We start from the raw sequence: 57,671 nt of genomic DNA on the forward strand, positions 1-57,671 counted from the left end.
TTACTACGATGTGTATGGCTACAGTAACGGCTGATGTTTGATCTTCACTCACATATCCTGCCCGGCATCGACGATGGTGCAGAGACGATGGAGCAGTCTCTGCACCTGGTACAGATTGCCGTGGATGATGGTATCCGTCATATCACGGTCACGCCACATATCCATCCCGGTCGTTTCGAGAATAGCGTGAAAACGATCAAGCCGGTCTTTGAGGCTTTCGCGGCTGAGATAGTTCGGGCCGGGTTGCCGTTGTCTCTGGCCATGGGGGCGGAGGTTCGGCTCTCACCTGAAATCCTGGCGATGACCGCCAGCGATTCGTTACCCTTTATCGGTAGTTGGCAGGGCAAGAGGGTGTTATTGCTGGAGCTGCCTCATAGCCATATACCTCCCGGTAGCGACAAGTTGGTGGCCTGGCTCAAGGCGCGCAATATACTCCCTATGATCGCTCATCCCGAGCGTAACAAGGACATCATCAGGGATTTGGATAAGATCAATCCCTTTGTCGAAGCCGGTTGTTTGTTCCAGCTGACAGCGATGTCCGTGGCTGGAGGCTTTGGTGAGGAGGCGCGACTGCGAAGTGAGCAGTTACTGGAGCGGGGCTGGGCCACGGTGATCGCCAGCGATGCCCATAATGAGCGACACCGGCCCCCCAGATTGTCTGCCGGAGTGGAAGCAGCAGCTGAAATTGTCGGTGAGCAGCAAGCCCTCAGGCTGGTTCAGGAAAATCCGGCCCGGCTCGTTCATGACTGAAGCGGCAATACGGCGATCCAATCCAGCACTACCCAAACTGCTGGCCGGTGCTGTTATTGTGCTCTGCCTGGTTTTAGTGTGGCAGCTGTTCAGGGTGATGATGGCAGACTTGATCGCTTATCGGGCCGAGTACGCAATAGAGCAGTGGCAACAGCAGAAGATTTCTCCTCCTGAAGCAGAACTGGATCAGTCCCTGGCCGATATCGATAGCGCTATCAGTTGGCAGCCGGAGAATCCGGAGTTGCTCGATGTAAAGTCTCAGCTGATGCTCTATCGGGCCTATGGCAGTTTTGCAGATTCTGAGCGCTTTAAAGCCTCTGTTTTTTCTGTCTTGGAATTGAGCCGCCTGTCGGTTCAACAAAGGCCACGCTGGCCCTATAGCTGGGCAAACCTGGCGTTAGCGAAAGCTTACCTGAATCAGAATGATCCTGAATACGCTGCGGCAATGGCAAACGCAGCCCGCTTCGGTCCCTGGGAACCATCGGTGCAGTCTACCTTGACCGAAGCCGGGATGGTGCAGTGGGGTGGATTGGATAAGTCCCTGCGTAAGACTGTGGTCGACAATATCTACCGTGGTTTGTTACGCAATTCTGTAGCGATAAAGGCTGTTGTTGATCGCCATCGCAAACGCTTTCTGGTATGTGCTTATCTTCCGGTGGATAAACAAACCGAAAAATTCTGCTTAAGATCATAACGGGGTCAATTGGCTTTAATATCGCCATCAATTACCCCATCGTACTGATATACAGCCCATTCACTGCGTGATAAATATTTATCCAGTTAATTCATTATCTTACGTATTCGGGTGCTTTGCAGGACATATTGAGTTGCTCTGGATTATTATTACAGGTGTAACAAAGTGTCATCTTGTACTTATAGTATTTGTGTCTGCGTTGTGAAGCGTTCTTAAGTATTTGCCAGAGAAACTATTGTGAAAGTCACTGTTTTTGGTATCGGTTATGTAGGCCTTGTTCAGGCTGCGGTGTTTGCTGAATTGGGTCACGATGTCTGCTGTGTCGATGTCGATGAGGCTAAGATTGAGAACCTGAAGCAGGGGATCATTCCGATCTATGAGCCGGGCCTGACGCCGTTGGTTGAGAAGAACTACGAAGCGGGTCGCCTGACCTTTACCACTGATGCAAAAACCGGCGTTGAGCACGGTCAGGTGCAGTTTATCGCCGTCGGTACACCGCCGGATGAAGATGGATCGGCTGACCTGAAGTATGTGCTGGCGGTGGCTAACACCATTGCTACCTATATGCCGGAACATCGCATAATCGTCGATAAGTCGACAGTGCCGGTGGGAACCGGGGATAAGGTGAAGGCGGAAATCAGCAAAGTGCTGGCTGAGCGCGGTTCAGGCCTGAAATTCGATGTGGTCTCAAATCCCGAATTTCTGAAAGAAGGTTCTGCAATTGATGACTGCATGAAGCCGGATCGCATTGTTATTGGTACTGACAGCGAAGCGGTGGAAGAGGTGATGAAAGAGTTGTATGACCCCTTCAGCCGCAGCCGTAACCGCATGATCGTAATGGATGTGCGCTCTGCCGAGCTGACCAAATATGCCGCCAACTGCATGCTCGCCACAAAGATCTCCTTTATCAATGAGATCGCTAATCTGGCGGAGATCCTGGGTGCCGACATTGAGAAGGTACGTCAGGGGATCGGTTCTGACTCCCGTATCGGTTACAGCTTTATTCATCCGGGTTGTGGTTATGGCGGCTCCTGTTTCCCTAAGGATGTACAGGCACTGGTGCGCACGGCTCAGGGCGTTGACTACCAGCCGCGTTTGCTGGAAGCAGTTGAAGCGGTCAACTACAGCCAGAAAACCAAGTTGTTTAATAACCTGTCGCAGCACTTTGCAGGCGACCTGGCGGGTAAGACCATCGCTGTCTGGGGCCTGTCCTTTAAACCGAACACCGATGATATGCGTGAAGCAACCAGCCGTGTGCTGATGGAAGCGCTGTGGGAAGCCGGTGCTAATGTGCAGGCCTATGACCCTGAAGCGATGCAGGAGTGTCAGCGTATCTACGGTCACCGCGATGACCTGATGCTGGCCGGCACCAAGGAAGCGGCGCTTAAAGGTGCTGATGCCCTGATGATCTGCACCGAGTGGAAAGAGTTTTACGCACCGGACTTTGATTTGCTTAAAAAGTCGCTCTCTTCAGCGGCGATCTTCGATGGCCGTAACCTCTATTCAACCAAGCGCATGAAGGATCTCGGTTTTAAATACTACGGCATTGGCCGTGGCGAAAGCGTTCGATCATTCTGAAATAGTATTGGGTGTTAGTACGTGGGCTTCGCTTCGTTCAATACCACGCCACGGTTTTCCAGAACCAGCAGCGTGGGTTGAGGTGCGAAACCCACGAACAGTTCGCCGCGTCGAATCCTGAGCTGAAGCCACTGTTATTGATCTGGTGTAATTATCTCCTTCCTAAGGTCGCTTAAGATAAATTGGTAGGCGACTGCTACTATCTGTAATACCCTTAAAAATCAATGCTAAGGTCGCGTGGCCTCGGCGCAGGTTGCTGCAAGGGGATGCCTGTATGATGTTGAGTTTAAGAAAAATTATAATAAAGAACTTTGTTCTTCCTGGTGCTATATGCGTGCTGGGTTCGACAAACCTGTCTGCAGCTGAGACCCCGGCTGGAGCTGAACCGGCAGCCGACACGTCTGATGATTCCACCATGGAGTGGCTGATCGAAAAGCGGCATGACTGGTCAGATCGGTTTCATTCGATGGCGGCGTCCATCGATGAATATTTTGCCGGAGAGGATTCCCTGGGACTGGAGAACAAAAGCTATGTCCGCCTGCGTCTTGGCGCGCGCTGGGAGGAGGGCGAAAGAGTCGGTGAAGATACGGATCTGAAGGTCCGTATTGATCTGCCAATCACCAAAAAACGCTGGAAGCTGTTTATTGAAAACCAGCTGGATGAGTTTGAGGATTTCGATAGCCGTAATCGTGCAGATCTGATTCGTCCCGAAAGCCGCGATGATAGTTTTTATGGTGGTATCAGCGGTGAGAAAGAGACCGAAAACTGGCAGCTACGGCCAGAGCTTGGGGTTAAGCTGCGCTTCCCGGTGGATCTGTTTACCCGCTTTCGGGCTACCCGGCCGATCGAGATTGAAGGCCCCTGGGAGGGCCAGTTCAGGCAGTCTGTGTATTACTTCCATCAGGAAGGCTTTGGTGCCCGCAGCCGACTCTCGTTCCAGCGCCCTTGGGGTGATCAGTTTCTCTGGCGCACCAGCAGCGAGGCTGAATGGCAGGATGAGGGCGAGGAGTTTAACCTGGCCCAGGTGTTTGGCCTGAATCATATTCTCAACGAAGACCAGGCCCTGGCATATGAGGTGGGCCTGTTAGGTGAGCGAGATCCGTCACTAAAGTTGAGCAGCTACTACGCTAACGTGCGTTTCCGCCAGCGCCTGCATGAAGACTGGCTGTTTTTTGATGTGATTCCGGGGGTGAGCTGGCCTCGGGATAAGGACTTCGATTCAGTAGTCTCACTGACGGCCCGGGTTGAGATCCTGTTTTCCAAGGGCCTTTAGTCCGGGCCGCGGATGCGCATCGCTAATGTCATTTGCAGGCGATACACTTGCCCCAGAGAATTAGGGAGCAGGTTATGAGCGGCAATATTGAAGTGGTGTTGTTTGATCTCGGCGGTGTACTGATCGAGCTGCAGGGACAGCCTGTGAAGAACGAGTGGCTGCGTCACCCGGAAGATCATGAGCGCAACTGGGCTCGCTGGTTGCGTTCACCGGCAGCCCAGGCGTTTGAGCGGGGAGAGTCCGGTCCTGATGCCTTTGCAGAAGCTGTGATAGCTGAAATGGACCTGACAGTGGATGCCGATACCTTTATCGAACATTTCACCTGGTGGCCAAAAGGGTTGTTTCCGGGCACGCTGGCATTGCTGGAGCAGCTGCGTCAGATAGATCTGACCGTCGCGCTGTTTTCCAATATCAACCAACTGCACTGGCCGCGGGTGATGGACGAGATGCGGTTAGATGGCAAGTTCGACCACTACTTTGCGTCCCACCTGATCGGTAAGGCCAAACCCTGCGCGGATGCATTTCGTTATGTTGCCGGGCAGATGCAGGTTGCGCCTGGGTCAGTACTGTTTCTGGATGATAACCAGGTGAATGTGGACGGCGCTTTAGCCGCAGGAATGCAGGCGTTTGTTGTTAAGGGGATTGAACAGACGTGTGCCCTGTTAAGTGAAAAGGTAGCGCTCTAATACGTGGGTTTCGCTGTGCTCAACACCACGCTACGATCCTTCACACCGCAGCTGGCGGTGTGAAGGATTGGTGCCCCAATATCACTATCTCCACAATGTCTTGTCTTATTGTTGGGACTCGTAAGCTCTCTCACAACCGACAATTGCAGACAGCTTTGTAAATAGAACCCCGGCACGATGGCTGGGGTTCTTTGTTTACAGCGTTTATCCGCAGTGATCAGGCACCGACGATACCGCCATCCTTGCGGGTGACAACCATGATGGTTGAGCGCGGCTTGCTGTTTCCGCCTGCCGGGAAGTGGGACTCCTTACCTTTCTCGCCCGGGTGCTGAACGCCGACAAACATGCTGCGCTGGTCAGGGCTGAAGGTGAGGCCGGTGATCTCACAAGCGACCGGGCCGGTGGCGAAACGGCGGATTTCGCCGCTTTCCGGATCGGCGCAGAGCATCTGGTTGTTACCCATACCGGCGAAGTCACCTTTGTTTGAATAGTTGCCGTCTGTCTGGATCCAGAGGCGGCCACTGCGGTCAAAGCCGATACCGTCCGGGCTGTTGAACATGTTGTCGGTATTGATATTGCCGCTACCAGCATAAGCCGAACCGTTATGCACGCTCGGGTTACCCGCTACCAGGAACAGGTCCCACTTAAAGCTGTTGCTGGTGTGGTCTTCATTGTTCGGCCACCAACGAACGATCTGGCCATAGTGGTTGGCAGCACGCGGGTTAGGGCCACCAACGGGCTGACCCTCTTTCTTGCCCCGGTGCTTGTTATTGGTCAGGGTACAGCAGACAGATTTGTTGTTTGGATGCACCGCTACCCATTCCGGACGATCCATGGTGGTCGCACCGACAATGGTGGCGGCTTCACGGGCGAAGATCAGCACTTCGGCCTGGTCTGCGAAACCGTTTTCGGCGGTCAGGCCGTTCTTACCATGAGTCAGCTCAAGCCATTCACCCTGGCCTTTCAGTTCACCATCTTCAGCGTTGAAGCGGGCAACGTAGAGGGTACCTTCCTCCAGCAGATCGCGGTTCGCAATCTGGTCGTTCGGATTGAAGCGGTTTTTGGAAACGAACTTGTAGAGGTGCTCACCACGTTCGTCATCACCCAGATAAACCACGACGTGACCGCTGTTATCTACTGTCAGGGCGGCATTCTCATGCTTAAAGCGCCCCAGGGCCGTGCGTTTCTTCGGCGTTGAGGTTGGGTTCATCGGATCGATCTCGACCACCCAGCCATGACGGTTTGGTTCCTGTGGGTTTTTCGCCAGATCGAAGCGCTGATCGTGCTTGTACCACTGGTAGCGGGTCTCTTCTGCCTTCAGGCCGTAACGCTTCTGGTGAGCATCACGTTCGATCTCGGCATCGGTACCGAAGTAGTTATTGAAGTTCTCTTCGCAGGTCAGGTAGGTGCCCCAAGGCGTCTGACCGTTGGCGCAGTTGTTGAAAGTGCCCAGTACTTTCTTGCCGCTGGCATCGGCGGCTGTTTTTACCCGCGCGTGGCCGGCGACCGGTCCGGTCAGTTCCATCTCGGTATACGCAGTGATTCGACGGTTGAAGTCGGATACACGTTCATACTTCCACTGACCGTTGTCGTCTTTGCTGATTTCAAACACCGATACGCCGTGTGCCGCCTGGGCCTTTTTCACATCGTCGGCGGTCAGGGCGTCACCTTTATGGGCGAACAGCAGGTCGTAGTTGGTGTATTCGTTATTCACGGCCAGCACGGCACGGTTATCACCCAGCGGGAACAGGCTCATACCGTCAGTGTTGTCACCGAACTGTGCTGCCTGGGCAGCGGAATCCTGGCTGCCGGACTGATCGAAAACCGGTGCATTGCTCAGAATAGGATCACCCCAGGAGATCAGCGGGCGGGCTTCATAGCCTTCCGGTACGATAAAGCGGTCTGCGGTGCTGGCCGATACGGCCTTAAACCCCAGCAGTTTGCTTTTCATCGGAGTGCTTGCTGCAGCAACTGCCTGCGCCAGCGGCGTTGCGGCAAGGAACAGCCCCATGGCGGTCGCACCACCTTTTAGGAAACCACGGCGGCTGAGGCCGCGGTCGATAATCTGTTCAAAATCGGAAGACGGGTTCATATCCTTAGGGGTGCCTGTTGAGCTCATCACTGAATACCTGATTTTTGTTTACAGAAAACGACTCTGATGGCCGCTGAATTCCAGCTGGCAGAGATCGATTTTACTCTGTCAGCTTTGAGGTGCAGAGATTCTTACACCGCTTTATGTCAGGAATGAGACAGCTGGAAGGGGATGAGTACCAAAAAAACCAGCCCCGGACGGGGCTGGTTGGAAGGGGATGATTGATGCCGATCAGGCCGGGTTAGAGGTGCGCTCTTCACTCGGACCGAAGACTTCGGAATGACGGCGTGCTGCCGGGATGTCGCACTGGTCGAGCAGTTTTTCGATCGCGGCCATAAATGGCTGCGGGCCGCAGTAGTAAAATTCGGCTTCAGCCGGGCAGGATTGCAGGGTCGCCAGGTCGATGTAACCGAGCTGGTCGTAATCCGTTCCTTCCGTGGCATTATCGCCGTTTTCATAGAAGACCTTGCTGTCGAGCCAGTCCAGGTCGGCACTCAGGCTGCGGATATGCGCTGCAAAGGCATGGGTATCGCGGTTTCGGGTACCGTGAATCCAGTTGACCTGACGGCTTTTACCCTGCATCACCAGTTCGTTCAGCATACTCAGCAGTGGCGTGACGCCGACACCACCACTGATCAGTACTACCGGGGCTTCACTCTCATCGGCGAGGCAGAAATCTCCGGTAGGGGCGTGCAGCAATAGGCTGTCACCTGTGCTGATATGGTCGTGCAGGTAGTTTGAGGCCGTGCCGGCTGGCAGGTCTGCTGCCGGAGCCGGTTCCCGCTTGACGGAAATACGCAGAGCATCATGACCGGCGCAGTCAGACAGGCTGTACTGACGGATCTCTTCGTAGGCACCTTCGGCTGGCGTGATCTTGACGCTGATATACTGGCCACCCCTGAAGGCTGGCAGTGGCGCGCCATCTTCCGGCTGCAGGTAGAACGAGCTGATTTCGCTGCTCTGAACCTCTTTGCGTACCACGTTGAAGGGTTTAAAGCCGCGCCAGCCCCCTTCGGCATCAGCGGCTTCCTGATAAAGGCTGTCTTCTGCGCCGATCAGGATATCCGCCAGAGCGCCGTAGGCTTCGCCCCAGGCCTCCAGCACGGCATCAGTGGCTACTTCTTCACCGGCCACTTCCCGAATCGCCTTCAACAGGTTACGGCCAACAATCGGGTAGTGTTCAGGCTGAACATCCAGGCTGAAGTGCTTGGCGGCGATGCGGTTGACCATCGGCCCCAGCTCCTGAAGTTTTTCGATATTGGCGGCATAGGCCAGAATAGATGCAGCCAGGGTGGACTGCTGACGGCCATTGGCCTGACTGGCCATATTAAACACATGCTGCAGTTCCGGATTCTCAGCGAACAGCAGTTTGTAAAAGTGGGTTGTCAGCGCGACACCGTGCGCTTCCAGCAGAGGTACGGTTTGCTTAACGATGGCAATAGTTTCTGGTCTCACCCTGAAATCTCCTGTCAGCCGGGGATGAAATTTTTATAATGTAAAAAAAATACATTATTAGTCTAAAAGCTAAGACAAGCTGCTGGCAATACCCCGATGCAAAGAAAATAACCCTTTGTCGTGTGTGGGATATGGTGGGATCTGATTACGACAACTCGAATAATTGCGCTTTAGCTGCTGCCTATCACTCCCTAACAACCGGGAGATCGGTTAAGCTTGTGGCCTGAATTTTTGCTCAGTTGCCGGGTCGATGCCTGAGTTCTGTTCATGCAGCAACAGAACGGATGGGTGCAGGGTATTTGAGGGAGATAGCGGTTAGTTTAACGCTTTTTCTTAAAATCACCGCCTCAGGCATCTGCTGTCTAATTATTGGAAAGGAGCTCCCATGAAGGGATTACTCGAAGCGTTAATCGATACGTGTCTGGATTTATGGGATAAGGTACCCGGCGGTAAGCTGGTGCAGGGGGCAGTGGGCCTGGTGCTGGCCTATCTGTTGCTGGCGATTCCGGTTGGAGTCTACTGGAGCATCACTCCGGGAGCCTTTGATCCGGTGGCGGAAGCGAAAGCCGATGCCGAAACCAATAACCTGAAGCTGGCCACCGGGTACTCTACGGTATATAGCCTGAGCCGGGTGATGGATACCCTGCTGACTAAGCCCGGTGGCTATATTCACAATGATAAAACCGCACCGGGGATCTGGCTGGATAATATCTCTAACTGGGAGTACGGCGCGCTGGTACAGAGCCGTGACCTGACCCGTGCAATGCGTAAGGATTTCAGTCGCTCGCAGTCCCAGTCGGTGGAAATTGCAGAGCTGACCGATGCCGAGCCGAAATTTAACTTTGATGCTTCCAGCTGGCTGCTGCCGTCTTCAGAGTCTCAGTACAAAGAGGGTCTGGAAGCACTGACCAAGTACCGCATGGCACTGGGTAATCCTGATAAAAAGCAGGCACAGTTCTTTGCCCGCGTGGATAACCTGAATAACTGGCTGGGTGATGTGCAGACCCGCCTCGGCAGCCTTTCCCAGCGCCTTTCTGCCAGTGTTGGCCAGAAACGCGTCAATACGGACCTGGCGGGCGACCCGAGTGCCAGCCAGTCTACTGCCACTGCAGACGAGACCGAAGTGAAGACGCCGTGGCTGGAGATCGACGATGTCTTCTATGAAGCGCGTGGTTCCGCCTGGGCGATCCTGCATTTCATGAAAGCGGTCGAGCATGACTTTGGTCCGGCGCTGGATAAGAAAAATGCCCGTGTCAGCCTGCGTCAGATTATCAGGGAGCTGGAAGCGACTCAGGAAACGGTCTGGAGTCCGGTGGTTCTCAATGGCGGTGGCTTCGGCTTCTTTGCCAACCACTCGCTGGTGATGGCGAATTATATCTCCCGCGCCAATGCAGCGATTATCGACCTGCGTGAATTGCTGAACCGCGGTTAATAAGTGCAAGAGAGTGAGAAAGGGGAGCCGATGGCTCCCCTTTTTTGTCAGGCCCTCTTAGCAAGTTCGCGCTGCATTCACAGGTTTTTAGCGCAGTGCTCATGCAGTGAAACCCCACAGAAGGCGAGTTTACGACAGATCGCAACCTGTGACCGATCAACAACGACTAGCTGGCGAAAAGCTTCAACAGGGCAAACACCGCTAAGCCACTGATCATGGTAGGTAAAAGCCGGCGGGTCAGCAGAGCACAGCTTATTGCAGTAGCGGCGGCCAGCAGCTGATAGTTGCTCAGTGTAAGATCGATCTCTCCCTGACGGATCAGGGTGGTCGGTGCCACCATCGCGCTGAGAATTGCAATCGGGATAAAGGCCAGTAGCCGTTCTATCCGGACAGAGAGGCGTATCCGTCCGGCAATTCCCATCGGCAGATAGCGTGGCAGGAAGGTCAGCAGTGCCATCCCGGCGATCAACAGCCACTCATACATTTTCTGACTCCTCTGAATCCAGCAGCGCTGCGACCGCGATTGCCAGCAGGGCGCTGACCATCAGGCCCGTCTGATTAGGCCAGCTGGCCGTGATCAGGCTGCTGACGGTCGCCGTTATGGCACAGCCCCATTGAGCCCTGCTTTTGAGGGCCGGGACTACGATACCAATAAATATCACAATCATAGTGACCTCCAGTCCCCAGCTGCTGATATCAGGCAGCTGCAGTCCCAGCTGCATACCTGCAAAGGTACTGAGTGCCCAGCAGATATACATGGTCGCACCAGAGCCGAGATAGTAGCCCGGCAGTGAGTGGGTTTCGCCGGCTGCTATCCGGCGGGTTACCACGGCATAGGTCTCATCGTTCAGGCAGAAGGCCATTAACAGACGCAGGCGCTGGGGCAGTGCGCTGACTTCAGGTATCAGGCTGGTGGAATACAACAGGTGACGCAGGTTGACGATAAATACCGTCAACAGAATCACCGGCAGTGCAACGGAAGCCGCCAGCAGGCTGACAGCGATAAACTGTGATGCGCCGGCAAAAACGATAAGCGACATTCCCAGCGTGGCCGCGGCAGACAGGCCGGCATCCTGCGCCAGGGCGCCATATACCATTCCGAACGGGATTACCCCGGTCAGCAGTGGCAATGTATCCCGACAACCCTGCGTCGCCGGGGAGGGTAAGTGAGTTAGAACCTGTGACATAGAAACTCCTCTGTATTAAGGACAATCTACGTCAGACGTTAGTGTCGGTATTGTACGATATTGATGCGTCGTCTAACGCACGGCCTTGAGATAGCGGCCCGGAGTGACGCCGATGACCCGCTTGAAGTGCCGGCTGAAGTGGCTCTGATCGGTAAAGCCGCTGCCTGCAGCAACATCCACCAGTGACAGGCCGCTGCGCATCAGCTGCTTGGCATGCTGTAACCGGCGCATGATCTGGTAGGCGTGGGGAGGCAGCCCGACATGACGCTGAAACAGCCGGGTCAGGTAATGGGGGTTGAGCTCCACCCGGGCAGACAGGTCCGACAGGTTGATGTTTTCCAGGCAGTAGCTATCGATATACTCCCGCAGCAGTCTGACCTTATCCGGCGCCCGGCTGGTTTCCGGTAGTCCGCTGCGGCTATGGTTGTGGCGCTGGATCAGCGTGGTGACTACATTCAGGTAGGCGGTCTGGCGCTGCAGGCTGTTATCGCAATGCTGCAGCAGGTTGAACAGCTGGCGCAGGGCCTGTGCCAGCATCGGGTCATGCACTACCGGTTCCGCAAACCAGGGGATGCCTGCACCGGCCCCGAGTAGCTCGGCACCCACCGGAGCCAGCATTTCGGGCGTTGGGTACATCGCCCTGTAGGACCAGCCGTAATCGGTGGCACAATGGCCGTCATGGACCTGATCGGCATTGACGATGATAATGCTGTCGCGCGGTGCAATGTGGTTGGCACCGCCACGATAAAAGGTCTGGGCACCATGCTCAATTACGCCGATGCAGAACCCCTCATGGACATGACGGGAAAAGCATTGCTGGTGGTAATTAGCGTTCAGCAGTTCGAGTCCGCCCAGATCACTGGCATAGCGGAATTCAGCCTGCTCTTTGATAGCGGTTGTCATGGCGGCTCCTTTAAGATTGCAGTGTATCAGATCGGATTCAGGCAGGTTTTGTATGTTTTTGACTTCCAGAAGGAGAACAGCATGAGTGAGCAGCTGCCGATAGTGGCGACCCTGAAGGACGATGAGCGAGCTCAGCTGGCCTATGCCCGCCAGCTATTGGAAAACCCGGGACTGGCTGCGCGTCTCAGTGATCTGATTGGCAGTCCGGTTGAGGGACTGATTAAAAATCTGCCGACAGAGTGGCGGAATGGACTCAACCGCAATGTACAGCGGGCGCTGGAGAAAGCGCTTGATGCCGCATTGATGACGATTGATGAGAAGCGTGAAGTGGCCGCTTCGCCCCTCAGACATAAGCTGATGGTCGGGGCCAGCGGTGCCCTGGGTGGGGCGTTTGGCCTGGGGGCGTTGGCAATCGAATTGCCGATATCAACGACCCTGATACTGCGTTCTATCGCCGATATTGCCCGCTCGGAAGGGGAAGACCTGAGTGATCCTCAGGTACGGATGGCCTGTCTGGAAGTGTTTGCGCTTGGCGGGCGCAGTAGCAGTGATGACGGGGCTGAATCCGGTTATCTGGCGGTTCGGGCGGCATTAGCCCGGGCGGTATCCGATGCCTCCGGCTTTGTTGCCAGTCATAAGGTGGCGAAAGGCAGCACGCCGGTGATGGTGAAACTGCTGAGCGAGGTTGCCAGCCGTTTCGGCATTTCGGTATCCCAGAAAGCTGCAGCGCAGGCGGTACCTATTGTCGGCGGGGCCGGGGGGGCGCTGATTAACACCCTGTTTATGGATCACTTTCAGGATATGGCGCGGGGGCACTTTATTGTGCGGCAACTGGAGCGCAGCTATGGCGAGGCTGTCGTCAGGCAGGCCTATCAGTCGCTGCCTGACGATCGTGACGACATTCCCGCCTGATTCAGCCATTGGTCTGGTGCGGTCTGGCTAAATGACGACGCTGATCAGTTGGGGTGGGTCAGCTCGGGGTGATCTTCGAACCGGTCCAGCTGGTCCAGTGACGAGTCCACAATACAGTTGCTGAGGGCCCGGGCAAGGTCGGAGTTCAGGTTCCAGACGTGCCAGTAGAGCGGAATGGCCAGATAGAGGCCCGGTGTCATATCGAGAGCCCGGCCATCTTCCAGCATCCGGCGGCTCTGCTGATCGGGAACCATGCCACAGGCGTGGCCACGCAGAATCATCTCAAAGAATGTCTCTGATGAAGGGATGCGATGGCGCGGGTAGTCGCCGGGGCCAATGGAGAAGAACTTTTCCAGGTAACGGTTCTGCAGCTCGTCCTTATTATTAAATTCAGCCACCGGCGCGGTATGAAAGCCTTCAGAGTTTGCCCCATCCGGGAAATAGCGCTGCATATAGCCGGGACTGGCCAGGCAGTGGTAGGGCATCACGCCGAGTGGAATACAGCTGCAGCCCTGCATCGCATTCGGGCTGGCGGTAATACAGCCCAGTACCTCACCGGTGCGCAGCAGATGATGGGTCTGGTCCTGATCATCGATCTTAAGATCCAGCAGCAGATTCTGTTTTGCCAGCAGCGGCTCCATCGCATCCAGGAACCAGGTTTCCAGAGAGTCGGCATTGACTCCGATTGACACCCGGGTAAAGCCACTCTGCTGTTCGGGCGATAATTCCTGCAACAGCTCGTTTTCCAGCATGCTGACCTGGCGGTAATGTTTCAGGGCTTGCTGACCGGCCCGGGTGGCCTGAATCGGATTGGAACGCACCACCAGGGCCTGCCCCAGCTTATCCTCGAGCTGTCTGAGTCGCTGGGACACTGCGGACTGTGTGATATGAAGCTTCTGTGCGGCCTTATCGAAGCTTTGCTCTTCAATAACCGCTGCGAGTGCCGCCAGTTGGCGTAAATCTAACAAGATTAAATTCTCTTATGAAAGATGAAAAACATTAGTTTTACTTACTTTATCCGTTGGCAAACAATAGCGCTATTAATTTTGTAAGAGATCTGACGCAAATGAGTTTATTGCTAACAGCGCAGCTGATCGCTCTGATGAAAGGCTTGGCGACCAGTGCCGGACTGATTGTGGCGATTGGTGCACAGAACGCCTTTGTACTGACACAGGGATTGCGTCAGCAATACCACTGGCCGATCGCCGCCGTGTGCAGCTTTTTTGATGCACTGTTTATCTCGCTGGGTGTCGCCGGAATGGGCATACTGGTATCGCAATCGCCAACCCTGATGACGATCACCAGCTGGGGCGGGGCGTTGTTCCTGGGCTGGTATGGCTTCAATTCGATCCGATCTGCGCTGCAGAGCCACAGTTTAAAAGGGAATGCAGAGGGGGCGTCCAGCCTGCGTCATGCATTATTGACCGCGCTTGCGATCACTTTGCTTAATCCGCACGTTTACCTGGATACCGTGGTACTGATCGGCAGTATCGGAGGACAGTTTGCACCAGAGGAACGGGTTTGGTTCTCTGCCGGTGCGATCAGCTTTTCCTTTATCTGGTTTTTCGGCCTGAGCCTTGGGGCACGCTGGCTGGCACCGCTGTTTGCCAAACCGATTGCATGGCGGGTGCTGGATCTGATCGTCGGCCTGACAATGTGGAGTATCGCTGCGAGTTTGATTTTTTAGATCGATTAATGGATCGGCGCGGGGATTCGTGGGTTTCGCTGCGCTCAACACCACGCTACTGCAGGCGGTAGCGTGGGTTGAGTTACGAAACCCAGGGAGTGATTAAACCTCGGTTTTCAGGGTTTCCTGATAGGGAGGCCAGCCCATTGGTTTACCACCCAGAACGTGCAGGTGGATGTGGTAAACGGTCTGGCCGCCGTGCGGATTGCAGTTGAAGACGGTGCGGTAACCGTCGGCAGCGAAGCCTTTCTCTGCTGCGACCTTGCCAGCGACCTGTACCATATGGCCGACCAGTTCGCGGTCTTCGTCTCCGATATCGTTCAGGGTGGCGATATGTTTACGCGGAATGACCAGGAAGTGGCTAGGGGCCTGAGGGTTGATATCGTTAAAGGCGATCACTTTATCGTCTTCGTAGATTACCTCGGCTGGGATCTCATTAGCGTTGATTTTGCAGAACAAGCAATCCATAACGGTGGTCTCTCCTGATATATGACGGAAACGCCGTGCCGGTATCCGGCACGGCGTTTTTCAGCAGTATACCCTGAGGGAGGCTGCGAACAAGTCGTGACTCAGGCTGACACCACTTCGGTACTGGTTTGCAACGGGCAGTGGTAGCTGGTGGCGACTGTACCGTCTGGCATTACAGACTCCAGATGGACATCGAAGCCCCAAAGCCGGTGCAGGTGCCGCATGACCTCGACGGCATCGTCGCCGAGCGGTTGGCGGTTATGCATATAGTGGCGCAGTGTCAGGGAACGGTCGCCGCGCACATCGACGTTGTAGACCTGAATATTGGGTTCACGATTTCCCAGGTTGTACTGGGCGGACATATCTTCACGAATCCGCTCATAGCCGATCTCATTATGGATGGACGACACCCGCAATTTCGGGTTGTCGGCATCATCCAGTATGGTGAACAGTTTCAGCTCACGCATCAGTTTCGGTGACAGGAACTGCAGGATAAAGCTCTCATCCTTGTAGTTATGCATCGCATCCATCAGGGTATCGCGCCAGTTACTGCCGGCGATCTGCGGGAACCACTCCCTGTCCTCATCTTCCGGGTTCTCACAGATACGACGGATATCCTGCATCATGTTGTAACCCAGAGTATAGGGATTGATACCGCTGAAGTATGGCGAATCGAAGCCCGGCTGATAGACCACGCTGGTATGCGAATGGAGAAACTCCATCATAAAGCCGTCAGTGACCAGGCCCTCGTCATGCAGACCGTGCAGCAGGGTGTAGTGCCAGAAACAGGCCCAGCCTTCGTTCATTACCTGCGTCTGCTTCTGCGGATAGAAGTACTGGCTGACCTTGCGCACGATACGGACCAGCTCGCGCTGCCAGGGCTCCAGCAGAGGTGCATTCTTCTCGATGAAGTAGAGGATATTTTCCTCCGGCTCTGACGGGAAGCGTATCTCCTGGGCGGTGGCGTTTTCCTCTTTCTGTGGAATGGTGTTCCACAGGTCATTGAGGTGGCGTTGTATATATTCCTCGCGGGACTGCTGGCGTTCCCGCTCCTCCTCTGCGGTCAGCGGAGTGGGGCGCTGGTAGCGGTTTACGCCATAGCTCATCAGTGCGTGACAGGAATCCAGCACTTCTTCGACTGCTTCAACGCTGTAGCGCTCTTCACACTGGCGAATATAGTTTTTGGCAAATAACAGGTAGTCGACGATGGCCGAGGCATCGGTCCAGGTCTGGAACAGGTAGTTGCCCTTAAAAAAGGAGTTGTGGCCGTAGCAGGCGTGGGCAATGACCAGTGCCTGCATGGTCATGGTGTTCTCCTCCATCAGGTAGGAGATACAGGGATCGGAGTTGATGACGATCTCATACGCCAGCCCCATCCGTCCGCGCTTGTAGTTCTGTTCGGTCTCGACAAACTGCTTACCGAAAGACCAGTGGTTATAGTTGAGTGGCATACCCACCGAGGAGTAGGCATCCATCATCTGCTCGGAGGTGATGATCTCAATCTGGTTTGGGTAGGTATCCAGTCCGTAGCTGTCAGCGATACGGCCGATCTCACGGTCATAGCGTTCGATCAGCTCAAATGTCCATTCAGCGCCGGTAGAGATAGGTTCCTTCTTCTTAGTCATGCCGGACCCTCCGTTTTCTTCTCAAACAGCTTGCGGAAGACTGGATAGATATCTGCCGGGTCTTCAATCTGATGCATGGCGAAGCTCTCGGACCAGGCATCTTTCACTTTCTCGTATTCCAGCCACAGGTTCTGGTGAGGCCCGGTCGTAATCTCGACATAGGCGAAGTACTGCACATGCTGGAGGATCTTTCTGTGCAGGATCTCGCGGCAGGAGTGGGAGTCACCATCCCAGTTATCCCCGTCAGAGGCCTGCGCCACATAGATATTCCAGTCATTGGCAGGGTAGCGGTCGCGGATAATATCAGCGGTCATATTCAGGGCGCTGGATACGATGGTGCCGCCGGTTTCGCGGGAGTAGAAAAACTCCTCCTCGTCCACCTCTTTGGCGTGGGTATGGTGACGGACAAAGACCACTTCGATGGTTTTGTAATTACGCTTGAGGAACAGGTAGAGCAGGATAAAGAAACGTTTCGCCATATCCTTAATGGTCTGGGTCATGGAGCCGGAGACATCCATCACGCAGAACATTACCGCCTTACTGGAAGGCACCGGTACCCTGATCATATTGTTGTACTTGATATCGAAATCATCGATCCACGGCAGTCGGCTGATATGCTTACGCAGCTCCAGAATCTGTTCTTCCAGCAGACCTATCTGGCGTTCTGCATCGCTGCTTGGCAGGCGCTGTTCCAGCGTTTCTATCTCTTTACGCAGCTCACGGATCTTGCCGCGGTCGCTGCCCGACAGGGCAATCCTTCGCGCCAGTGCGGAGCGGAGTGAACGCACTATATGGATCTTGTCCGGTGAACCAGCATTGGTGAAGCCGGCCCGACGGGTCTCAAACTGGGTGCTGTTACGCAGTTGTTTCTTTACCAGGTAGGGCAGTTCCAGACCTTCAAACATAAAGTCGAGGAACTCCTCCTGATTGATCTGAAAGGTGAACTCATCCATCCCTTCGCCGGAGTTACTGGCCTGCCCCGAGCCGGAGCCGCCTCCGCCCCCGGCAGGTGGACGGTTGAATTCGTCACCTTCGCTGAATTCTTTGTTTCCCGGGAAAACCCGCTTACGTACGCCGCCTTCACCGTGATGGAATACCGGTTCTGAGATATCCCGGCGCGGGATGGTGACCTTGCCACCTTTATCCATGTCGGTGATAGAGCGATGGTTTACCGCTTCTTCAACTGCTTCCTTTATGTGCTTTTTATAGCGACGCAGAAAGCGCTGGCGGTTAACCGTGCTCTTTTTCTTCGAGTTCTGTCGGCGGTCTATGATATAGCTCATAATCCGATCCCCATACGGCCTGGCACTGGACGCCTTTCTGAGTACCAGTGTGGAATACCACCCGCGTGCGGCGCACGGCGGGCGGTGTCTGGAAGTGAGTGGTTACTGCGACTTACGTACGCGGATATACCATTCGGAAAGCAGGCGAACCTGTTTTTCAGTGTAACCACGTTCGATCATGCGGTTTACAAACTCACTGTGTTTGGTCTGGTCGTCGCTGGATGCCTTGGCATTGAAGGAGATGACCGGTAACAGGTCTTCAGTGTTGGAGAACATTTTTTTCTCGATCACTGAACGCATCTTCTCGTAGCTCATCCAGGTCGGATTGTTGCCGTTATTGGAGGCGCGGGCGCGCAGAACGAAGTTGACGATCTCGTGCCGGAAGTCTTTCGGGTTGCTGATACCGGCCGGTTTCTCGACTTTTTCCAGCTCTTCGTTAATTGACTGACGGTCGAGAATATCGCCGGTTTCCGGATCGCGATACTCCTGATCCTGAATCCAGAAGTCAGCATAAGTGCAGTAGCGGTCAAAGATATTCTGGCCGTACTCTGAATAGGATTCCAGATAAGCGGTCTGGATCTCTTTACCCAGGTACTCGATATACTTCGGTGCCACATATTCTTTCAGGAAGCCCAGGTAGCGTTCCTGAATCTCTGGTGCAAACTGCTGTTGTTCAATCTCTTTCTCCAGCACATACAACAGGTGTACCGGGTTAGCCGCCACTTCGGAGGCATCAAAATTGAAGACCTTTGACAGGATCTTAAAGGCGAATCGGGTCGAGAGGCCATCCATACCTTCATCAACACCGGCGGCGTCCTTGTATTCCTGCTGAGATTTGGCTTTAGGATCGGTATCCTTCAGGTTTTCACCGTCATAGATGCGCATTTTCGAGTAAAGGCTGGAGTTTTCCGGCTCTTTGACGCGGGACAGCACGGTGAACTGCGCCAGCATATTCAGCGTATCCGGGGCGCAGGGCGCTTCAGAGAGTGAGCTGTGTTCCAGCAGTTTCTCGTAGATCAGTATCTCTTCCGTCACCCGGGTGCAGTAAGGCACCTTGACGATGTAGACACGGTCTATAAAGGCTTCGTTGGTCTTGTTGTTTTTGAAGGTCTGCCACTCCGATTCATTGGAGTGCGCCAGCAGGATACCGCTGTATGGAATTGCCCCCATACCCTCGGTACTGTTGTAGTTACCTTCCTGGGTCGCGGTCAGCAGGGGATGCAGCACTTTAATCGGTGCCTTAAACATCTCCACGAATTCCATCATACCCTGGTTGGCACGGCAGAGGCCGCCGGAGAAGCTGTAGGCATCGGGATCGTGCTGCGGGAACTCTTCCAGTTTACGGATATCCACTTTACCCACCAGGCTGGAGATATCCTGGTTGTTCTCATCACCCGGCTCGGTCTTGGCGATGGCGACCTGGTCGAGGATAGAGGGATAGAGTTTAACCACCCGGAATTTGGACAGGTCACCACCGTATTCATGCATTCGTTTGACCGCCCAGGGCGACATGATGCCTTTCAGGTAACGCTTTGGAATTCCATATTCCTGTTCCAGGATGTCGCCATCTTCATCCGGATTGAAGAGCCCCAGTGGCGATTCAAACACCGGTGAGCCTTTAATGGCATAGAATGGCACATGTTCCATCAGGCTTTTCAAGCGCTCTGCCAGGGAGGATTTACCACCCCCTACAGGGCCGAGCAGGTAAAGGATCTGTTTCTTCTCTTCCAGTCCCTGGGAGGCATGTTTGAAATAGGCGACGATATTTTCTATCGCTTCCTCCATGCCATGAAATTCGCTGAACGCCGGGTAGCGTTTAATCAGCTTATTGGAAAAAATTCGACTCAGTCTGGGGTCTCGGGAGGTGTCAACCATCTCCGGTTCACCGATCGCTTTCAGCATCCTTTCCGGGGCGTCGGCGTACGCCATCGGGTCTTCTTTACATAGAGCGAGATATTCGTCGAGCGACATCTCTTCCTTCTGTGTAGACGAGTAACGGGCTTTGTAATGATCGAAGATACTCATGGTTTTCACCTTCCTTTCTAAGCGTTAACCTGTTGTCAGACAACTAGTTACGGGCTCATTTCTGTACACTCATTCTTGCTGTTTGATTTCAGTTTAGTTCACATTCTGAGGGCAAAAGCGCTCAATAACTGTTTAGACCGTTATTTTTTTCAGAATGCAACTTGTTTCTTAACTACTTGATTATTAAGCATATTCTTTTTTTAAATCCTCGATCAAAATCCCCATAAAGCGTGCGGCTTCCCCGCCGGTGATTACCCGGTGATCAAATGTCAATGAGAGGGGAAGAGTGCGGTGTATGACCACTTCGCCGTCAAACGGCACCACCTGATCGCGGATGACTCCCGCACCGAGAATGGCTACCTGTGGCGGTACTACAATCGGATTGGCATATCGCCCGGCAATGGTGCCGAAATTACTCAGGGTGATGGTGGCGCCCTGCAGATCTTCAGGTGGGATTTTGCGCGAGCGTACCGCCTGTCGCAGGTTTTCCAGCCCATCGCGCAGGTTATCCGGTGAGCGGCTGGCGATATTCTGCATCACCGGGACGAACAGGCCCTGCTCGGTATCGACGGCGATCCCCAGGTGGACCTTATTGTGCAAGCGACGGCTCATGCTGCGACCATCGAACCAGGCGTTGAGAGAGGGTTCGGCCTGACAAGCCCGGGCGATCGCCTGTATCAGGCGCATAGTGATATCGGTGCCTTTTGGCCAGCGGTGGATATCGACATCTTCACACAGGGTGACCGGAACCACTTCGGCATGGGCCTGGGCCATATTGCGCGCCATATGCTTGAGTACCCCGCGCAAGGGTTCGGCCTTGCCGTGTAACCGGTCCATGCTGGCGGCTTTCTCTACATCCTGTGGCGTGATCATGCCATTGTGGCCGCTACCATGCAGGCCGCTCAGGTCGACATTGAGGCGCTTCGCCAGCGCCCGTACAGCCGGAGTGGCACGGTTACCGTTCTGCCGGTTTCCGGGGGCGGCACCGATGATGAAGTGATCTTCCGAAGCGCTATGGCCGGCGGTTTCAATCTCGCCGACCACGGTGCCACTGTCTTCAGCCTCATCGGTGACAAATTCAACCACCGGCTCGCCGGTATGGATAGTGTCGCCGGCTTCGCCGAACAGATGTGCGATGACACCGTTCTGGGGGGAGGGTACCTCGACGATCGCCTTGGCCGTCTCGACTGAGACCAGTACCTGATCGACTTTGACTTCATCCCCTTCATTCACGTGCCATTCCAGAATCTCGGCTTCAGGGAGGCCTTCGCCCAGATCTGGCAGTTTGAAATATTTCATGCGAACTCCAGTGTCTGTTTGACCGTTTCCATAATGTCTTTCACATTGGGCAGGTACTGGTTTTCCAGTTTGTAATAGGGCATCACGGTGTCGTAACCGCTGACCCGGCCAACGGGGGCCTGCAGATCGAGCAGGGCCTGTTCCGATATCAGCGAAGAGATCTCACTGCCCACCGAGCAGTGGCGTGGTGCTTCCTGCACGATCACGCAGCGGCCGGTCTTACTGACGGAACTGAGCAGGGTTTCTTTATCCAGCGGGCTGACGGTGGCGACATCGATCACTTCACAGTGGATATCCTCAGTGGCCAGCTTTTCTGCCGCTTCCAGCGTCTCCTTGACCATGGCGCCCCAGCTGATCAGGGTCAGATCGCTGCCCTCGCGCAGGGTAAAGCAGCGATCGAGTGGTAGCGCCTCGCCGTTATCGGCAACCGGCTGTTTGGCTACGCGGTAGATCCGCTTAGGCTCAAGGAAAATCACCGGGTCGGGGTTACGGATCGCCGCCAGCAACAGGCCATAGGCACGGGCCGGAGAGGAGGGAATCACTACTCGCAGGCCGGGAATATGCGCCAACAGGGCTTCGGTACTCTCTGAATGGTGTTCCGGGGCGCGGATGCCGCCACCAAAGGGCGCGCGTAACACCATCGGGCAGGTCAGGCGTCCACGGGTACGGTTTCGCAAGCGTGCGGCGTGGCAGATAATCTGCTCCAGTGCCGGGAAGATAAAGCCCATAAACTGCATCTCGGCCACCGGCTTCATGCCCTGTGAGGCCATACCGATACTCAGGCCGGCGATCATGGTTTCGGCCAGCGGTGTATCCATCACCCGCTTGATGCCAAACTCTTCCCGCAGGCCCGCGGTGGCACGGAATACGCCGCCGTTGACGCCAACGTCCTCGCCCAGTACCACGACATTGGAATCGCTGCGCAGTTCGTGGGCCAGCGCCAGGTTGACCGCTTCGACCATTGTGATTGGATCACTCATCGTGGCTTCCTCCCTGCATCGCACGTACCTGAGCCCAGTCGCGCTGTTCGCGCAGGCTGTCAGGCAGTTCGGCGTAAAGGTAATCAAAGGTGGTTTCTACTGGCTGGGTATCGCTGGCCAGGTAGTTTTCAGCAGCGCGCTGCACCATCTGGTTTACCTCCTGGCTCCAGCTCTGTTCCTGGGTCTCATCCCACCAGCCGTTATTGTGCAGGTAGTTACGCAGGCGTTTGATCGGTTCTACTTCCCACGCCTGTTTCAGTTCGGCATTCTCGCGGTAGCGGGTGGCATCGTCGGCGGTGGTGTGATCGGACAAGCGGTAGCTGAGCGCTTCGATAACACTCGGGCCTTTGCCGTCACGGGCCCGGTCCAGCGCCAGTTGCAGCGCTTCACGCATGGCGATCGCATCGTTGCCATCAACCTGCTCGCCACGGATACCGGCCCCGATCGCTTTCTGTGCCAGGGTCGGCGCGCCGCACTGGATAGCACGGGGCACGGAGATGGCCCACTGGTTGTTGTTGATGATAAACACCACCGGTAGCTGCCAGGCCCCGGCGACATTGAGCGCTTCGAGGAAGTCGCCTTTTGAGGTTGCCCCGTCACCGCACATGGTGACAGCCACCCGTTTCTCGCCGCGTGCCTTGATCGCGGTAGCAACACCGCAGGCGTGCAGTGACTGGGTGGCGATCGGTACGCAGTTGGGAAAGTCCTCACCGGCGCCCGCGGCGGCGTTGCCGCGCTCATCACCGCCCCAGTAATACATCACCTCTTCCATCTTCATGCCGCGCAGCATCTGGCTGGCATGGTTACGGTAGTAGGGGATCAGTACATCCTCCTGACGCATCACCATGCCGCAGACCACATCGATCGCTTCGGCCCCCAGCAGTGAGGCGTAGGTGCCCATCTGTCCGGTTCGCTGCAGGGCGATCGCTTTGCTGTCCAGTGCCCGGGCCAGCACCATATTGCGGTAGCAGTCGGTTAGCCAGCCGGGCTCGCAGGCCCATTGCGGGATCGCCTGCAGAGGTGTTCCCTCTTTATCGAGGTATCGGTTCAGGCGGATCTCGCCCTGATATACAGTTTCCATCGCAGCCTCCATTGTTTATGCCGCAGACGTCAGTCGACGTGCTTCACTGATGATCGCGTCCGCCTGCTGATTGGCGATGCGATGGGTGGGGGTGCCGGAGCGCTCTGCCATGTCAAACAGCTGGCGCAGGGCGGTACCGATGGCGCAGACTTTCCGGTCAATCGCTTCATGACTGTGACCGGTGTGCTGCAAGGCGGCGAAGATCAGCCCGCCCGCATTGATCAGATAGTCAGGGGCATAGAGAATGCCCATCTGTTGCAGTTGCTCGCCGTGCTGTTCGTCCAGCAACTGGTTATTGGCCGAGCCGGCGATGATCCGGCAATGTAACTGCTGGATACTCTGGTCGTTAATGATGGCGCCAAGGCCACAGGGGCAGAGTACATCGACCCGTACCTTAAGGATTTCATCGCAGGCAACCGGAATGGCATCCAGCTGGTTTACCGCCGCTTCCATCCGGCTACGGTCGATATCGGCGACAAACAGCCGGGCACCAAGCTGGTGTAACTGCTGTGCCACGGCAAAGCCGACATGGCCCAGTCCCTGTATAGCCACAGAGATACCGGACAGGTTGTCGTGGCCCAGCTTGCTGGCAACCGCCGCCTGAATACCTGCAACGACGCCACGGGCGGTAAAGGGGCTGGGATCACCGATATCGCTGGTACAGGTGACGTAGCGGGTTGAAGAGCGGATCGCGTCCATATCGCTGGTTTGGGTACCGCTGTCCATGGCGGCTATATAAGCACCACCGAGGTTATCGACAAAGCGACCGAAGGCCTGCATCAGCTGCTGCCGGTCGAAGGGTCTGCGGGGCTTGATAATCACCGACTTGGCGCCGCCGTGAGGCAGGTCGGCCAGTGCGGCTTTGTAGCTCATCCCCCGGGCCAGCCGGCAGGCATCAAAGATTGCATCGGCATCGCTGTCATACTCTATAAAACGACAGCCGCCAATCGCCGGGCCGAGGATCGTGGAGTGGATGGCAATAATTGCCTGAAGTCCACTCTCCGGATCACTGGCGAAATGCAGGCGCTCTAAACCGGTGTTTTCCATCTGTTCGAACATGACGGGGTCCTCCGTACTTGTGAGACCAGGAAAACGGCAGCTCAGGTGTCGTCCGGACTGTGGTGGCCGTGCCGGATAACACCGTTTTCAAATTAGTTTCTCCTTACTTTTGGATAGCACAGCCCATTGCAAAGTTCAGGTAGATAACCCCTTGTATTCGGTGAGGTTATGGCAAATGGGCTGGATTTTACGCAGTTGCAAAAGCGGCCGGGGAGGCCTGAAAACAGCGGGGGTGTTGCTAAAAAACTGTTACAGCGTTGTTGCATTGCTGAAACAGGAAAAAATATTTTGTATCAATAATGGGGAAGTTTGAGTTTATACCGCTATCTGACTGATTAAACGTTCGTTTTCAATGCCAGTGACACTGTCCGGCTCTTAAGCTGTTTCCGCTTGGAACCGGGCTCAGGCGCGGGACGCGTCAGCCCGGTACACTGCAGCCTGAGCGGGGCTATATGGCGCTCGCTCAGGCTGGCAATAGCAGGCTCAGGGTCAGCGGCAGGGTGATAAAGGCAATCAGAGTCTGGGCGGTGATAATCGCCGACATTGCGTTGGCGTTGCCTCCCAGCTGGCGTGCCAGAATGTAGGCTGAAGGCGCTGTGGGTACCGCGAGACAGATGACGACGATGGTGACGGTAATGCCCTCCAGCCCGAACCAGCTGGCAGCAAAGACCGCAGCGACTGGCTTGACCAGGAACTGCAACAGCGAGGTAGCGCCGATCATTCCCAGACTACCGCGTGTGTCGGCCGGTTGCAGCGCCGCACCCACCGAGAGCAGTGCCATGGGCAGCGCGACTTTACCCAGCATCGCCAGCAGCGATTCAGTCGGGCCGGAAATCCCGACTCCGCTGAGGTTCAGGCTCAGGCCGGCAACACAGCCCAGAATCAATGGATTAGTCGCGAGCTGCTTGGGTAGTTTGCGCCAGCCGCCGCTGTCCGCACCCGCCACGGTAAAAACCGTGACACAGAGGATATTGACCGTAATCACTACAACCACCGCGGCCAGTGCTCCGATCACCATACCTTCGGCGCCGAACAACAGGTCGGTCAGGGCCAGGGCAACAAAACTGTTAAAACGCACGCCGCCCTGAAATACCGAGGTAAACGAGGGGCCATCAAAGGGGCGAAACAGCAACTGGATGATTACCAACAGCAGGCTGCTGAGCAGAAGCACCAGAACCAGAGTGCTGAGAATACCCTGCCAGGCCAGCTCGTTCAGAGGCTTGTTGGCGAGGGATACGATCAGCAGAGAGGGGGCAAACAGGTAGTAGGTGAGCTTTTCGATACCGGCCCAGACTTCATTACCAATGGCAAAATGGCGCCGGGCGACAAAGCCGATCAGCACGCAGAGGGTAACAGGAATCAGGACTTCTATGGCAACGGGCATCGCTTTCTCCTTGTATTGCCGCCAGCATAGGAGATATCAGGCTAAATAAAAATTTATATTATTTTGAGCTTTATATAAGAAAAAATTTAGCTTTCGGGATTCTGTTCCGGCTCAGCCAGGTAACGCTCATACTCCTCGATCAGTACCCTGACCAGTGTCCGGCGGCTGTGTTCCCGCCGCTGGTAGACCCCCAGGTTACGATGGATCACCGGGCTGCCAAAGGGGATCACCCGAAAGCGCTCGCTGTAGTAAGGGTACATAGTGCTGCCAAAGGGCATCACAGTGATGCCCAGCTGCTGTTCCACCATCATGGTCGCGGCCTGCAGCGAGTCCAGCTCCATAATCTCATTCGGGATTATGCCGCGGCGGCGTAATTCGTTATCGATCATGGTGCCTGCAAACGCCTTGGGATCGAGGCGCATAAAAGGTTGCTCGCGCAACAGCTGCTCATCACTTTCAGCCCTCAGCGAACGGTGTGCCACCACATAGAAAGGCTCGCTATCCAGCGTATGCCAGCTGAAGGTATCGCTGAATGGCTGGCGTGGCTCGGTGATCAGCACTGCATCCAGCTCACTGTTCTCGACCCGGCGCATCAGCTCATCGGACATACCGCGAAACACCTTAATCTTCAGCTGTGGATAGAGATCGCGCAGTCGTGCCAGCACCGGTCCCAGAGGTCCGGTCTGGACACTGAAGACCGCGCCGATCATCAGTTCGCCGCGAAACTGGGTGGGATCTCCCAGCCCCTCTCCGAGCCGGCTGTAGGCACTGAGAATCGCTTCGGAGCGCTCCAGCACAATGCGACCATCATGATTCAGTACCTGGCTGCGCCCGACCTTATCGAACAGGCGCAGGCCGAGCTGATCCTCCAGCTGGTGGACCTGCTGGCTGATGGCTGCCTGGGTCAGGCCAAGCTGTTCGCCGGCTGCGGCGAAGCTGCCATGACGATCAATCGCTTGCAGGGCACGAAGGGCTTTCAGGGACATGGACTTTATTCCTGCGGATACTGCAGCAGAGTATGCAGCTGAGAGAGGAGGCTGTATAGAGGCTCTAACTGGCGGCGTTGTCACTGTAGAGAATAGCTGTCTGAACAGAAGCCGGCCTGGCTCACTTTTTCTCTCGAGAGCATGCGTCTGTATGCTCCTGGCCCTAGTGCTCCCCGCTTGCCAAGCTAGGTTTTTATCCAACCTGGCCTGCAACAAAAACGGCAATCGGTGACGTTTTTTTTATTTGGTCTGATTTTCCATCTTCTGCTTCGTATCCCGCATAAACGGACTAATCCTTTAGGAAACAGTCGCTTCAGCGGCCTGGTGGCTCTCCATCAGCGGTTCTGTCAAGCCGTATGGTCCTTTGGTATACCAGTCTGGTTTGGTTGATTTGAGTTTTTGGTACATGGTATACCATAATACCGAAGGCGCTCTTCAATCTGTGCTTGTATCGTTCGCCACCGAGGCCAGGCGGACGTTGACGAGCCTTAACCAAACAAAAACAAAAAGGGAGCATTGCGATATGCAGCCCAACAAGTTGTTAGCCGACAAAGGTTTACTTAGCGGGATTCATCCCGGTATGGGGATAGCATCAAAAGCCATGGTGCTGGCGTTTGTGTTATTTACCGTACTCAATGTGGATCTCGCTAATGGGGTCTATAGCGATATCAAGAACTGGATTCAGAGTACACTGAACTGGTACTACGTAACGGTGGTCAGCCTGGTGCTGTTCTTTTCCGTCTGGGTGGCGTTTAGCCGCTTTGGTGATCTGCGCCTGGGCGCTGACGATGAGAAGCCTGAATTCGGCTTCTTTACCTGGTTTTCCATGCTGTTCAGCTGCGCAATCGGCGTAGGCATTCTGTTCTGGAGTATTGCCGAGCCGATCTTCCATTTTCAGGGAAACCCGTTTATCAGCATGGCCGGGATTGAGGCCGGTAGCGCTGAAGCGGCGCAGATGGCGATGCGCATCACCCTGTTCCATTGGGGCCTGCATGGCTGGGCGATTTATATCATCGTAGGTCTGGCGCTGGCTTACTTTACCTACCGTCGCGGCTTGCCCCTGACTGTGCGCTCGGCGCTCTACCCGATTCTGGGGGAGCGCATTTACGGTCCGATCGGACATGCCGTTGATATGCTGGCGATCTTCAGCACGCTGTTCGGTACGACCACTACCCTCGGCCTGGGCGTCGCGCAGATGAATGCCGGATTGAACTACCTGTTCGGCATCGAAATCTCCACCACAACACAGATCATCCTGATTGCCGCCATCTCCGTGGTGGGTACCGTATCCGCCGTGTCCGGCGTGGAAAAAGGTATTCGCTGGCTGAGTGTCTGGAACATCCGTATCAGTCTGGTACTGATTGGCTTCTTCCTGCTGGCCGGACCGACTGTCTTCCTGCTGGGGATGTTTGCGACCAGCGTTGGCGACTACATGTGGAACCTGATTCCAATGGGCTTCTGGACTGATCCGAATCCGGAAAGCCAGTGGCAGGGCTGGTGGACGATCTTCTACTGGGGCTGGTGGCTCTCCTGGGGCCCGCTGGTAGGTCTGTTTATTGCGCGTATCTCCCGTGGCCGCACTATCCGTCAGTTCCTGTTAAGTGCACTGATTATCCCACCCCTGGGTGGCTTCCTGTGGATCGTTATCTTTGGTGGCAGCGCGCTGCATATCGAACTCTATGGTGCCGGCGGTATCGTTGATGCTGTGAACAATGATATGACCCTGGCGTTGTATAAAACCATCGAAGCTCTGGGTGTAGAAGCGCTGACCTGGCCGATGGCTGCACTGGCGACCTTTATGATCGTCACCTGGTTCGTGACGTCTGCTGACTCCGGAACCCTGGTAATCTGCACCATCCTGTCGATGGGTGACCGTAACCCGCCACAGCGCTTCCGTATCTTCTGGGGCCTGGGATTGGGGGCTGTAGCGGCTGTTCTGCTGCTGGCTGGAGGCCTGAAAGCGCTGCAGACGGCGACCATTGCGGCTGCTCTGCCATTCTCAGTGGTGCTGCTGTTTATGTGTGCTGCACTGGTAAAAGGGCTTAATGATGAAGCCAATGGCGTAGTGTATCCAACGGCAGTAGATAAAGACCTGACGCCGGAACAGGATGATAGCGACAGCGCCGTGATGGCGCAGACGACTCCAAGCAACGGATAGTCATCTGAATGATGCCACAGTCGCAATGTACGACTGTGGCAGAGCTACTGCGACAGAGTGAGAGTAATGGCTTTCTCTCGTCACCCCTTAATACGCGGCCTTGGCCGCGTTTTTTTGTGTCTTGTCAGATAGGTGCGCGTATGGGAATAGGGGGATTGCGAACAGCGATGGTATTGCAGGTACAGGGAGGGCGGGCAGAAAGGCTGTTATATAAGCCGTCTTTCTGCCCGCAGGGGTTAACTTGAATGGGCTGTCAGTCGGAGCCTTTCATAATGACAATCTGTGCATTTGCCGCGTCCTGGCGGTGATGGCAGGCCTGCTGGTATTCCGGAGAGTTGTAGCAGGCGAGCGCCTGCTCGTAGCTATCGAACTCTAGCACCACAGCACGGCTCGGCGGCTGGGTGAATCCTTCCAGGGCGGTGAGCTGATCGCTACGCGCCAGAATACGGGCGCCATAGGCTTTCAGTGCCGCTGGAGCCAGCTTGAGGTAGTCCTGATATTGCTCAGGGTGGGTCACATCGACAAACGCTATCCAATAACCTTTCATGTTTTGTCTCTCTTTGTATTATGGTATACCATGATCATATCCTACAAAAATCCCCGACATCTGGCGATAGGATTTATAGGCAGTAGTGGTAGCTGAATGCCGCAGCTTGCAGGCAAGGGACCACGTCAGGGCGGGCCCGTTTTAAGAAGAAGAAACTATGCGATTTAACAGCAGCGAAGAGATTATCGAAGATATCCGTCAGGGAAAGATGGTTATCCTGGTGGACGATGAAGACCGGGAAAATGAAGGCGACCTGGTCATGGCCGCTGAAGCTGTAACACCTGAAGCGATTAACTTTATGGCCACGCATGCCCGGGGGTTGATCTGTCTGACACTGGATGAGGCCCGTTGTGATCAGCTGGGCTTGCAGATGATGGTGCCGGATAACGGCTGCGCCTATGGTACTGCCTTCACGATCTCAGTGGATGCCGCAGCCAATGTCACCACCGGTATCTCTGCGGCGGATAGGGCCGAAACCGTGCGCGCTGCCGTCGCAGCTGATGCTCGTCCGGCTGACCTGGTACAGCCGGGCCATATCTTCCCGCTGCGGGCACGAAATGGCGGAGTGCTGACCCGCGCCGGTCATACCGAAGCAGGTTGTGATCTGGCCGGGCTGGCAGGCTTCAAGCCATCGGCCGTAATTATTGAGATCATGAATGAAGATGGCTCAATGGCACGCCGTCCCGATCTGGAGATCTTTGCCGAGAAGCATGGTTTAAAGATCGGTACTATCGCCGACCTGATTCACTATCGCCTGGCGAATGAAACGACTGTTAGCCGTATTGGCCAGCAGAATCTGCCAACGGTACATGGTGAGTTCAATATGATCACCTACGAGGACAAGCTGGATGATGCTGTGCATATCGCCCTGGTGATGGGGGATGTCAGGGCTGATGAACCAACCTTAGTCCGGGTGCATGTGATCGATCCATTACGTGACCTGATCGGCGCCGAATATAGCGGTCCGCAGAACTGGAGCCTGTGGGCAGCGCTTGAAGAGGTGGCAAATGAGGGTAAAGGGGTGGTTGTTGCCCTGGGGAATACCGATACCGCTGCCAGCCTGTTGCAGCGTGCGCCGCAGCTGGTGCAGCAGAAGCAGGATGTACGTAAGAAGGTATTTGCCGATGTAGGTACCGGTGCCCAGATATTGAAGGATATCGGGCTGCGCCAGATCCGCCATCTGGGGCCACCCTGGCGTTTTACCGGCCTGGAGGGCTACGATCTGGAGGTGGTGGAAACGCTGCCTTTCGAACCGGAAGCCAACTGATGAGAAAAGAACCCGGTCTATTGGCCGGGTTCTTCCATTTGGAACGGTGCCGATGGGTCCGGTGTTCCAGACAAGGGGTATTTACCAATCATGTTCTTTAGCTTCCCAGGTAAAAAACTTACCTGTCTGCTGAATATCCAGGCTTTGCGCCAGCGCTACGATGCCTGATGCACTCTCCTGAACCGTAATGTCGGCTTCGGAGCCTCCCATATCGGTTTTTACCCACCCCGGGTGAACAGGGCAAACGGTGATCCCTGATGCCTTTAGTTCCAGGGACAACATTTGCATCACCTTATTAACGGCGGCCTTGGAGCTTCCATAGGCATACATACCGCCACTTTCCCGCTGTAACGAACCCATTTGGCTAGAGATGGTAATAATTCTTGGATTTGTGGAGAGTTCTAGGTTCGGTATAAAGGCCCGACTGACCAGCAAGGGTGAAATGGTGTTTACGGCTATCGTTTCGAGCCAGCCCGAAGCATCAATAGTGTCCAGCGTCTGTTTCTCTGGACCAAGAACGCCCGCATTGTTAATCAAGATATCTATCGGCATGCCAGCAACATTCTCGACCAGCTTAGATACGGAATTCTCGTTCGTAACTTCGAGCTCGTAGATCACTAGATGGCTTGAAGACTGCAGCGCCGCTAGCTCTTGTGATGGCTGCCCTCGATAGGTCGAAATCACGTTGTAGCCCGATTCAAGGAACTGCTTCGTAATCTCAAGACCGATCCCTCTTGAAGCTCCTGTTATCAGTACTGTTTCCATAATCTAGGGTTTCCTATTCGTACAACGGTTTTGTTCGGCATCTTACCGGGGGGATTCCTGCCGATTGGCAAAGAGAAGAATAGCTGATTCACGATACTTGAGTCTTTACTCCTTATATAGCAGGGTTAATCGATGCACGTAGCTCGACACTTTAGGTCTATGAAATAGGGGTGATAGGGTGTCGGGTCAGCTTCCGACGCATGGGAATGATCCATCGCTTGGACCTATTGTGCATAAACAGGGATTGGCCTGATTACAGCATCGCTGCTTATTGATTGAGGTATCCTGTAGCGAACAGCGATTGTAGGGAGCGCCTTGTGAACAAACAGCAGTTGTCCGACTATCTGGCAGCCAAGCCAGGTGCGGTGATGGAGTATCCATTTGGACCTGACGTCAGAGTGTTTAAGGTACGGGGTAAGATGTTCGCTCTGTATGACCCGGCGGATGATCCGGTCAGGGTCAACCTTAAATGTGATCCACAGGAAGCGCTGATGCTGCGGGATCTGTTTGAGGCCGTGTTACCGGGCTACCATATGAACAAGCGCCACTGGAATACGGTTTTGATCGATGGTTCACTGCCGGACGGTGAGATCGAGCGAATGATCGATAACAGTTATCAGCTGGTGGTGAAAGGGCTGAAAAAGGCCGAACGCGATGCATTGGCCTTGCTCGCCGCTCAACAGGCGGATAGCTAAGCCGGCATGCTACTCTGTTACTGACTAGCGTTGAGCGGTCGCCGGGCGGGAGTTGCCAAGCAATTTCTGGAGAGGTTAGAACTTCTACATTATCTGGCAGCGGCTGTTATCGGTTAGTCCCGACTTTGAGAGTATTGAATAAGGCACCTCTGAGTAACTCAGAGATGCCTTGCAGGCCGGATTTATGATTTAGGCTTCAGGTTTTCCGGATCATAGAGTCCCACACAACCCACCGCCTCTACCTTCACCTTATAAGCTTCATCGAAGTACTCGATCTGCAGTTCCCGGCCAACCTGGCAGTATTCATACGGCAGGTAGCCCAGGGCGATATTCTTACCGACACTGGGGCCGTAAGCGATACTGGAAGTATAGGAACGGCGGCCAACGGAATCGATCAGGGTTTCACCACTCTCCGGATCGATAATCGGGCAGATGCCTACTGGATAGCGGGCGACGCCTTGGGCATCGGTATTGTCGACCATGGTTAGGGTGCAGAGATACGCCGGTTGCTGTTCCCGTTCACGCATCGCCACATAAGCTTCCTTACCGTGGAAGTCAGCCGCCTTGACTACTTTACGTTGCAGACCAGATTCCACCAGGTTGTACTCGGTGAGCAGGTCCGCATTCTGCAGGCGCAGGCTCTTCTCCAGGCGGCGGCTGTTGGCGTAGGTTTCGATGCCGATCGGCGTCACACCCTGGGCATGGAGGGCATCCCAGATCGCCAGTCCATCTTCCAGCTTGAAGTGCAGCTCCCAGCCCTGTTCGCCGACGTAGGAGATGCGGAAGGCCGAAACGGTGACGCCATTGATGCTGATATCTTTTACTGCGGCGAACGGGAAGGCCTCATTGCTCAGCGATTCCGGATCAGCGACCACCTTCTGCAAGGTGGTACGGGCATTTGGACCCCACAAGCCGATACAGCCGAAATCGGTACGGCGATCTGTGATCTCTAGATTGGTAAAGCCCTTATCCTCCGCCAGGCGTTTCATCCAGACGAAATCACGGTTACCGGCATCGCCGCCATCGATCACTCGGAAATGGTCTTCGCCCAGGCGCAGCACCGTCAGATCGGCACGGACATTACCGGCATTGTCGAGGAAGTGGGTATAGATCCCTTTACCATTCGGGGTATCGCCCGCCACCTTGGCAACGCAGGTATACTCCATCAGCGCGGCAGCATCTTCGCCGGTAACGTCATAGATAGCGAAGTGGCATAGGTTGATCATGCCGACATCGTCGGACATCTTCAGGTGTTCGGCGTTTGAGACGCGCCAGAAGTGGCGGTTATCCCACTCGTTCTCACGTTGTGGAATCCGATCTCCATACTCCTCCAGCAGATGTTCGTTACTGGCATAACCGTGGGCGCGCTCCCAGCCAGCGGCTTCCATAAAGTAGCCGCCGAGCTCCTTCTCACGCTCCCAGAACGGGCTGCGGTGCAGGTCGCGGCCCTTGGAGAACGGCTCCCGGTTGTGTACCGGTGGGTTATAGATCTTGAAGGCGGATTCGTAGCAACGGTCATGGATAAACTGTTCATCCAGCTGGAACGGATAGAAGCGGGAGACATCGATACTGGAATGGTCAAATTCGGTAACGCCGTCGGTCATCCAGTCGGCTACGATCTTGCCGACACCCGGGCCATCCTTCACCCAGACTGCTTCGGCGTACCACAGGCCGCGGACATTGGACGATTCTCCAATCGACGGGCCGCCGTCTGTAGTTACCTGCAACAGGCCGTTGAAGGAGTATTTCTCGTCATAACCCAGCTCGCCCAGGATCGGTGTCAGCTCGATGGCGCGCTCCAGTGGATCGATTACTTCCTCCAGCTCCAGGTCTCGCTGTGATGGCGACAGGCGGGCTTCCTCTTTCTCCAGAATATCCCGCGGATGGCACATACGTGGGGCGTTTTCTTCGTAGTAGCCCCACTCCAGCTGGCCACCCTCGGCGGTCTTGGGATCGCCGGTATCGCGCATATAGGCGGAGTTGCCCTGATCGCGGAGTAGGGGATAGCCGATCTCCTTCCTGGTGTCGGCGAATTCGTCGAAGGGTTTGAAGAAGGTCAGCGGGTGATCCACTGGCATGATTGGCAGGTCTTCACCCACCATCCCCGCGATCAGGCGGCCCCATAAGCCCGCGCATACCACGACATAGTCCGCTTCAATGTAACCGCGGGTGGTTTCAACGCCTTTAATTCGGCCATCTTCAACTTTCAGGCCGGTACAGGCGGTATTGGCGAAGGCCTTCAATTTGCCGGTCTCTACAGCCTGTTCGACCAGTTCACCCGAAACCGCTTGAGAGCGGGGCACAACCAGGCCGGCATCAGGATCCCATAGCGCGCCCTGGATCACACTCTCCTCAAGTAAGGGAAACTTTTCCTTAGCTTCAGCGGTGCTGATCATACGGACTCTGTTGCCGAAGGCCTTGCCGGATGAGACGCGGCGTTTCAGCTCTTCCATACGCTCATCGTCGCCGACCCGGGCGACCTCAAGGCCACCGATCCGCTCATAGCGTCCCATTTTCTCGAAGAAATCGATACTGTACTTGGTAGTGAAGATCGTCATCTGATCATGCATGGTATTGAAACAGAAATCAGATGCGTGGGCCGTCGAGCCGATGTCGGTGGGGATGGCCGATTTGTCGATACCTACAATATCATCCCAGCCCCGTTCAATCAGGTGATGCACAACAGAGGCACCAACAATACCGCCCTGACCGATAATCACTACTTTTGCTTTAGCAGGAAACTTCGCCATTACTATTCTCCAAACCGGTGTTTTTGCACATCAGTGCCACTACATTCAGGAAACAGCTTTCATCCCTGAGAGACGATCTCAAATCAGCCTACCACCTTTATCCCGGCGGCAAAGGTGTGTTGGCGTTTTCTGAACAGTGAATGCCTTATTGAGGAAAGCGATTTCCGGCCTGATTGAGGTGGAAAGTCAGATGGGCGCGAGGCAGGTGAGATAGGTGCTGGATTCAGTACAACTCAGGGTACCAGCTGCAAACAAACTGGCGATCTGCGGTTTCGAATAAGGGAGTGGAAAAGAGGAAAGTCCTATTTGATGTCTGCGCTTAGGCAGCCATTAAATAGGACTCTCGTCCTTTTCCGTTGTGTTTTTCTTTACGCTGGTAAGCGCCTTTGCCTTTTTTCGCCTTAACCACTTGCTGCTTGTAGGCCTTGGAGGTCACCAGTGCAGCCAGGAAGTTATCGTTGATAGTGCCGCGTCCTATATCGGTGGCACTGGATGATTGCCGCAGTTTCTTCTGTTTGCCCATTGTTATCTCACTCGTTTAAAGAAGGTCACAGTATACGCGATTAATATAAGTGAGGAGGAGAGAGGGGGAAAAAGTAAGTTGCTGGCTACGGCAAGTGTAGCCAGCAGATAGGGGGTTACTGCATAAAATGCACAGTGCCGTCTTCGGAACAGCCCATATAGATACCGAAGACGCCGCGATCCTTCTCTTCGATGTAGCGTTGCAGGATATCTTTGATGGCCGGATAAAATATATTTTCCCAGGGGATCTCATCCGGCGCCAGCATCGCGACTTCGGCCGTTTCCGGGCCGGGATCATCGCTGAATTCGATCAGCCGGGCACGAAACATGATGTAGACCTCATCAATCTGCGGCACGCTGAAGATGGAGTAAGGGGCGCGGATATCAACCTGGGCGCCGGTCTCTTCCCAGACCTCACGTCGGGCTGCCTCTTCGACGGTTTCACCGCATTCCATAAAACCTGCCGGGAGGGTCCAGCTACCGGGACGGGGTTTGATGGCGCGTTTGCACATCAGGTACTTGCCGTTGTCCTCGACAATACAGCCAGCGATTACCCGGGGGTTATGGTAGAAGATCTTTTCACAGTCATTACAGACCAGGCGGCGGTGGGTATCGCGGCCCGGTGAGCGGAGCACCAGGTTGGCGCTACCGCACTCGGAACAATATTTCATCTGACTCATCCTGGCTGCCGGGCCGGGAAGGATGAGAGGCTTAACCGATCTGCGGGAAATCAACCTGCAGCGGCGAGCGGATCTCGACCTGAGCGGGGGCGGTGTCACCCTGCTGCTCGGCCAGTACCTTCAAGGCAACGTCGGCGGCGCGTTTAATATGCTCAAGGCAGGCAGCATGCGCTTTGGCCGGGTCGCGGGTCTTGATCGCTTCCACAATGTCGGCCATCTCGGCGCTGCTGTTCTTATAACGGTTATTCTGGGAGACGGAAGTGGCCCGCAGGAAGCTGATACGCGCCTGCAGCTGGCGCAGGAAGTTGCAGGCGGCGCTGTTGCCGCAACCTTCAAACAGGACATCGTAGAAGGCGGTTACGGCTTCAAGGATCGGGACTATCTCGCCAGCTTCCAGTCGTGAATGCAGCTTGCGCAGTGCGTACTCCAGATCCAGGATCTGCTCGTCACTGGCACGCACCGTAAACAGTTCGATGATCATGCACTCCAGCGAGCAGCGCAGTTCGTAAATCTCGCGGGCATCTTCCATAGTGATAATGGCCACGCGTGGGCCTTTACCTTCCATATAGTCCACCAGGCCTTCGGATTCCAGATGACGCAGCGCTTCGCGAACCGAGGTACGGCTGACCCCAAGCAGATCACAGAGATCCCGTTCTACCAATCGATCGCCAGGCAGCAGTTGAAAGTTGAGAATGGCATTGCGCAGGGCGTTTAATACCTTCTCACGAAGAGTCATTGCTGTGCGTTCGATTTTGACGGAATCGCCAAGGGGCTGTCGCTGCATCATAATGTTATCCATAAAACTAAAAAGTCACCGGCACTCGGGCAGAGCGGCGGTGGGCCTGTTACTTAGCATCGGCTGCATCCTCTTCTGCGAATACGGCCTTAGCGACCCGGAAGCTGTCGATGGCAGCCGGTACGCCACAATATATTGCAGTCTGCAGCAGAACTTCGCGAATCTCTTCACGACTCAGACCGTTGTTGAGGGCGCCACGCACATGCAGCTTTAGCTCATGTGGGCGGTTCAGTGCTGTAATCATGGCCAGGTTGATGATGCTCCTCATTTTAAGGGATAAGCCATCGCGCTTCCATACGGTTCCCCAGCAGTATTCGGTCACCAGCTCCTGCAGCGGCATGGTGAAGTCATCTGCGTTCTCAAGGCTAGCGTTGACGTACTCTTCGCCCAGCACCTGACGGCGGATCTCCAGGCCCTGCTCAAATTTTTCCGAAGCCATTTTCTATCTCCTCTGTTTTCTTGGCAGATGGGAAAGGGGCCGTCGCCATTGCATAGCGCCAGCCCCGGCAGATCAGATGCCGCCCATCATCAGGTATTTGATCTCGACATAGTCATCGATGCCGTACTTGGAGCCTTCGCGGCCCAGGCCCGACTGCTTGATTCCGCCGAACGGCGCCACGGTCGTGGAGATAATGCCCTCGTTGATACCGACCATGCCGTACTCCATGCCTTCACCGACACGCCAGGCGCGCCCGAGGTCTTTGGTGTAGACGTAAGCGGCCAGACCAAACTCGGTATCGTTGGCCATCGCGATCGCTTCCTCTTCGCTGCTGAAGCGGAACACCGGGGCCAGCGGACCGAAGGTCTCTTCACGGGCAACTTTCATCTCAGTCGTTACGCCGCTGATTACCGTGGGTTCGAAGAAAGTGCCACCGATCTCGTGACGCTTACCACCGATTGCGACGGAGCCGCCTTTGGCGATGGCATCGGCCAGGTGGTCTTCTACCTTGGCGACGGCTGCTGCGTTGATCAGCGGGCCCTGATTGACGCCAGCGTCGAAGCCGTTACCGACCTTCAGTTCAGCCACGGCCGCGCTCAGCTTCTCGACGAACTGGTCGTAGATACCGTCCTGTACCAGGAAACGATTGGTGCAGACGCAGGTCTGGCCGGCATTACGGAATTTTGATGCCATTGCGCCATCGATAGCGGCGTCGATATCGGCATCATCGAACACCACGAAGGGGGCGTTACCACCGAGCTCCATGGAGACTTTCTTCACGGTGTCGGCGCACTGGCGCAGCAGTAGCTTGCCGACGTTGGTGGAGCCGGTGAAACTGAGCTTGCGGACCTTGTCGTTGCCGGTCAGTTCGCCGCCGATGGCGATGGCATCACCGGTAACCACGCTGAAGATACCAGCCGGAATGCCGGCTTCTTCGGCCAGCGCGGCCAGTGCCAGTGCTGAAAACGGGGTGTCTGGCGCTGGTTTGACAACAAATGGACAACCCGCCGCCATAGCCGGACCACATTTGCGGGTGATCATGGCATTGGGGAAGTTCCAGGGAGTAATTGCCCCGACAATACCGATTGGCTGTTTGACCACCACCACCCGGGCACCGGCCTTATGGCTCGGAATAACATCGCCATAGATACGCTTGCCCTCTTCGGCAAACCATTCGATAAAGCTGGCGCCATACATTACCTCGCCCTTGGCCTCAGCCACCGGCTTACCCTGTTCCAGGGTCAGGATCTCGGCCAGTTCATCGGCGTGGGCCACCATCAGCTCATACCAGCGGCGCAGCACGCTGCTACGTTCCTGCGCGGTACGTGCGGCCCAGGCTTTCTGGGCTTCTTCGGCGGCATCTATAGCCTGACGGGTTTCTTCGGCACCGAGCATCGGTACGCTGCCGATCTTTTCACCGGTGGCGGGGTTGAAAATCTCTTGTACTTCACCGTTGGCTGCGTCAATCCAGCGGCCGGCAACGTATGCCTGTTGGCGGAAAAGGGTCTTGTTCATTTATTTTTATCTCTTAGAGTCCAATCAATCGGTGTGGCGGCGGAAACAGGCTGATCAGTCTGTCAGCGTTGCCCAGTCCGCCATCTTGCCGCGGCAATACACCATCGGTGAGCGTGCTTCGTTTACGTTGGCCTGTTCCATCTTGCCGATCAGGATGGCGTGATCGCCGCCCTCATACTCCTTCCACAGGCTGCACTCAATGGTGGCAACGGCACCGTCAATCAGCGGCGTGCCGAATTCGCTGCGGGTGACCGCCACGTCGGCGATGGCCGCGGTCTTGGCTTCGCCTTTTTTCGCAAAGGCAAAGCAGGGGCCGGTCTGGTCGGCGGCCAGGATATTGATGGCGAAGCGTGAGGCTTCACGCAGGACCGGATAGGAGTCGGAGCTGTAGTTCGGGCATACCAGAACCAGGGCCGGGTCCATCGACAGGGCACTGAACGCGCTGGCCGTGAGACCGGTGACAGCGCCGTCGTCGTCATAGGCGGTTACCACGGTGACGCCGGAGGGAAAGGATCCCAGAACCTGCTTGTACAAATCTTCGTTCATGCTGAGATACTCCTACGCTTAGCGCATTACAAATGGGTCGGCCATCGGTTCGCTGGACAGGTTGATCCAGACCGTTTTGCGTTCGGTGTATTCCAGCACGGAGTCGATGCCGCTCTCTCGACCGTAGCCGGAGCTCTTAAAACCACCGATCGAGCCCATGGCAGAGACAACGCGATAGGTATTGACCCAGATAATGCCGGAATGCACATCACGGGCGACGCGGTGGGCGCGGGCGATGTCTCGGGTCCAGATACCGGCAGCCAGGCCGTACTGGGAGTCGTTGGCCATGGCCAGCGCTTCCTCTTCGGTTTCGAACGGAATCACTGCCGCCACCGGACCAAATACCTCTTCCTGCATCAGGTAGTCGGCATTGCTGCTGCATTCAAAGATCGTCGGTTCGTAGTACCAGCCCTGATCGACATCCGGGCGCTTACCACCCAGACGCAGGCGAGCCCCTTCGGCCTGCGCGCGTTCGACAAAGGATTCCACCACGGCCAGCTGCTGGGCGGTGGCCATCGGCCCCATTTCGCTTTCGTCAGCCTGCGGGTTACCGATCTTGATGCGGGACGCGCGTTCTACCAGCGCGTTGATTACCTGCTCATAGACATCTTTGTGCACCAGTAAACGGGATCCGGCGACGCAGCTCTGGCCAGAGGCGGCAAAGATGCCCGCAACGATCCCGTTTACCGCGCTGTCCAGGTCGGCATCAGGGAAAACGATCTGCGGTGACTTACCGCCCAGTTCCAGTGACAGTTTGGCGAAGTTTTCCGCCGAGCTGCGGATCACGTGCCTGGCGGTTGCCGCACCACCGGTAAAGGCGATCTTGCGTACTTTCGGATGACTGGTCAGCGCTGCACCGGTACTCGGACCGTAACCGGTGACGACGTTGATCACACCTTTAGGAATACCGGCCTGTTCGGCCAGCTTTACCAGCTCAATCAGGGTGGCAGACGCGTGCTCGGACGGCTTCAGGACGATTGTATTGCCGGCCGCCAGAGCCGGGGCTACTTTGATGGCCGTCAGGTAGAGCGGGCTGTTCCAGGGGATGATGGCGGCCACGACACCCAGCGGCTCGCGGATGGTATAGGCCAGCATATCCTGCTTATCCAGCGGCAGGGTTTCCCCCTCGATCTTGTCAGCGAGTCCGGCGGTATAATAGAAGAATTCCGGCAGGTAGCTGACCTGACCGCGGGTCTCGCGGATCAGCTTGCCGTTATCGGTACTTTCCAGCTGGGCCAGGGTTTCGGTATTAGCGGCAATCAGGTCGCCCAGCTTACGCAGCAGTTTGCCGCGTGCGGTTGGGGTCAGGCTGCGCCATTCGGCGCTGCGGAAAGCGGTATCCGCGGCTTCCACCGCGCGATTGACATCTTCGGCGCTGGCATCGGGGAACTGTGCCCAGGCTTCGCCGGTCGCAGGGTTCAGGCTATCAAAGGTGTTGCCCGAGATGGCGTTGGTCCATTCGCCGCCAATACACATCTGAAACTGTTGCAGGCTCATCAAGAGGCCTCCTCGCTAGAAGGTTGAGTGCTGTAGACAGCTGACAGGAAGCTGAGCAGCTTCTCGTTTACCCGTTTCGGGGATTCCATCGGCATCATGTGACGTTCATCGTCGATGACGCAGGCTTTGGCATTTGGGATCAGGGCGGCCATATCGCGTGCCATCTGTGGCGTCGAGCCCGGATCCAGCTCGCCGGTCATCACCAGCGTCGGGGCCTGAATCTCTTTCAGCTGGTCAACCATATAGTTGTCTTCGCTGGCGAACAGCTGATAGGTCTTCAGGTAGCCCTGATGGTCATTGCTGAGAACACGGTTACGCACCGCATTGATCTGGGCCGGGCTGGAGGCCGCATACTCTTCGCTGAACCAGCGTTTCAATGCGGTTTCCACGTTCGCCGCCGGGCCTTTGATCGCAACCTCCCGGGTACGGGCCATCACGCCGCTGCGCTGTTCCTCGGTGCGATTGAATACACTGTTAAGGATCACCAGTCCGTTCAGGTACTGTGGGTAGTGCAATGCAAAGGCGCGGGCTACGAGCCCACCCATGGAGAAGCCAATCACCAGTGCTTTCTCCAGTCCCAGGTGGTCCAGCAGCTCCTTCAGCTGAGTGGCGTACTCCTTCAGACAGGTATCGTCGCCGGGTATGGCGCTGTCACCGTGGCCCAACATGTCGTAGGCGATAATCTGATAGGAGGGGGACAAGCCAACCAGCTGTCCGCCCCACATGGATTTATCCAGCCCTACGCCATGAATCAGCACCACCGGCGCCCCTTCACCCTGCACCAGATAACTGGTGCCGGCAGGGGTTTTAAAGTGGTTAATGCAGGTCATGGTCTGGCTCCAGCTTAGTTGTTGGCGGCTTGTTCTGCTTCTTCAGCCAGCGATTTCAGGTCTTCGTAGCGGTTACCGATACGTGGGTGTACACGGCCGCCATCAGACGCGCCCAGGCAGATCACCAGCTCATCTGCGGCAGGAGCATCTTCGATCGCCATTTCCAGGGTGATGTAGTGAGAACGGAAGCCTTCGTCATCTTTGTGCATCATCGGGATCTGAATGGAAGTGCCAGGACCGCCACGCTTGTTGGTAAATGCCAGGTAGCTCTGAGCGTCAACGGCGTTGCGGTAGTGGTTACCAAAGCGCAGGGTATGAACCACTGCAGAGGCATGCTCGATTTCACCTTCGGCACCAACAACAGCCGCCTTACCGTAAGCTTCGATGTTGGCTGTACCGCCAATGTACTTGCCGACATATTCCACTATCAGGGCACCCAGGTCGGAGCAGCTGGCTTTGATTTCAGGACTCAGGTCTTCAACAAAACCACGACCATGCCACGGGTTCTTGATGATGGCTGCTACGCCGACCATGGTGACTGGCTTCTCCGCTGCCTTACCACCCTCGATACGGGTTTCTTCAATGGTGGTAACGATTTTGCGAATTTCAAAGCTCATCGGTGTTTCCCTCTGTAACTGTCTTTTCGGTATGAAAGGGCTTACAGCCCCATCTCTTTTTATGCAGGCACCCGGGTGCCGGAGTTGGTCAGGCAGGTCAGTGTCAGTTGAAACTAACTGGCTTTGGTCTGCGCTGTAATATGGTATACCATAATATAGTACAGCGTCGTCACCGATTGCAATCGCAATTGATTCAGTGATGAGACTGGACCAAATCAGTATTGCGCTCTGGTTGTATGGCTGAGCAGGTAGGGGGGTATAAGTGAACCAATCGGTATCGACGGCAGAGGTTGCGGCAACGGAGATTGTCGTCCTGCTTTATCCGCGCTTTGTGATGAGCGACTTGTTAACTGTCACTAATTGGTTGAGCAAGGCCAATGAGATCAGTGCCAATGGCGAGCTTCAGCGGACGCTCTTTCACTGGCGCCTGTGCTCGAATGAAGCGCCGCTGGTCGTAGCTGATAACGGCATGGTACTCAGCACCCTGGCCGATCCGGCTGCTCTGGATCGGGTTGATCAGCTGATCGTACTGGGCGCAGAGGTGCAGGAGAGTATGCAGAGCTTGGCCCGGCTGGGGTGGGAGCAAGTACCGGTCATTGAGCTTACGCAGCCCAAGGTGCTGAGAGATGATCGGGTTGCGTCACCTGCCGCGGTAGCTGAAAAGATGGCTGCGTTGGTTGTGCCTAGATTGTCTCCGGCGCAGGCAGAGCGACTGCTTGCCCAGTGCTCAATCCAGGGACCGCTGGGGCAGGTGAATGTGGATGATGGTCGCGTTCATCGTGCCTTACAGCTGATGCAGCAGAATCTGCGTAAGCCGCTGAAGAATTGCCAGATCGCTGAGAAAGCTCACCTATCGGTCCGCCAGCTGGAGCGGCTCTTCCGGCGCTACTTTGATGAGACGCCGGCGCGATACTACCTGCGGATCCGACTGCAATCGGCACGCAGGCAGTTGCAGGAAGGGAGTCGTAGTGAGCATGATGTCGCACTGGCCTGCGGTTTTGCTTCACTGGCCTATTTTCGCAAACAATATAAGGCACGCTTTGGTATCACTCCGGGTTACGAAGCGGAGGCCGCCCGCTGAGCGTAGACGGCGCAAAAAATCCAGAGAGCAATAAGATAGCCCGGCTTTTGCCGGGCTATCTTATTGGGTTGTGCTGTCGCTGTTATTTGAACGCAGGCATTACCTGGTCGATAAACAGCTGCAGAGACTTCTTCTTCTCTTCATGGGAAAGGCTGTTATCAGACCAGAAGCTGTACTCGGTAACGCCCAGCTCCTCATAGCGCTTCAGGCGCTCAATGACCTGTTCCGGTTTGCCGATCATCAGATTATTGCGCAGTACTTCCGGCGCAAAATCGGCCATCTCATCTAGCTCAGCTTCACTTATTGGCTGGCAGAAGCCATTTTGAGGTTCCTGGTCGTTGCGGAACCAGCCCTGGAAGTAGGAGTACCAGCGGCGGATGCCGTTAACACCGGTTTTCCAACCATCTTCATCGTCATGAATATAGGTGTGGCGCAGGCACATCACTTTAGGCCGCGCTTTGTCAGGGTGTTTAGCGCAGGCTGTATGGTGCTTGTCCATCAGGTCGGCCACTTCCTCATCCGACTTAAACAACGGCGTGATCATCACATTGCAGTTGTTTGTCACCGCCATTTCATGGGATTCCGGAGAACGGGCGGCCTGCCAGATCGGCGGATAAGGTTGCTGTATCGGTTTTGGTACTGAGGTTGAGGTTGGGAATTTCCAGCACTCGCCGTCATGGGCATAGTTGCCCTGCCACAATTTCTGCAGGGCGGGCAGCATCTCGCTGAGATACTTACCGCCATCCGCTGCAGACTCGCCGTTTAGCATGCGGTCGAACTCATATTGATATGCGCCACGGGCTATACCAAATTCAAGCCGGCCATTGCTCATGATATCGACCAAGGCCGCTTCACTGGCCAGCTTTACCGGGTGCCAGAAAGGTGCCACCACGGTGCCGGTGCCAAGGCGGATATTCTTTGTCAGCGGTGCCAGATAGGCCAGGAAGGAGAAAGGATTCGGACCGATGGTGAATTCCATTGCATGGTGCTCGCCAATCCAGGCAGTTTCAAAACCTGCTTCATCCGCGATCTGAACCAGCTCTACCAGTTCGTTCATCAACTCCTGGTGTGGCTTGTCTTCATCATAGCGTTCCATCTGGAGGAATAGAGAGAATTTCATGGCGTTGCTTAAACCTCTTTCTTATTTTAGCAGCCGGTTTGATGCTCTGGTCTGGCTATGGCTTAGCGCCGCCGAAACATCAGAACTAACCGGTCCGGATCTGATTAGTGAATACGCATATGATGGTATACCATAATACTGGATGTCAAATTTGATCTGGAACAATTTTTTCAGGAATCTCTGCTGCGCGTTACCGACTTGGATCGGCCTGTGGTGTTTGGCCATTGTCGGGGGAGGTCAACCCGGGGGCATGTAACTCAGAGGCATACAGTTCTATGTAATAGCGGTTTTCATTGCATAGCCTGTCACCGGTACAGCTATTTCGGTTCAGGGTGTTGAATATGCGGAAAACAATTGGTCAGAGGTAGGGGGGGAGCAGTCGCCAAAACCTGTCCCGTCAATGCCGGTAAAGGCTAAAGGCCTGTTCGGATTGCGGCTGGTTATGCTACCGGGTCGAGCCTGTCAAATAGGGGCGGACGGTTTGGATGTGCGGGATCACTCCGGAGGGCAGGCAGTGTATCGCTCGCAGAGTCGGTGGTCCTAAGGAGGAGAGCGTAGCCGCAGCCAGGTGCTTGTCCGGAGCGCTGCTGGCTCCGGATTGTTTCAGTACTGGCTGCTACAGGCGACGGAAAGGATTAACTGGCTGAAGGTTTCTTCCGCTTCATCATCGGTGCGTTGCCGTCGTCATTTATACGTTCGGCAGCGAGTTTACGGCTGTAGCTTTTTTCCTGGCGCTTAGCCGGTTTGTTGTGCTTATCCGGACCCTGAGTTGCGGTTTTAGCGCCGTTTTTGGCCTTAGGCGTGTATTTCTTTTGCGCGGGCTTTTTCTTCGCAGCCGGTTTCAGACCTTTGAACTTAGCTTCCAGGCCTTCGACAGTGCTGAAACTGATGGTTTGTTGCAGGAATTTCTCGACCCGCTTGAAGGCATCCCAGTCTTTCGGGCCGACCAGTGACAGGGCTTCACCCTTGGTGCCGGCACGGCCGGTGCGACCGATACGGTGTACATATTCTTCTGCCTGTTTGGGCATATCGAAATTGATCACCAGCGAGACCTGTAGCAGGTCCAGGCCGCGGGAGGCAACGTCGGTGGTAATCAGCACCTGCTGCTGACCACGGCTGAAGCTGTCCATAATCCGGTTGCGCTCCGCCTGGCTCATATCACCGCTGAGGGCGGCCGCTTTCAGGCCGTCTTCCCGCAGCAGGCTAGCCAGTCGATCGGTGTCGGCGCGGGTGGCGGTGAAGATAATCGCCTGCTGGAAATCTTCAGTGCTGAGTATTTTGTTCAGCAGTGCCTGTTTGTGATTCAGCTGATCACAGAGATAAAAGCGCTGTTCGATATCCTGATGTTCGGCATTGGCGGCACCGACGGCGACGCGCTTAGGGGCTTTCAGCAGTTTAGCAGCCAGGCTGTCTACTTCCGCATGGTCTAACGTGGCGGAGAACATCAGGGTCTGGCGCAGACGGTGGTCTGCAGCGGTATTGATCTGTTCCAGCTCTTTGGCAAAGCCGAGATCAAGCATACGGTCAGCTTCGTCCATGATCAGCAGCTCAAGGCCGTGCAGTGTCAGCGAGCGCTTTTCCAGGTGGTTAGCGAGCCGTCCCGGTGTCGCAACGATAACCTCAGGCTCTTTGATCAGCGCCTTGATCTGGTCATTGAAATTTTCGCCACCCAGCACCAGAGCGATATTGATACGTGAGCCGCTGGTCAGGGAGCGCAGTTGCTGGAAGACCTGCTTCGCCAGCTCGCGGGTGGGTGCCAGAATCACAGCACGGGGATCGCGTTTGCTCAGGGCACGTGACTTCATCAGGCGCTGCATGGTTGGCAGCAGAAACGCCAGGGTCTTACCGGAGCCGGTTTTCGAAGACGCTATCAGGTCGTTACCTGCAAGTGCGGCCGGAATCGCCCGGGCCTGTATCTCGGTCGGTGTATCGATACCCATATGCTTCAGTGTATTGAGAAGGCGGGGGTCCAGTTTGAAATCGGCAAATTGCTCAGCGTACTGCGTCAACATCGTGCTCCGGTTAATACGGCGGTAAATTTCTGAGGCGCTATTATGTCAGCAAATCTCACCGAGATCAGGCTGAAGTGGTGCTATTGCCGAATATTTAGCATGGAAGGCCCGATGAGAAGGGGATGAGTCAATATGCAGGCCGGATAGTGATTCGAAGCGATAATCCCGATGATGACAGGTGTCTCTGGCAAGCGAATGTTGTTTCTAGGACAGGGCTAAGTGCAATTACAAACAGCAAAAAAGCCCCGCAACATTGCTGTTACGGGGCTTTTTTGCTTTCAGCTGATCTTAGCCGTACTGTGCTGCCAGTTCATCCACGGCTTTACGCGCCAGCGGTGTCAGCTGGCTGCCGTCGCTGTTAGCGTATGCCACGATTTGCTGTTTCATGGTACGGGCCCAGAAACGCATCAGGTGGTTGGACACAATCTGCACCGACTCGGCTTCATCGCCGTGGTGCAGGTTGTTATCGGCGATCTGATTCGCCATGTGAATGAGCTGGTCGAGTTGTGAATGACTCATTTCGCGTGTTCTCCGCAATCAGTGTCCCCGGTGCTGTGACCCGGGCTGTAGCTGACATGTCGTTGTGGTCGGGCAAAGCCGATCAGTTGCAGATTGGCATCCCGTGCCAGTCGCAGGGCAAGGCCTGTAGGGGCAGAGACGGCCACCAGGGTGCCGATACCGGCGCTGGTAACTTTCTGTACCATCTCGTAGCTGGCGCGGCTGGAGACCAGAGCGAAGCCCCGGCTCCGGTCAGTACCGCTGCTTGCCAGCGCTCCGATCAGCTTGTCCAGGGCATTGTGCCTGCCCACATCTTCCCGTACCAGCAGGATCTCGCCCTCGGCGGAGCACCATGCCGCACCGTGACAGGCGCCAGTAGCGGCCTGCAGCGGCTGGTGTTGCTCCAGCTGGTGTACGGCTTGCTGTACCGCCTCATCACTGATGGCGGCCTGACGGCTGACTTCAGTGGCGGGGCGTACGGCTTGCTGCAGCGATTCGGCGCCGCAGAGTCCGCAGCCGGTGCGACCGGTGAGGTTGCGGCGTTTCTGCTTCAGCTCGGCCTGACGCTGGGCTGAGATGGTCAACTGCAGCCCAATGCCATCGGGATGTTCCGTTTCGTCGATCTCATAGAGTTCGGATGGTGACTGGATAATCCCTTCGGTCAGGCTGAAGCCCAGCGCGAAATCGGACAGGTTATCCGGTGTACACATCATCACGACATGGGAGATGCCGTTGTAGACCAGTGCGACGGCGACCTCTTCGGCCACCGTATCATCGGCCTGACTGACCTCACCATGTTGCCAGCGGCTGACCGTGACATCGCTTTTCGGCTGCATCACGATTACCTCCGGCGTCGACAATTCAGGACAGGGGCAGGCTGTCATTAGTGACCGGCTCCGGCAGGCTGCTGACGGCCCTTCTCCAGAAAATCAAGCTGCTGCTCGGTAAAGGCTTCGAACTGTTTCTGCCATTCGGATGGCTGAGACACTTTCTCGACCTGCACCGCAGTCACCTTGTATTCCGGGCAGTTGGTCGCCCAGTCGGAGCTGTCAGTGGTAATCACGTTGGCGCCACTTCCCGGATGGTGGAAGGTGGTGTACACCACGCCCGGTTGCATCCGTTCGCTGACGACAGCACGCAATACGGTCTGGCCGGAGCGGCTGGTGATACCCAGCCAGTCACCGTCCTGGATGCCGCGATCTTCGGCGTCAACCGGATGTACTTCCAGTACGTCCTCGTCGTGCCATGCCTGGTTCTCGGTACGGCGGGTCTGAGCCCCGACATTGTACTGGGACAGGATTCGACCGGTGGTCAGCAACAGTGGGAAGCGACGGTTGGAGCGTTCTTCGGTGGCCACATATTCGGTGACAGCGAAGTTACCCTTACCGATCGGGAAGTCCACTTCATGCATGATCGGCGTACCGTCAGGGTGGTCTTCGTTACATGGCCACTGGATGCTGCCCATCTCTTCCAGACGCTCGTAGCTGACGCCGGTGAAGGTCGGAGTCAGGCTGGCGATCTCATCCATGATTTCAGATGGGTGGCTGTAGTTCATTTCGTAACCCAGGGCATTGGACAGCTCGACAGTCACTTCCCAGTCTTCCTTACCGGCCAGAGGCGGCATCACCTTGCGAACGCGGTTGATACGGCGCTCGGCATTGGTGAAGGTACCGTTCTTCTCCAGGAAGGTAGAGCCCGGAAGCAGCACGTGGGCGAACTTGGCGGTTTCGTTGAGGAAGATATCCTGTACCACCAGACATTCCAGCGCCTTCAGCGCCGCCTCAACATGCTGGGTGTTCGGATCGGACTGGGCGATATCCTCACCCTGTACGTACATCGCCTTAAAGGTACCGGCAATGGCGGAGTCGAACATGTTCGGGATACGCAGGCCCGGCTCGTGATCCAGCTCGACACCCCAGACTTTCTCGAAGCGGCCACGGGCTTCGTCGTCGGCAACATGCTGGTAACCCGGCAGCTCGTGCGGGAAGGAACCCATATCGCAGGAACCCTGTACGTTGTTCTGACCACGCAGTGGGTTTACGCCGACACCTTCGCGACCGATATTACCGGTAGCCAGTGCCAGGTTAGCGATACCCATCACCATGGTGGATCCCTGGCTATGCTCAGTTACACCCAGACCGTAGAAGATGGCACCGTTGCCGGCTTCAGCGTAGACGCGAGCAGCTTGGCGCACATCGGCCGCCGCTACGCCGGTGATATCCTGCATGGCTTCCGGAGAGTTACGCTCTTCACGGATAAACGCCTGCCACTTCTGGAATGCCTTGTCGTCGCAACGTTCGGCGATGAACTGCTTGTCTTCCAGTCCCTCGGACATGATCACGTGTGCCAGCGAGTTAACCAGCGCCACGTTGGTACCCGGCCGCAGGGGCAGGTGGATCGCATCTTTCAGGTGCGGTGTTTTCAGCAGGTCGATCTTACGCGGGTCGGCGACGATCAGCTTGGCGCCTTCGCGCAGGCGGCGACGCATCATGGAGCCGAATACCGGATGGGCGTCGGTCGGGTTAGCACCGATGACCAGCATGGCATCGGCATACTTAACCGAATCGAAGGTCTGGGTACCGGCGGATTCACCCAGGGTGGTCTTCAGGCCATAGCCGGTCGGGCTGTGGCAGACACGGGCGCAGGTATCGGTGTTGTTGTTACCGAAACCGGCACGGATCAGTTTCTGAACCAGATAGGTCTCTTCGTTGGTACAACGGGAGGAGGTGATACCCCCGATGCTCTCGCGACCGTACTTAGCCTGGACCTCTTTCAGGCGGGTCGCGGCGAAGGAGATCGCTTCTTCCCAGCTGACTTTACGCCAAGGCTGATCGATGGAGTCACGAATCATCGGCTCCTTGATACGGTCCTTATGGGTGGCATAGCCGAAGGCAAAGCGACCTTTGACACAGGAGTGACCCTGGTTCGCCTCACCGCCCTTGTAAGGCACCATGCGCACAACCTGGTCGCCCTTCATATCAGCTTTGAAGGAGCAGCCAACACCACAGTAGGCACAAGTGGTCACAACACTGTGCTCTGGCTGGCCCATATCGATCACGTTGTTCTCGATCAGTGTCGAGGTCGGGCAGGCCTGAACACAGGCACCACAGGAGACACAGTCGGAATCGAGGAAGTCTTCATCCTGGCCGGCAGCGATCTTGGAATCGAAACCACGGCCATCGACGGTCAGTGCGAAGGTACCCTGTACCTCTTCACAGGCACGGACACAGCGGGAGCAGACGATACATTTGCTCGGATCGAAGGTGAAGTACGGGTTGGACTTGTCCTTTTCCGCTTCCAGGTGGTTGTTACCCTCGAAGCCGTAACGGACTTCGCGCAGGCCAACCGCACCGGCCATATCCTGCAGCTCGCAGTCACCGTTGGATGGACAGGTCAGGCAGTCCAGCGGGTGGTCGGAGATGTACAGCTCCATGATGTTGCGGCGCAGCTTGCCCAGCTTTTCATTCTGGGTGGTTACCTTCATACCCTGCTCGGCAGGGGTGGTGCAGGACGCTGGCAGGCCGCGACGGCCATCGATCTGTACCGCACAGAGACGGCAGGAACCGAAAGCGTCCAGGTTATCGGTGGCGCACAGCTTAGGGATATTGATATCAGCCAAGGCTGCGGCGCGCATCACGGACGTGCCTTCAGGTACGCTGATCTCGACGCCGTCGATCTCCAGCGTTACCTGCTTTTCAGACAGGCTGGCCGGTGTACCGTAATCTTTATTAGGGTCAAAGTACTGAAGCATGATTATTCACCCCGTGCCTGTTGGTTTGCTTTGGAGATATCTTCCGGAAAGTACTTGATCGCGCTCTGTACCGGAAACGGTGTCATGCCGCCCATGGCACAGAGGGAGCCGTCGATCATGGTTTCGCAGAGATCTTCCAGCAGTTCCAGGTTGGCTTCGACATTGTTGCCAGCGCGGATCTTATCGATTACCTCGACGCCACGGGTGGAGCCGATACGGCAAGGTGTACATTTACCGCAGGACTCAGCAACACAGAACTCCATGGAGAAGCGCGCCTGCTCGGTCATATCTACAGTATCGTCGAAAACCACCACGCCGCCGTGACCCAGTACCGCGCCGACTTTGGAGAATTCTTCATAGTCCAGCGGGGTATCCCACTGACTTTCCGGCAGGTAGGCACCCAGCGGGCCGCCGACCTGGATCGCACGCATCGGACGACCGCTGGCGCTGCCGCCACCGAAATCTTCAATCAGTTCGCGCAGGGTCAGGCCGAACGCCAACTCGACCAGGCCACCATATTTCAGGTTGCCCGCCAGCTGGAACGGCAGGGTACCGCGGGAGCGACCCATGCCGTAGTCAGCGTAAGCCTGACCGCCTTCGGCCATGATAAATGGCACGGCTGCCAGCGACAGGACGTTGTTGACGACGGTTGGCTTGCCGAACAGGCCTTCGATCGCTGGCAGGGGTGGCTTAAAGCGTACCAGGCCGCGTTTGCCTTCGAGGGACTCCAGCAGGGAGGTCTCTTCACCGCAGATATAGGCCGCCGCACCGAGGCGAACCTCAAGGTGGAAGGTCTTGCCGCTGCCGAGGATATTCTCGCCCAGGTAGCCAGCGTCATTGGCGTTGGCGATCGCTTCGTTCATGATCTGGTGAGCGACCGGGTATTCCGAGCGCAGGTAGATGTAACCCTGATCGGCACCCACCGCGAGACCGGCGATGGTCATACCTTCGACCAGCATCAGCGGGTCAGCTTCCATCACCATACGGTCGGCGAAGGTACCGGAATCACCCTCGTCGGCATTGCAGACGATATATTTCTGCGGACCGGCGCAATCGTGCACGGTCTGCCACTTGATTCCGGTCGGGAAGGCCGCACCACCACGACCACGCAGGCCGGAGGCTTTGACTTCGTCGACGATCTGCTGACCGCTCACGGCCAGGCTCTTCTCCAGGCCCTTGAAGCCATCGTGAGCCTTATAGTCCTCGATGGAAACAGGATCGGTGATACCGGCACGGGCGAAGGTCAGACGCTGCTGCTTCGCCAGGTAAGGAATCTCTTCCGGGTTACCCAGTGAGAGGGCGTGGCCGTCGCTGCCATCCAGCAGGCCGGCCTCGAACAGGGACGCGACATCGCGGGCTTCAACCGGACCGTAAGCAACACGACCGGCGGCGGTTTCTACCTCAACCATCGGTTCGAGCCAGAACAGGCCACGGGAGCCGTTACGCACCAGCTCGATCTCGGCGCCGCGAGCCGCGGCTTCGTCCTGGATTTTCTGTGCGACTTTCTCGCCGCCCAGCGCCAGGGTTGTGGTATCGCGCGGGACAAAAATCTTAACCGCCATTACTTCACCTCCACAGCGACAGTGGTCAGCTCATCAACCAGCTGATCGAATTTCTCCGGTGTCACGCGGCCGACAATCTCGTCACCGATACGGACAGAAGGGCCGCAGGCACAGTTACCGAGGCAGTACACCGGTTCCAGGCTGAACTCTTTGTCCAGAGTGGTGCCGTGGTAGCCTACGCCCAGCTTCTCTTTGACGTGGGCTTCCAGCGCACGTGATCCACGTGCCTGGCAGGCTTCAGCGCGGCAGATCTGCAGCGTGTTACGGCCCGGTGGCGTCTGGCGGAAGTGGTGGTAGAAAGTAATAACCCCATGCACTTCAGCACGGGTCTGGTTCAGGGCGTCTGCAATCATCGGAACCGCTTCAGGGGGAACATAGCCCTGAGAGTCCTGAATACCATGCAAAATGGGCAGCAGAGCGCCCGGTTTGTCTTTGAGTGAGGCGATCACTTCCTGCACCGCCTGAGGGTCCCATTGCGAGATGCCGCTCATAATCTCTCACCTTTCAAGCATTTATAGTTCTTATCGGCATTAAATATGTACAAAAGTGCATATTTAATGGTTAATTTTTCGTCATTGATGGGGCAAACTTAGCATTAGTAGGGGTTTTAAGAAATATGAAAACATATGCATATTAAAAAAGTTCAGGTTGTTCCCACCTGGTCATTCCGTGACGAAAGCGGTAATCAGCTCGACCCGCAACTGTTTAAGCTGCTGCGGGCGCTGGAAAGTCACCGCAAACTGACTGCGGCGGCCCGGGAGGCAGACATATCTTATCGCCACGGCTGGAATCTGCTGAACAAGTGGGCGGCCTTTTTCGGTACGCCGCTGGTCGAGTTGCAGAAGGGCAAGGGCGCCTGGCTGACCCCGCTGGGTGAGAAGTTACTCTGGGCGGAGAAGCGGGTAATTGCCAGACTGGAGCCGCAGTTGGATAACCTGGCGTCGGAACTGAATATGGAGATCTCCCGTACTCTCGAAGGGGTGCGTCCACAGTTGCGCCTGCATGCCAGTCATGGTTATGCGGTGGCATTATTGCCGCGCTTTGCTGATCAGCTGGAACTGGACCTGCAATATGTCAGTGCCGAAGATGCGCTGGCGGCGCTGAATCGCGGTAGCTGTGATGTGGCTGGCTTTCATGTGCCGATGGAGATGATCAGCGATAAGCTGGCACAAACCTACAGTAACTACCTGAAACCACGCGGCCATAAAATCATCCGCTTTATCAGCCGGCGTCAGGGACTGATCGTCAAACCCGAAAATCCACTGAATATAGACAGCGTTGTGGATCTGGCCAGTCATGAGGTGCGCTTTATTAACCGCCAGAAAGACTCCGGTACCCGTGCCCTGCTGGATGAATTGCTGGTCCGGCAGGGAATCAGCGCGGCTGCTATCGACGGATACCTGAGTGAGGAGTTTACCCATTCGGCGGTGGCGGCCTATGTGGCCTCGGGTATGGCGGATGTCGGCTTTGGCGTTGAGGCCGCTGCCGAACAGTTCGGACTGGGCTTTGTCCCCGTCACCACTGAATATTATCTGATGGTCTGTCATCAGCGGGCGCTGGAACAGGAAGCCACCCAGCGCCTGATACAGCTGATTCGGGGGGATGCGTTCCAGCAGGCCGTCGCTGAATTGCCGGGTTACCGGCCGGATCATTGCGGTGAAGTGATATCAGTAGAGGAGATGTTTGACTGGTATCAAAAGGGAAGTGCATAGGGAGGGCTGTCAGTGATAAGCGCGGTACAGATTTTCGGCTAGACTGTTGCATGCAATTAACAGTTGTAAAGCTTTCGTTATAGCTATTTGTTAGTTGGTTTGCGCCGTTTAATCGTTATAATTTCTGATCGAATTTTTTCAGGTACTTTGAGGCTGATGCAAAAAGGGCGTAGAGAGCTAATCCGGGCGGTGGCACAGGGTCTGATCGCGGCTGTACTGATGACCGCAGGAACTGTTCAGGCAGACCCTGAGACGGATCTTCCCTACGGGGTCGCTAAGGGTAACGAAGAACTGCTGGTAAAGAGCCTGCAGAACCTGCGCGCCCATGACTTCGACGGGGCGTTGCAGAGTATTGAAGCCCTGACCGCACAGCGCCCTGATTTTCGTCTGGCCCAGCTGGTGTATGCCGATCTGATCGCCTCCAGGGGGGCCGCCCTGACCGGAATCGGCAATCAGAGCGCCGACCAGGATAAGCTGAAGGGGCTTATCTCCGAAGCAAAGGCGCGTCTGCTGATCGAGATGGAGAAGCCGTCCGCCGATATGGTACCGCAGGCGATGGTGATGCTGGGTGAAGATCAGCCGTCGGTCATCGTGATTGATACTCGCCTTTCGCGCCTGTTTCTGTTCGAAAACAGGGCCGGGCAGCCGCATCTGATCAAGGACTTTTATATCTCCTATGGTCGTGGCGGTGTGCGCAAGGAAAAGCGGGGGGACCTGAAAACGCCGCTGGGCGTCTACTTTGTTACCAACCGGCTGGAGGATCGCCAGCTACCTTCCCGATATGGCTCGGGTGCGCTGCCAATCAACTACCCTAATGTCTGGGATGCCCGGCACGGCCGCACCGGCAGCGGTATCTGGGTGCATGGCTCGCCACTGGAAACCTACAGCCGCTCGCCGCTGGCCAGCGAAGGCTGTATCTCTCTGACTAATCCGGACTTTGTGGAACTGGATAGTCTGGTGGATATTCGCAATACGCCGGTGCTGATCGGTGAAAATGTGCGCTGGATGCAACGCGGCGACTGGCTGGCTCAGCAACAGGAGTTCAGTGGTTTGTTGCAGGACTGGAAACAGGTCTGGGAGGCACGAGATCTGGAGCGTTTCCTGACCTACTACTCGCCAGGCTATAAAGACAGTCTCGGTGGTATCAAAACCTTCAGTGGCCGTAAGACCCGGGCGATAAAAGCCAAGAGCTACATCCGGGTGAAGATGGACAATGTCAGCCTGTTCCGCTATCCGGATAATCCGGACCTGATGGTCGCGACTTTTCATCAGGACTATGAGAGCTCTAACTACAACGGCACTATGATCAAGCGCCAGTACTGGGTGCGTGAAGAGGGACGCTGGCGAATCAGCTATGAAGGTAAGCCGTCACGTGGCCGTCAATAACATTGCCGCTTAGCTGACGCTGGTCTCTGCCGGTCAGCCCCCGCCGAAACTGTCCCGCTGACGTGCTGCCATAAATTTTCTGTAAGTCGCTACTGCCAATATCTGCGGTCAGAGAGAGCCCCTGTCTACAGGGATTTCTCTCTGACAATGCGCCAGCCATCATCCAGCAGGATCAGCTGAATCTGCTTCTGGGTGCGATCGCTGTAGTTATCCGAACTGTAGCGCTGCATAAACAGTACATCGGCCTGTTTGCCGGAGCGCAGGTAAACCTTAATATCACTCAGTTCCACCTTGATAAAACTCGGCCGGGTCAGGCGGCTGTGGCGCTGGCGCTTCCAGCGTTCATGGCTGAGTCCGTTGTCGGGACGGTAGTCCGGCGCATAGGCCGCGATATAGTCTTCAACATCCTGTCTCTGCCAGGCGTCGGCCCAGAACCGGACCCGCCGTAACGCAGATTCTTTCAACTCTGCCGCGGTCAGCTCCTTTGCCTCGGTTACTACTGATGGCGCTGCTGTGTTTGTCGGGGCCTCGGCCTCGGCGTTATCCGCTGCAGCGTTCTCCCCGGTATCGGTTGCGGCAATCACCGCTTGCGGTTGTGAAGCGGCTTGCGCTGGAACCTCAGCTGATCTGACTGCAGAGTCTGCTGCAGTAACTGTCTCGCTGACAGCCGGCTCGGGTGACTGCTGCGGTTCGGTGGCTGGCGCGGAATCCGTTTCATTGCCGCTGCTGGCCTGTTCAGGGCGGCTCACCGGTTCAGCATTATCAGCGTCTGTTGCAACGGCAGTGGCTGGGCTGCGGGTTTCAGCCTGAGTTTCGCTATCGGCATTTACCTGCTGCTCTATGCGGGCCAGCGTTGCGATGATCTCCTGCTCGGAGCTGTCGGGCTCTGCCGTAGCCTGTTGGCTGTCCTGACCCAGACTATCGCTGGCGGCAACCGCTGTATCCGCAGCAGTGTCTGCAGTTGTGTCCTGCGGCTGGCTGGTCTGTGCCGCGGCCAGTTCCGCGACGGTTTCGCTGACACTCTTAGCCGGTATAAAGGGCAGTGGTCCCGGGGACTGTTGCTTGCCTTCCATGCTCAGGGCCGCCATTTGTGGCGCGATCACCTGGGTTTCAAGATCCAGCGCCTTGCTGTAGGCCTGAGAAGCCATAGTGGCATAGAGCTCACTGAGGTTCTTCTGCACATTGGCGTAGCTTGGGTGGGTATCAAATGCCTTCAGCAAAGTGTCCACCGCAGCTTTGTAGTCGCCACGGGCGGCGATCAGTACCGCCATATTATTCAGCGGCTCAGGCCGTTCCGGATGGTCGCTGATCAGCTGTTTCAGAAGCGCTTCTGCCTCAGTCTGTTTGTTCAGCTGCAGCAGGATCTGGGAACGGGTGAGCCGGGCAGAGAAATGCTCTGGCTGGCTGAGCAGCAGGGTATCGACATTCTCAAGTGCCTGCTTTGGAAAACCGTCGCTGGCCAGTTGCTGGATATTTGCCAGCTCTTTATCCAGTGAAGGCTGCACTACTGCAGGTTGTGGCTCTGGTTTGGTCAGGGTTTCGGTGGTAGCGGGTTCGGAGATGACTGTGATTGCCGTTGAGGGGGTGTCTGATCCGGTTGTCGCCGGCATGGGTGGCTTGTACGTCAGAGCATATACACCGGCACCGGTCAGTGCAGCGGCGATGGCTGCAACAATCCATGTTTTTCGCGCAACAGGTTGAGTAGGCATAGATCCAAGTGAAGCTATAGGTTTCTGAAATGGCGCATAGTATAACTGCTATAGGATGACAGCTGTATCCTATAGCAGCAGATCGGTGATGGTTAACGCTGGGATGCGGTTGACAGTGCCAGGCCGGCGGCAATCAGTGCACTGCCGGTAACCCGCCCCTGCATGCGTACGGCTTTCTCTTTTTTCAATAGCGGCCGCAGGCGTGAGGAGAGCAGGCTGTATCCGGTCATCACGGCCCAGTCGACCCCGGTCAGGGTGAGGCCGATGACCAGCATCTGCACCAGCTGAGGCTCGGCCGGATTCAGAAACTGCGGTACCAGGGCCACCAGAAATACCATCCCCTTGGGGTTGGTGATATTGATCAGCAGGCTCTGCAG

General features: G+C 55.9%; 52 protein-coding genes (2 of these 52 cut by a window edge). 15 read left to right on the forward strand and 37 right to left on the reverse strand.

Annotated features, from left to right (window positions below):
* The 6 genes from Q354_RS0102800 to Q354_RS0102825 all read left to right on the forward strand — a co-directional run.
* Positions 1 to 34 carry the 3' end of a GumC family protein gene (locus Q354_RS0102800; protein ID WP_027856292.1) on the forward strand. Its footprint begins 2,156 nt before the window's first position, so only the last 34 of its 2,190 coding nucleotides appear in the window; the start codon falls outside the window, past its left edge; its stop codon occupies positions 32 to 34.
* Complete coding sequence (locus Q354_RS0102805; protein ID WP_027856293.1) at positions 34 to 750, forward strand: tyrosine-protein phosphatase; 717 nt, start codon at positions 34 to 36, stop codon at positions 748 to 750. The genes Q354_RS0102800 and Q354_RS0102805 overlap by 1 nt, the downstream gene beginning before the upstream one ends.
* A complete protein-coding gene (locus tag Q354_RS0102810) occupies positions 743 to 1,444 on the forward strand; it encodes a hypothetical protein (RefSeq protein ID WP_027856294.1) in 702 nt (233 codons plus the stop codon). The genes Q354_RS0102805 and Q354_RS0102810 overlap by 8 nt, the downstream gene beginning before the upstream one ends.
* A gap of 237 nt (positions 1,445 to 1,681) precedes the next feature.
* Entirely contained in the window at positions 1,682 to 3,022 is a 1,341-nt protein-coding gene (locus Q354_RS0102815; RefSeq protein ID WP_027856295.1) for a UDP-glucose dehydrogenase family protein, read from the forward strand.
* A gap of 334 nt (positions 3,023 to 3,356) precedes the next feature.
* On the forward strand, positions 3,357 to 4,295 hold the full coding sequence (locus Q354_RS0102820) for a hypothetical protein (protein WP_027856296.1): 939 nt from the start codon (positions 3,357 to 3,359) through the stop codon (positions 4,293 to 4,295).
* A gap of 74 nt (positions 4,296 to 4,369) precedes the next feature.
* Entirely contained in the window at positions 4,370 to 4,981 is a 612-nt protein-coding gene (locus tag Q354_RS0102825; RefSeq protein WP_027856297.1) for an HAD family hydrolase, read from the forward strand.
* A gap of 217 nt (positions 4,982 to 5,198) precedes the next feature.
* Here Q354_RS0102825 and Q354_RS0102830 read toward each other — a convergent pair whose 3' ends face one another.
* Positions 5,199 to 7,100 carry a PhoX family protein gene (locus Q354_RS0102830; RefSeq protein WP_051559837.1) on the reverse strand — a complete coding sequence of 634 codons (1,902 nt, stop codon included), beginning with the start codon at positions 7,098 to 7,100 and terminating at the stop codon, positions 5,199 to 5,201.
* A 204-nt stretch (positions 7,101 to 7,304) separates the two neighbouring features.
* Positions 7,305 to 8,528 carry an NO-inducible flavohemoprotein gene (gene hmpA / locus Q354_RS0102835; protein WP_027856299.1) on the reverse strand — a complete coding sequence of 408 codons (1,224 nt, stop codon included), beginning with the start codon at positions 8,526 to 8,528 and terminating at the stop codon, positions 7,305 to 7,307.
* A 385-nt stretch (positions 8,529 to 8,913) separates the two neighbouring features.
* Between hmpA and Q354_RS0102840 the strand changes: the two genes are divergently transcribed.
* The gene (locus Q354_RS0102840; RefSeq protein ID WP_036228324.1) at positions 8,914 to 9,960 is read left to right on the forward strand and encodes a DUF2333 family protein; all 1,047 of its coding nucleotides are present in this window, start codon (positions 8,914 to 8,916) and stop codon (positions 9,958 to 9,960) included.
* 166 nt (positions 9,961 to 10,126) lie between these two features.
* Here the strand turns inward: Q354_RS0102840 and Q354_RS0102845 are convergent, their stop codons facing one another.
* The 3 genes from Q354_RS0102845 to Q354_RS0102855 form a co-directional block, all read right to left on the reverse strand.
* Entirely contained in the window at positions 10,127 to 10,444 is a 318-nt protein-coding gene (locus tag Q354_RS0102845) for an AzlD domain-containing protein (protein ID WP_027856301.1), read from the reverse strand.
* A complete protein-coding gene (locus tag Q354_RS24380) occupies positions 10,437 to 11,147 on the reverse strand; it encodes an AzlC family ABC transporter permease (RefSeq protein ID WP_036228326.1) in 711 nt (236 codons plus the stop codon). Before Q354_RS24380 ends, Q354_RS0102845 begins: the two co-directional genes overlap by 8 nt.
* Positions 11,148 to 11,219: 72 nt before the next feature.
* Positions 11,220 to 12,050 carry an AraC family transcriptional regulator gene (locus Q354_RS0102855; RefSeq protein WP_027856302.1) on the reverse strand — a complete coding sequence of 277 codons (831 nt, stop codon included), beginning with the start codon at positions 12,048 to 12,050 and terminating at the stop codon, positions 11,220 to 11,222.
* Positions 12,051 to 12,131: 81 nt separating this feature from the next.
* On the opposite strand from Q354_RS0102855, the gene Q354_RS0102860 reads away from it, so the two are divergent.
* Positions 12,132 to 12,962, forward strand: a complete 831-nt coding sequence (locus tag Q354_RS0102860) for an EcsC family protein (RefSeq protein ID WP_027856303.1) — start codon at positions 12,132 to 12,134, stop codon at positions 12,960 to 12,962.
* Positions 12,963 to 13,006: 44 nt separating this feature from the next.
* On the opposite strand, the gene Q354_RS0102865 is transcribed toward Q354_RS0102860, so the two are convergent.
* Positions 13,007 to 13,930 (reverse strand): LysR family transcriptional regulator ArgP, encoded by a 924-nt coding sequence (locus tag Q354_RS0102865; RefSeq protein WP_027856304.1) that lies wholly within the window; start codon positions 13,928 to 13,930, stop codon positions 13,007 to 13,009.
* A gap of 98 nt (positions 13,931 to 14,028) precedes the next feature.
* Between Q354_RS0102865 and Q354_RS0102870 the strand changes: the two genes are divergently transcribed.
* The gene (locus Q354_RS0102870) at positions 14,029 to 14,649 is read left to right on the forward strand and encodes a LysE/ArgO family amino acid transporter (RefSeq protein ID WP_036228331.1); all 621 of its coding nucleotides are present in this window, start codon (positions 14,029 to 14,031) and stop codon (positions 14,647 to 14,649) included.
* A gap of 102 nt (positions 14,650 to 14,751) precedes the next feature.
* Here Q354_RS0102870 and Q354_RS0102875 read toward each other — a convergent pair whose 3' ends face one another.
* The 10 genes from Q354_RS0102875 to Q354_RS0102920 form a co-directional block, all read right to left on the reverse strand.
* Entirely contained in the window at positions 14,752 to 15,117 is a 366-nt protein-coding gene (locus tag Q354_RS0102875; protein WP_027856306.1) for a histidine triad nucleotide-binding protein, read from the reverse strand.
* A gap of 101 nt (positions 15,118 to 15,218) precedes the next feature.
* Positions 15,219 to 16,742 (reverse strand): SpoVR family protein, encoded by a 1,524-nt coding sequence (locus Q354_RS0102880; protein WP_027856307.1) that lies wholly within the window; start codon positions 16,740 to 16,742, stop codon positions 15,219 to 15,221.
* Positions 16,739 to 18,025 carry a YeaH/YhbH family protein gene (locus tag Q354_RS0102885; RefSeq protein ID WP_027856308.1) on the reverse strand — a complete coding sequence of 429 codons (1,287 nt, stop codon included), beginning with the start codon at positions 18,023 to 18,025 and terminating at the stop codon, positions 16,739 to 16,741. Before Q354_RS0102885 ends, Q354_RS0102880 begins: the two co-directional genes overlap by 4 nt.
* A gap of 102 nt (positions 18,026 to 18,127) precedes the next feature.
* Complete coding sequence (locus tag Q354_RS0102890; protein WP_027856309.1) at positions 18,128 to 20,050, reverse strand: PrkA family serine protein kinase; 1,923 nt, start codon at positions 20,048 to 20,050, stop codon at positions 18,128 to 18,130.
* Positions 20,051 to 20,233: 183 nt separating this feature from the next.
* Positions 20,234 to 21,349: a dihydrolipoamide acetyltransferase family protein gene (locus Q354_RS0102895; protein ID WP_027856310.1), complete on the reverse strand. Its 1,116-nt coding sequence runs from the start codon at positions 21,347 to 21,349 to the stop codon at positions 20,234 to 20,236.
* Positions 21,346 to 22,329, reverse strand: a complete 984-nt coding sequence (locus Q354_RS0102900) for an alpha-ketoacid dehydrogenase subunit beta (protein ID WP_027856311.1) — start codon at positions 22,327 to 22,329, stop codon at positions 21,346 to 21,348. Before Q354_RS0102900 ends, Q354_RS0102895 begins: the two co-directional genes overlap by 4 nt.
* Positions 22,322 to 23,410: a pyruvate dehydrogenase (acetyl-transferring) E1 component subunit alpha gene (gene pdhA / locus Q354_RS0102905; protein WP_027856312.1), complete on the reverse strand. Its 1,089-nt coding sequence runs from the start codon at positions 23,408 to 23,410 to the stop codon at positions 22,322 to 22,324. The genes Q354_RS0102900 and pdhA overlap by 8 nt, the downstream gene beginning before the upstream one ends.
* Before the next feature lie 15 nt (positions 23,411 to 23,425).
* Positions 23,426 to 24,469, reverse strand: a complete 1,044-nt coding sequence (locus Q354_RS0102910; RefSeq protein ID WP_027856313.1) for a Leu/Phe/Val dehydrogenase — start codon at positions 24,467 to 24,469, stop codon at positions 23,426 to 23,428.
* 463 nt (positions 24,470 to 24,932) lie between these two features.
* The gene (locus Q354_RS0102915; protein ID WP_027856314.1) at positions 24,933 to 25,853 is read right to left on the reverse strand and encodes an AEC family transporter; all 921 of its coding nucleotides are present in this window, start codon (positions 25,851 to 25,853) and stop codon (positions 24,933 to 24,935) included.
* Positions 25,854 to 25,939: 86 nt separating this feature from the next.
* Positions 25,940 to 26,839 (reverse strand): LysR family transcriptional regulator, encoded by a 900-nt coding sequence (locus Q354_RS0102920; protein WP_027856315.1) that lies wholly within the window; start codon positions 26,837 to 26,839, stop codon positions 25,940 to 25,942.
* Between the two features lie 580 nt (positions 26,840 to 27,419).
* Here Q354_RS0102920 and Q354_RS24385 point away from each other — a divergent pair.
* The gene (locus Q354_RS24385; protein ID WP_084332455.1) at positions 27,420 to 28,997 is read left to right on the forward strand and encodes a BCCT family transporter; all 1,578 of its coding nucleotides are present in this window, start codon (positions 27,420 to 27,422) and stop codon (positions 28,995 to 28,997) included.
* Positions 28,998 to 29,250: 253 nt separating this feature from the next.
* On the opposite strand, the gene Q354_RS0102930 is transcribed toward Q354_RS24385, so the two are convergent.
* Entirely contained in the window at positions 29,251 to 29,544 is a 294-nt protein-coding gene (locus tag Q354_RS0102930) for a DUF1330 domain-containing protein (protein WP_027856316.1), read from the reverse strand.
* A 157-nt stretch (positions 29,545 to 29,701) separates the two neighbouring features.
* On the opposite strand from Q354_RS0102930, the gene ribBA reads away from it, so the two are divergent.
* Positions 29,702 to 30,811 (forward strand): bifunctional 3,4-dihydroxy-2-butanone-4-phosphate synthase/GTP cyclohydrolase II, encoded by a 1,110-nt coding sequence (ribBA, locus tag Q354_RS0102935; RefSeq protein WP_027856317.1) that lies wholly within the window; start codon positions 29,702 to 29,704, stop codon positions 30,809 to 30,811.
* Positions 30,812 to 30,892: 81 nt separating this feature from the next.
* Here ribBA and Q354_RS0102940 read toward each other — a convergent pair whose 3' ends face one another.
* The gene (locus tag Q354_RS0102940; protein ID WP_027856318.1) at positions 30,893 to 31,576 is read right to left on the reverse strand and encodes an SDR family oxidoreductase; all 684 of its coding nucleotides are present in this window, start codon (positions 31,574 to 31,576) and stop codon (positions 30,893 to 30,895) included.
* Between the two features lie 317 nt (positions 31,577 to 31,893).
* Here Q354_RS0102940 and Q354_RS0102945 point away from each other — a divergent pair, with 317 nt between their 5' ends.
* Positions 31,894 to 32,271: an MmcQ/YjbR family DNA-binding protein gene (locus Q354_RS0102945; RefSeq protein WP_027856319.1), complete on the forward strand. Its 378-nt coding sequence runs from the start codon at positions 31,894 to 31,896 to the stop codon at positions 32,269 to 32,271.
* A gap of 182 nt (positions 32,272 to 32,453) precedes the next feature.
* Here Q354_RS0102945 and Q354_RS0102950 read toward each other — a convergent pair whose 3' ends face one another.
* The 10 genes from Q354_RS0102950 to Q354_RS0102995 all read right to left on the reverse strand — a co-directional run bounded on the left by Q354_RS0102950 (position 32,454) and on the right by Q354_RS0102995 (position 42,463).
* Positions 32,454 to 35,021: a GcvT family protein gene (locus Q354_RS0102950; RefSeq protein WP_027856320.1), complete on the reverse strand. Its 2,568-nt coding sequence runs from the start codon at positions 35,019 to 35,021 to the stop codon at positions 32,454 to 32,456.
* A 319-nt stretch (positions 35,022 to 35,340) separates the two neighbouring features.
* On the reverse strand, positions 35,341 to 35,544 hold the full coding sequence (gene arfA, locus Q354_RS0102955; RefSeq protein ID WP_027856321.1) for an alternative ribosome rescue factor ArfA: 204 nt from the start codon (positions 35,542 to 35,544) through the stop codon (positions 35,341 to 35,343).
* A gap of 115 nt (positions 35,545 to 35,659) precedes the next feature.
* Complete coding sequence (locus tag Q354_RS0102960) at positions 35,660 to 36,214, reverse strand: NUDIX hydrolase (protein ID WP_211252193.1); 555 nt, start codon at positions 36,212 to 36,214, stop codon at positions 35,660 to 35,662.
* Positions 36,215 to 36,254: 40 nt separating this feature from the next.
* Positions 36,255 to 37,010 carry a GntR family transcriptional regulator gene (locus Q354_RS0102965; protein ID WP_245600976.1) on the reverse strand — a complete coding sequence of 252 codons (756 nt, stop codon included), beginning with the start codon at positions 37,008 to 37,010 and terminating at the stop codon, positions 36,255 to 36,257.
* 58 nt (positions 37,011 to 37,068) lie between these two features.
* Entirely contained in the window at positions 37,069 to 37,458 is a 390-nt protein-coding gene (pcaC, locus tag Q354_RS0102970) for a 4-carboxymuconolactone decarboxylase (RefSeq protein ID WP_027856324.1), read from the reverse strand.
* A gap of 72 nt (positions 37,459 to 37,530) precedes the next feature.
* On the reverse strand, positions 37,531 to 38,973 hold the full coding sequence (locus tag Q354_RS0102975) for an NAD-dependent succinate-semialdehyde dehydrogenase (protein WP_027856325.1): 1,443 nt from the start codon (positions 38,971 to 38,973) through the stop codon (positions 37,531 to 37,533).
* Between the two features lie 54 nt (positions 38,974 to 39,027).
* Positions 39,028 to 39,519 carry a flavin reductase family protein gene (locus Q354_RS0102980; protein WP_027856326.1) on the reverse strand — a complete coding sequence of 164 codons (492 nt, stop codon included), beginning with the start codon at positions 39,517 to 39,519 and terminating at the stop codon, positions 39,028 to 39,030.
* An 18-nt stretch (positions 39,520 to 39,537) separates the two neighbouring features.
* Positions 39,538 to 41,016: an aldehyde dehydrogenase gene (locus Q354_RS0102985; protein ID WP_027856327.1), complete on the reverse strand. Its 1,479-nt coding sequence runs from the start codon at positions 41,014 to 41,016 to the stop codon at positions 39,538 to 39,540.
* Complete coding sequence (locus Q354_RS0102990; RefSeq protein ID WP_027856328.1) at positions 41,016 to 41,846, reverse strand: alpha/beta fold hydrolase; 831 nt, start codon at positions 41,844 to 41,846, stop codon at positions 41,016 to 41,018. Before Q354_RS0102990 ends, Q354_RS0102985 begins: the two co-directional genes overlap by 1 nt.
* A 14-nt stretch (positions 41,847 to 41,860) precedes the next feature.
* A complete protein-coding gene (locus Q354_RS0102995) occupies positions 41,861 to 42,463 on the reverse strand; it encodes an amino acid synthesis family protein (protein WP_027856329.1) in 603 nt (200 codons plus the stop codon).
* A gap of 262 nt (positions 42,464 to 42,725) precedes the next feature.
* On the opposite strand from Q354_RS0102995, the gene Q354_RS0103000 reads away from it, so the two are divergent.
* Positions 42,726 to 43,544 (forward strand): helix-turn-helix domain-containing protein, encoded by an 819-nt coding sequence (locus tag Q354_RS0103000; RefSeq protein WP_027856330.1) that lies wholly within the window; start codon positions 42,726 to 42,728, stop codon positions 43,542 to 43,544.
* 82 nt (positions 43,545 to 43,626) lie between these two features.
* Here Q354_RS0103000 and Q354_RS0103005 read toward each other — a convergent pair whose 3' ends face one another.
* The 7 genes from Q354_RS0103005 to Q354_RS0103035 form a co-directional block, all read right to left on the reverse strand.
* Positions 43,627 to 44,664, reverse strand: a complete 1,038-nt coding sequence (locus tag Q354_RS0103005) for an LLM class flavin-dependent oxidoreductase (protein ID WP_027856331.1) — start codon at positions 44,662 to 44,664, stop codon at positions 43,627 to 43,629.
* 635 nt (positions 44,665 to 45,299) lie between these two features.
* Positions 45,300 to 46,676 (reverse strand): DEAD/DEAH box helicase, encoded by a 1,377-nt coding sequence (locus Q354_RS0103010; protein WP_036228332.1) that lies wholly within the window; start codon positions 46,674 to 46,676, stop codon positions 45,300 to 45,302.
* A gap of 288 nt (positions 46,677 to 46,964) precedes the next feature.
* Entirely contained in the window at positions 46,965 to 47,195 is a 231-nt protein-coding gene (locus Q354_RS0103015; RefSeq protein ID WP_027856333.1) for a formate dehydrogenase subunit delta, read from the reverse strand.
* Complete coding sequence (gene fdhD / locus Q354_RS24390; protein ID WP_211252197.1) at positions 47,192 to 48,010, reverse strand: formate dehydrogenase accessory sulfurtransferase FdhD; 819 nt, start codon at positions 48,008 to 48,010, stop codon at positions 47,192 to 47,194. The genes Q354_RS0103015 and fdhD overlap by 4 nt, the downstream gene beginning before the upstream one ends.
* Before the next feature lie 47 nt (positions 48,011 to 48,057).
* Positions 48,058 to 50,925 (reverse strand): formate dehydrogenase subunit alpha, encoded by a 2,868-nt coding sequence (fdhF, locus tag Q354_RS0103025; RefSeq protein WP_027856334.1) that lies wholly within the window; start codon positions 50,923 to 50,925, stop codon positions 48,058 to 48,060.
* 2 nt (positions 50,926 to 50,927) lie between these two features.
* Positions 50,928 to 52,487, reverse strand: a complete 1,560-nt coding sequence (locus Q354_RS0103030) for a formate dehydrogenase beta subunit (protein ID WP_027856335.1) — start codon at positions 52,485 to 52,487, stop codon at positions 50,928 to 50,930.
* Entirely contained in the window at positions 52,487 to 52,978 is a 492-nt protein-coding gene (locus Q354_RS0103035) for a formate dehydrogenase subunit gamma (protein WP_027856336.1), read from the reverse strand. The genes Q354_RS0103030 and Q354_RS0103035 overlap by 1 nt, the downstream gene beginning before the upstream one ends.
* 141 nt (positions 52,979 to 53,119) lie before the next feature.
* Between Q354_RS0103035 and Q354_RS0103040 the strand changes: the two genes are divergently transcribed.
* Positions 53,120 to 54,199 carry a substrate-binding domain-containing protein gene (locus Q354_RS0103040; protein ID WP_036228401.1) on the forward strand — a complete coding sequence of 360 codons (1,080 nt, stop codon included), beginning with the start codon at positions 53,120 to 53,122 and terminating at the stop codon, positions 54,197 to 54,199.
* Positions 54,200 to 54,355: 156 nt separating this feature from the next.
* A complete protein-coding gene (locus tag Q354_RS0103045; protein ID WP_036228333.1) occupies positions 54,356 to 55,585 on the forward strand; it encodes a L,D-transpeptidase family protein in 1,230 nt (409 codons plus the stop codon).
* Between the two features lie 125 nt (positions 55,586 to 55,710).
* Here Q354_RS0103045 and Q354_RS0103050 read toward each other — a convergent pair whose 3' ends face one another.
* On the reverse strand, positions 55,711 to 57,294 hold the full coding sequence (locus Q354_RS0103050; protein WP_027856339.1) for a tetratricopeptide repeat protein: 1,584 nt from the start codon (positions 57,292 to 57,294) through the stop codon (positions 55,711 to 55,713).
* A 92-nt stretch (positions 57,295 to 57,386) separates the two neighbouring features.
* Positions 57,387 to 57,671, reverse strand: the final stretch of a protein-coding gene (locus tag Q354_RS0103055) for a LysE family transporter (RefSeq protein ID WP_027856340.1). It continues 333 nt past the right edge of the window; the window shows 285 of its 618 coding nt (coding positions 334-618); its start codon lies beyond the right edge, outside the window; its stop codon occupies positions 57,387 to 57,389.

Origin of the sequence: Marinobacterium jannaschii DSM 6295 (assembly GCF_000620085.1) — a bacterium.
Taxonomy (GTDB): domain Bacteria; phylum Pseudomonadota; class Gammaproteobacteria; order Pseudomonadales; family Balneatricaceae; genus Pontibacterium; species Pontibacterium jannaschii.

Coding starts and splice junctions, on each gene's coding strand:
- Q354_RS0102805 (WP_027856293.1), top strand. CDS start 34: ATGTTTGATCTTCACTCACATATCCTGCCCGGCATCGACGATGGTGCA.
- Q354_RS0102810 (WP_027856294.1), top strand. CDS start 743: ATGACTGAAGCGGCAATACGGCGATCCAATCCAGCACTACCCAAACTG.
- Q354_RS0102825 (WP_027856297.1), top strand. CDS start 4,370: ATGAGCGGCAATATTGAAGTGGTGTTGTTTGATCTCGGCGGTGTACTG.
- Q354_RS0102830 (WP_051559837.1), bottom strand. CDS start 7,100: ATGAGCTCAACAGGCACCCCTAAGGATATGAACCCGTCTTCCGATTTT.
- Q354_RS0102840 (WP_036228324.1), top strand. CDS start 8,914: ATGAAGGGATTACTCGAAGCGTTAATCGATACGTGTCTGGATTTATGG.
- Q354_RS0102845 (WP_027856301.1), bottom strand. CDS start 10,444: ATGTATGAGTGGCTGTTGATCGCCGGGATGGCACTGCTGACCTTCCTG.
- Q354_RS24380 (WP_036228326.1), bottom strand. CDS start 11,147: ATGTCACAGGTTCTAACTCACTTACCCTCCCCGGCGACGCAGGGTTGT.
- Q354_RS0102855 (WP_027856302.1), bottom strand. CDS start 12,050: ATGACAACCGCTATCAAAGAGCAGGCTGAATTCCGCTATGCCAGTGAT.
- Q354_RS0102860 (WP_027856303.1), top strand. CDS start 12,132: ATGAGTGAGCAGCTGCCGATAGTGGCGACCCTGAAGGACGATGAGCGA.
- Q354_RS0102870 (WP_036228331.1), top strand. CDS start 14,029: ATGAGTTTATTGCTAACAGCGCAGCTGATCGCTCTGATGAAAGGCTTG.
- Q354_RS0102875 (WP_027856306.1), bottom strand. CDS start 15,117: ATGGATTGCTTGTTCTGCAAAATCAACGCTAATGAGATCCCAGCCGAG.
- Q354_RS0102880 (WP_027856307.1), bottom strand. CDS start 16,742: ATGACTAAGAAGAAGGAACCTATCTCTACCGGCGCTGAATGGACATTT.
- Q354_RS0102885 (WP_027856308.1), bottom strand. CDS start 18,025: ATGAGCTATATCATAGACCGCCGACAGAACTCGAAGAAAAAGAGCACG.
- Q354_RS0102890 (WP_027856309.1), bottom strand. CDS start 20,050: ATGAGTATCTTCGATCATTACAAAGCCCGTTACTCGTCTACACAGAAG.
- Q354_RS0102895 (WP_027856310.1), bottom strand. CDS start 21,349: ATGAAATATTTCAAACTGCCAGATCTGGGCGAAGGCCTCCCTGAAGCC.
- Q354_RS0102900 (WP_027856311.1), bottom strand. CDS start 22,329: ATGAGTGATCCAATCACAATGGTCGAAGCGGTCAACCTGGCGCTGGCC.
- pdhA (WP_027856312.1), bottom strand. CDS start 23,410: ATGGAAACTGTATATCAGGGCGAGATCCGCCTGAACCGATACCTCGAT.
- Q354_RS0102910 (WP_027856313.1), bottom strand. CDS start 24,469: ATGTTCGAACAGATGGAAAACACCGGTTTAGAGCGCCTGCATTTCGCC.
- Q354_RS0102915 (WP_027856314.1), bottom strand. CDS start 25,853: ATGCCCGTTGCCATAGAAGTCCTGATTCCTGTTACCCTCTGCGTGCTG.
- Q354_RS0102920 (WP_027856315.1), bottom strand. CDS start 26,839: ATGTCCCTGAAAGCCCTTCGTGCCCTGCAAGCGATTGATCGTCATGGC.
- Q354_RS24385 (WP_084332455.1), top strand. CDS start 27,420: ATGGGGATAGCATCAAAAGCCATGGTGCTGGCGTTTGTGTTATTTACC.
- Q354_RS0102930 (WP_027856316.1), bottom strand. CDS start 29,544: ATGAAAGGTTATTGGATAGCGTTTGTCGATGTGACCCACCCTGAGCAA.
- ribBA (WP_027856317.1), top strand. CDS start 29,702: ATGCGATTTAACAGCAGCGAAGAGATTATCGAAGATATCCGTCAGGGA.
- Q354_RS0102940 (WP_027856318.1), bottom strand. CDS start 31,576: ATGGAAACAGTACTGATAACAGGAGCTTCAAGAGGGATCGGTCTTGAG.
- Q354_RS0102950 (WP_027856320.1), bottom strand. CDS start 35,021: ATGGCGAAGTTTCCTGCTAAAGCAAAAGTAGTGATTATCGGTCAGGGC.
- arfA (WP_027856321.1), bottom strand. CDS start 35,544: ATGGGCAAACAGAAGAAACTGCGGCAATCATCCAGTGCCACCGATATA.
- Q354_RS0102960 (WP_211252193.1), bottom strand. CDS start 36,214: ATGAAATATTGTTCCGAGTGCGGTAGCGCCAACCTGGTGCTCCGCTCA.
- Q354_RS0102965 (WP_245600976.1), bottom strand. CDS start 37,010: ATGATGCAGCGACAGCCCCTTGGCGATTCCGTCAAAATCGAACGCACA.
- pcaC (WP_027856324.1), bottom strand. CDS start 37,458: ATGGCTTCGGAAAAATTTGAGCAGGGCCTGGAGATCCGCCGTCAGGTG.
- Q354_RS0102975 (WP_027856325.1), bottom strand. CDS start 38,973: ATGAACAAGACCCTTTTCCGCCAACAGGCATACGTTGCCGGCCGCTGG.
- Q354_RS0102980 (WP_027856326.1), bottom strand. CDS start 39,519: ATGAACGAAGATTTGTACAAGCAGGTTCTGGGATCCTTTCCCTCCGGC.
- Q354_RS0102985 (WP_027856327.1), bottom strand. CDS start 41,016: ATGAGCCTGCAACAGTTTCAGATGTGTATTGGCGGCGAATGGACCAAC.
- Q354_RS0102990 (WP_027856328.1), bottom strand. CDS start 41,846: ATGACCTGCATTAACCACTTTAAAACCCCTGCCGGCACCAGTTATCTG.
- Q354_RS0102995 (WP_027856329.1), bottom strand. CDS start 42,463: ATGAGCTTTGAAATTCGCAAAATCGTTACCACCATTGAAGAAACCCGT.
- Q354_RS0103005 (WP_027856331.1), bottom strand. CDS start 44,664: ATGAAATTCTCTCTATTCCTCCAGATGGAACGCTATGATGAAGACAAG.
- Q354_RS0103010 (WP_036228332.1), bottom strand. CDS start 46,676: ATGTTGACGCAGTACGCTGAGCAATTTGCCGATTTCAAACTGGACCCC.
- Q354_RS0103015 (WP_027856333.1), bottom strand. CDS start 47,195: ATGAGTCATTCACAACTCGACCAGCTCATTCACATGGCGAATCAGATC.
- fdhD (WP_211252197.1), bottom strand. CDS start 48,010: ATGCAGCCGAAAAGCGATGTCACGGTCAGCCGCTGGCAACATGGTGAG.
- fdhF (WP_027856334.1), bottom strand. CDS start 50,925: ATGCTTCAGTACTTTGACCCTAATAAAGATTACGGTACACCGGCCAGC.
- Q354_RS0103030 (WP_027856335.1), bottom strand. CDS start 52,487: ATGGCGGTTAAGATTTTTGTCCCGCGCGATACCACAACCCTGGCGCTG.
- Q354_RS0103035 (WP_027856336.1), bottom strand. CDS start 52,978: ATGAGCGGCATCTCGCAATGGGACCCTCAGGCGGTGCAGGAAGTGATC.
- Q354_RS0103045 (WP_036228333.1), top strand. CDS start 54,356: ATGCAAAAAGGGCGTAGAGAGCTAATCCGGGCGGTGGCACAGGGTCTG.
- Q354_RS0103050 (WP_027856339.1), bottom strand. CDS start 57,294: ATGCCTACTCAACCTGTTGCGCGAAAAACATGGATTGTTGCAGCCATC.